This is a genomic window from Variovorax sp. Root411, from assembly GCF_001425205.1.
Classification (GTDB): Bacteria; Pseudomonadota; Gammaproteobacteria; order Burkholderiales; family Burkholderiaceae_C; genus Variovorax.
Genome location: NZ_LMDW01000019.1, coordinates 278640 through 327637, shown reverse-complemented (window position 1 = coordinate 327637; position 48998 = coordinate 278640). Strand labels below are relative to the sequence as shown.

The 48998-nt window shown below is 67.4% G+C and carries 51 protein-coding genes and 2 pseudogenes (1 of these 53 only partly in view); 21 read left to right on the top strand and 32 right to left on the bottom strand.

Features of this window, described 5'->3' with window-relative positions; all coding sequences use genetic code 11:
- The 5 genes and pseudogenes from ASC92_RS24540 to ASC92_RS24520 form a co-directional block, all read left to right on the top strand.
- Nucleotides 1–392, top strand: a 392-nt coding sequence (locus ASC92_RS24540) for a phosphopantetheine-binding protein (RefSeq protein WP_235505986.1), incomplete at its 5' end; no start/stop codon positions are given.
- Nucleotides 392–2638 (top strand): condensation domain-containing protein, encoded by a 2247-nt coding sequence (locus ASC92_RS24535; protein WP_056520948.1) that lies wholly within the window; start codon nt 392–394, stop codon nt 2636–2638. The genes ASC92_RS24540 and ASC92_RS24535, both read left to right, overlap by 1 nt.
- Nucleotides 2581–3641, top strand: a pseudogene (locus ASC92_RS29665) (AMP-binding protein); the annotation flags it as partial. The gene ASC92_RS24535 and the pseudogene ASC92_RS29665, both read left to right, overlap by 58 nt.
- Nucleotide 3642: 1 nt before the next feature.
- Nucleotides 3643–3904: pseudogene (locus tag ASC92_RS29460) on the top strand (AMP-binding enzyme); the annotation flags it as partial.
- A gap of 1 nt (nt 3905) precedes the next feature.
- On the top strand, nt 3906–5334 hold a 1429-nt coding region (locus ASC92_RS24520; RefSeq protein WP_235505984.1), incomplete at its 5' end, for a thioesterase domain-containing protein.
- A gap of 56 nt (nt 5335–5390) precedes the next feature.
- On the opposite strand, the gene ASC92_RS24515 is transcribed toward ASC92_RS24520, so the two are convergent.
- The 4 genes from ASC92_RS24515 to fhuF all read right to left on the bottom strand — a co-directional run bounded on the left by ASC92_RS24515 (nt 5391) and on the right by fhuF (nt 10923).
- Complete coding sequence (locus ASC92_RS24515) at nt 5391–7772, bottom strand: TonB-dependent siderophore receptor (RefSeq protein ID WP_056520938.1); 2382 nt, start codon at nt 7770–7772, stop codon at nt 5391–5393.
- 164 nt (nt 7773–7936) lie between these two features.
- On the bottom strand, nt 7937–9238 hold the full coding sequence (locus tag ASC92_RS24510) for a lysine N(6)-hydroxylase/L-ornithine N(5)-oxygenase family protein (RefSeq protein WP_056520937.1): 1302 nt from the start codon (nt 9236–9238) through the stop codon (nt 7937–7939).
- A gap of 60 nt (nt 9239–9298) precedes the next feature.
- The gene (locus ASC92_RS24505; protein WP_056520935.1) at nt 9299–10135 is read right to left on the bottom strand and encodes a formyltransferase family protein; all 837 of its coding nucleotides are present in this window, start codon (nt 10133–10135) and stop codon (nt 9299–9301) included.
- A gap of 47 nt (nt 10136–10182) precedes the next feature.
- Nucleotides 10183–10923, bottom strand: a complete 741-nt coding sequence (fhuF, locus tag ASC92_RS24500; protein ID WP_056520932.1) for a siderophore-iron reductase FhuF — start codon at nt 10921–10923, stop codon at nt 10183–10185.
- 270 nt (nt 10924–11193) lie between these two features.
- On the opposite strand from fhuF, the gene ASC92_RS24495 reads away from it, so the two are divergent.
- On the top strand, nt 11194–12885 hold the full coding sequence (locus ASC92_RS24495) for a cyclic peptide export ABC transporter (protein ID WP_056520930.1): 1692 nt from the start codon (nt 11194–11196) through the stop codon (nt 12883–12885).
- A gap of 62 nt (nt 12886–12947) precedes the next feature.
- On the opposite strand, the gene ASC92_RS24490 is transcribed toward ASC92_RS24495, so the two are convergent.
- The 5 genes from ASC92_RS24490 to ASC92_RS24470 form a co-directional block, all read right to left on the bottom strand.
- Nucleotides 12948–14012: a FecR family protein gene (locus ASC92_RS24490; RefSeq protein WP_056520928.1), complete on the bottom strand. Its 1065-nt coding sequence runs from the start codon at nt 14010–14012 to the stop codon at nt 12948–12950.
- A complete protein-coding gene (locus ASC92_RS24485; RefSeq protein ID WP_056520926.1) occupies nt 14009–14626 on the bottom strand; it encodes an RNA polymerase sigma factor in 618 nt (205 codons plus the stop codon). The genes ASC92_RS24490 and ASC92_RS24485 overlap by 4 nt, the downstream gene beginning before the upstream one ends.
- Nucleotides 14627–14819: 193 nt before the next feature.
- Nucleotides 14820–15125 (bottom strand): hypothetical protein, encoded by a 306-nt coding sequence (locus ASC92_RS24480; RefSeq protein WP_056520924.1) that lies wholly within the window; start codon nt 15123–15125, stop codon nt 14820–14822.
- A 47-nt stretch (nt 15126–15172) separates the two neighbouring features.
- Complete coding sequence (locus tag ASC92_RS24475) at nt 15173–16600, bottom strand: FAD-binding oxidoreductase (protein WP_056520921.1); 1428 nt, start codon at nt 16598–16600, stop codon at nt 15173–15175.
- On the bottom strand, nt 16597–17010 hold the full coding sequence (locus ASC92_RS24470; RefSeq protein ID WP_056520918.1) for a DUF2069 domain-containing protein: 414 nt from the start codon (nt 17008–17010) through the stop codon (nt 16597–16599). Before ASC92_RS24470 ends, ASC92_RS24475 begins: the two co-directional genes overlap by 4 nt.
- A 108-nt stretch (nt 17011–17118) precedes the next feature.
- Between ASC92_RS24470 and ASC92_RS24465 the strand changes: the two genes are divergently transcribed.
- Nucleotides 17119–18330 (top strand): YihY family inner membrane protein, encoded by a 1212-nt coding sequence (locus ASC92_RS24465; RefSeq protein WP_056520916.1) that lies wholly within the window; start codon nt 17119–17121, stop codon nt 18328–18330.
- A gap of 10 nt (nt 18331–18340) precedes the next feature.
- On the opposite strand, the gene ASC92_RS24460 is transcribed toward ASC92_RS24465, so the two are convergent.
- Nucleotides 18341–18682, bottom strand: a complete 342-nt coding sequence (locus ASC92_RS24460) for an Mpo1-like protein (protein ID WP_056520914.1) — start codon at nt 18680–18682, stop codon at nt 18341–18343.
- Nucleotides 18683–18801: 119 nt separating this feature from the next.
- On the opposite strand from ASC92_RS24460, the gene ASC92_RS24455 reads away from it, so the two are divergent.
- Both ASC92_RS24455 and ASC92_RS24450 read left to right on the top strand, forming a co-directional pair.
- Nucleotides 18802–19185: a thioredoxin family protein gene (locus ASC92_RS24455; protein WP_056520912.1), complete on the top strand. Its 384-nt coding sequence runs from the start codon at nt 18802–18804 to the stop codon at nt 19183–19185.
- A gap of 11 nt (nt 19186–19196) precedes the next feature.
- Nucleotides 19197–19859, top strand: coding sequence for an NmrA family NAD(P)-binding protein (locus ASC92_RS24450; protein ID WP_056520910.1), 663 nt, complete (start codon nt 19197–19199; stop codon nt 19857–19859).
- A gap of 9 nt (nt 19860–19868) precedes the next feature.
- On the opposite strand, the gene ASC92_RS24445 is transcribed toward ASC92_RS24450, so the two are convergent.
- Nucleotides 19869–20810 (bottom strand): LysR family transcriptional regulator, encoded by a 942-nt coding sequence (locus ASC92_RS24445; protein ID WP_056520908.1) that lies wholly within the window; start codon nt 20808–20810, stop codon nt 19869–19871.
- 113 nt (nt 20811–20923) lie between these two features.
- Between ASC92_RS24445 and ASC92_RS24440 the strand changes: the two genes are divergently transcribed.
- Entirely contained in the window at nt 20924–22351 is a 1428-nt protein-coding gene (locus ASC92_RS24440) for a M20 family metallopeptidase (protein WP_056520906.1), read from the top strand.
- 12 nt (nt 22352–22363) lie between these two features.
- Nucleotides 22364–23353: a Bug family tripartite tricarboxylate transporter substrate binding protein gene (locus tag ASC92_RS24435; protein WP_056520904.1), complete on the top strand. Its 990-nt coding sequence runs from the start codon at nt 22364–22366 to the stop codon at nt 23351–23353.
- A gap of 4 nt (nt 23354–23357) precedes the next feature.
- Here ASC92_RS24435 and ASC92_RS24430 read toward each other — a convergent pair whose 3' ends face one another.
- On the bottom strand, nt 23358–24164 hold the full coding sequence (locus ASC92_RS24430) for an alpha/beta fold hydrolase (RefSeq protein ID WP_056520902.1): 807 nt from the start codon (nt 24162–24164) through the stop codon (nt 23358–23360).
- A 260-nt stretch (nt 24165–24424) separates the two neighbouring features.
- Nucleotides 24425–25735, bottom strand: coding sequence for an O-acetylhomoserine aminocarboxypropyltransferase (locus ASC92_RS24425; protein WP_056520900.1), 1311 nt, complete (start codon nt 25733–25735; stop codon nt 24425–24427).
- Nucleotides 25736–25888: 153 nt separating this feature from the next.
- Between ASC92_RS24425 and ASC92_RS24420 the strand changes: the two genes are divergently transcribed.
- Nucleotides 25889–26329: a CBS domain-containing protein gene (locus ASC92_RS24420; RefSeq protein ID WP_056520898.1), complete on the top strand. Its 441-nt coding sequence runs from the start codon at nt 25889–25891 to the stop codon at nt 26327–26329.
- Nucleotides 26330–26372: 43 nt separating this feature from the next.
- On the opposite strand, the gene ASC92_RS24415 is transcribed toward ASC92_RS24420, so the two are convergent.
- Nucleotides 26373–27350 carry a Bug family tripartite tricarboxylate transporter substrate binding protein gene (locus tag ASC92_RS24415; protein ID WP_235505983.1) on the bottom strand — a complete coding sequence of 326 codons (978 nt, stop codon included), beginning with the start codon at nt 27348–27350 and terminating at the stop codon, nt 26373–26375.
- Between the two features lie 8 nt (nt 27351–27358).
- The gene (locus ASC92_RS24410; RefSeq protein WP_200936027.1) at nt 27359–28450 is read right to left on the bottom strand and encodes an adenosine deaminase family protein; all 1092 of its coding nucleotides are present in this window, start codon (nt 28448–28450) and stop codon (nt 27359–27361) included.
- Between the two features lie 86 nt (nt 28451–28536).
- On the opposite strand from ASC92_RS24410, the gene ASC92_RS24405 reads away from it, so the two are divergent.
- Nucleotides 28537–29493 carry a LysR family transcriptional regulator gene (locus ASC92_RS24405; protein WP_056520892.1) on the top strand — a complete coding sequence of 319 codons (957 nt, stop codon included), beginning with the start codon at nt 28537–28539 and terminating at the stop codon, nt 29491–29493.
- Between the two features lie 13 nt (nt 29494–29506).
- Here ASC92_RS24405 and ASC92_RS24400 read toward each other — a convergent pair whose 3' ends face one another.
- The 5 genes from ASC92_RS24400 to ASC92_RS24380 all read right to left on the bottom strand — a co-directional run bounded on the left by ASC92_RS24400 (nt 29507) and on the right by ASC92_RS24380 (nt 33120).
- Nucleotides 29507–29854: a DOPA 4,5-dioxygenase family protein gene (locus ASC92_RS24400; protein WP_056520890.1), complete on the bottom strand. Its 348-nt coding sequence runs from the start codon at nt 29852–29854 to the stop codon at nt 29507–29509.
- Nucleotides 29855–29950: 96 nt separating this feature from the next.
- Nucleotides 29951–31009, bottom strand: coding sequence for a polyketide cyclase (locus tag ASC92_RS24395; RefSeq protein WP_056520888.1), 1059 nt, complete (start codon nt 31007–31009; stop codon nt 29951–29953).
- A 42-nt stretch (nt 31010–31051) separates the two neighbouring features.
- Complete coding sequence (locus ASC92_RS24390) at nt 31052–32011, bottom strand: SAM-dependent methyltransferase (RefSeq protein ID WP_056520887.1); 960 nt, start codon at nt 32009–32011, stop codon at nt 31052–31054.
- A 32-nt stretch (nt 32012–32043) separates the two neighbouring features.
- Nucleotides 32044–32466 carry a thiol-disulfide oxidoreductase DCC family protein gene (locus ASC92_RS24385; protein ID WP_056520885.1) on the bottom strand — a complete coding sequence of 141 codons (423 nt, stop codon included), beginning with the start codon at nt 32464–32466 and terminating at the stop codon, nt 32044–32046.
- Nucleotides 32467–32526: 60 nt separating this feature from the next.
- Nucleotides 32527–33120 (bottom strand): GbsR/MarR family transcriptional regulator, encoded by a 594-nt coding sequence (locus tag ASC92_RS24380; protein ID WP_056520882.1) that lies wholly within the window; start codon nt 33118–33120, stop codon nt 32527–32529.
- Nucleotides 33121–33236: 116 nt separating this feature from the next.
- Between ASC92_RS24380 and ASC92_RS24375 the strand changes: the two genes are divergently transcribed.
- On the top strand, nt 33237–34331 hold the full coding sequence (locus ASC92_RS24375; protein ID WP_056520879.1) for a PA0069 family radical SAM protein: 1095 nt from the start codon (nt 33237–33239) through the stop codon (nt 34329–34331).
- Nucleotides 34332–34388: 57 nt separating this feature from the next.
- Here the strand turns inward: ASC92_RS24375 and ASC92_RS24370 are convergent, their stop codons facing one another.
- Nucleotides 34389–34964: a DUF1569 domain-containing protein gene (locus ASC92_RS24370; protein WP_056520877.1), complete on the bottom strand. Its 576-nt coding sequence runs from the start codon at nt 34962–34964 to the stop codon at nt 34389–34391.
- A 475-nt stretch (nt 34965–35439) separates the two neighbouring features.
- Between ASC92_RS24370 and ASC92_RS24365 the strand changes: the two genes are divergently transcribed.
- From ASC92_RS24365 to ASC92_RS24340, 6 genes are all read left to right on the top strand, one after another.
- Nucleotides 35440–36366, top strand: coding sequence for a LysR family transcriptional regulator (locus ASC92_RS24365; protein ID WP_056520875.1), 927 nt, complete (start codon nt 35440–35442; stop codon nt 36364–36366).
- A 474-nt stretch (nt 36367–36840) separates the two neighbouring features.
- Nucleotides 36841–37512 carry a hypothetical protein gene (locus ASC92_RS24360; protein WP_056520872.1) on the top strand — a complete coding sequence of 224 codons (672 nt, stop codon included), beginning with the start codon at nt 36841–36843 and terminating at the stop codon, nt 37510–37512.
- The gene (locus tag ASC92_RS24355) at nt 37509–38051 is read left to right on the top strand and encodes a GTP-binding protein (protein ID WP_056520870.1); all 543 of its coding nucleotides are present in this window, start codon (nt 37509–37511) and stop codon (nt 38049–38051) included. The genes ASC92_RS24360 and ASC92_RS24355 overlap by 4 nt, the downstream gene beginning before the upstream one ends.
- Nucleotides 38048–38443, top strand: a complete 396-nt coding sequence (locus tag ASC92_RS24350; RefSeq protein WP_056520868.1) for a roadblock/LC7 domain-containing protein — start codon at nt 38048–38050, stop codon at nt 38441–38443. Before ASC92_RS24355 ends, ASC92_RS24350 begins: the two co-directional genes overlap by 4 nt.
- A gap of 87 nt (nt 38444–38530) precedes the next feature.
- On the top strand, nt 38531–38890 hold the full coding sequence (locus tag ASC92_RS24345; protein ID WP_056520865.1) for a hypothetical protein: 360 nt from the start codon (nt 38531–38533) through the stop codon (nt 38888–38890).
- A gap of 64 nt (nt 38891–38954) precedes the next feature.
- Nucleotides 38955–39914: a LysR family transcriptional regulator gene (locus tag ASC92_RS24340; protein WP_056520863.1), complete on the top strand. Its 960-nt coding sequence runs from the start codon at nt 38955–38957 to the stop codon at nt 39912–39914.
- 300 nt (nt 39915–40214) lie between these two features.
- Here the strand turns inward: ASC92_RS24340 and gnd are convergent, their stop codons facing one another.
- From gnd to ASC92_RS24315, 5 genes are all read right to left on the bottom strand, one after another.
- Nucleotides 40215–41636, bottom strand: coding sequence for a decarboxylating NADP(+)-dependent phosphogluconate dehydrogenase (gene gnd / locus ASC92_RS24335; protein WP_056520861.1), 1422 nt, complete (start codon nt 41634–41636; stop codon nt 40215–40217).
- A 198-nt stretch (nt 41637–41834) separates the two neighbouring features.
- Nucleotides 41835–42551, bottom strand: coding sequence for an arsenical resistance protein ArsH (gene arsH / locus ASC92_RS24330; protein WP_056520994.1), 717 nt, complete (start codon nt 42549–42551; stop codon nt 41835–41837).
- On the bottom strand, nt 42538–42969 hold the full coding sequence (gene arsC, locus ASC92_RS24325; RefSeq protein WP_056520859.1) for an arsenate reductase (glutaredoxin): 432 nt from the start codon (nt 42967–42969) through the stop codon (nt 42538–42540). Before arsC ends, arsH begins: the two co-directional genes overlap by 14 nt.
- Nucleotides 42966–44258, bottom strand: a complete 1293-nt coding sequence (locus tag ASC92_RS24320) for an arsenic transporter (RefSeq protein ID WP_056520991.1) — start codon at nt 44256–44258, stop codon at nt 42966–42968. The genes arsC and ASC92_RS24320 overlap by 4 nt, the downstream gene beginning before the upstream one ends.
- Nucleotides 44252–44569, bottom strand: coding sequence for an ArsR/SmtB family transcription factor (locus ASC92_RS24315; protein ID WP_056520858.1), 318 nt, complete (start codon nt 44567–44569; stop codon nt 44252–44254). The genes ASC92_RS24320 and ASC92_RS24315 overlap by 7 nt, the downstream gene beginning before the upstream one ends.
- 136 nt (nt 44570–44705) lie before the next feature.
- Between ASC92_RS24315 and ASC92_RS24310 the strand changes: the two genes are divergently transcribed.
- Nucleotides 44706–45434, top strand: coding sequence for an alpha/beta fold hydrolase (locus ASC92_RS24310; protein WP_056520856.1), 729 nt, complete (start codon nt 44706–44708; stop codon nt 45432–45434).
- 4 nt (nt 45435–45438) lie between these two features.
- Here the strand turns inward: ASC92_RS24310 and ASC92_RS24305 are convergent, their stop codons facing one another.
- The 6 genes in view from ASC92_RS24305 to ASC92_RS24280 are tightly spaced (at most 43 nt apart) and all read right to left on the bottom strand, a layout consistent with a single transcriptional unit that may run on beyond the window.
- The gene (locus tag ASC92_RS24305) at nt 45439–46050 is read right to left on the bottom strand and encodes a 3'-5' exonuclease (protein ID WP_056520854.1); all 612 of its coding nucleotides are present in this window, start codon (nt 46048–46050) and stop codon (nt 45439–45441) included.
- A complete protein-coding gene (locus ASC92_RS24300; protein WP_056520851.1) occupies nt 46047–46460 on the bottom strand; it encodes a TfoX/Sxy family protein in 414 nt (137 codons plus the stop codon). The genes ASC92_RS24305 and ASC92_RS24300 overlap by 4 nt, the downstream gene beginning before the upstream one ends.
- Complete coding sequence (locus tag ASC92_RS24295; protein WP_056520849.1) at nt 46457–46846, bottom strand: VOC family protein; 390 nt, start codon at nt 46844–46846, stop codon at nt 46457–46459. Before ASC92_RS24295 ends, ASC92_RS24300 begins: the two co-directional genes overlap by 4 nt.
- A 25-nt stretch (nt 46847–46871) precedes the next feature.
- On the bottom strand, nt 46872–47366 hold the full coding sequence (locus ASC92_RS24290) for a GNAT family N-acetyltransferase (RefSeq protein ID WP_235505982.1): 495 nt from the start codon (nt 47364–47366) through the stop codon (nt 46872–46874).
- A gap of 43 nt (nt 47367–47409) precedes the next feature.
- Nucleotides 47410–48288 (bottom strand): S-formylglutathione hydrolase, encoded by an 879-nt coding sequence (gene fghA, locus ASC92_RS24285; protein ID WP_056520845.1) that lies wholly within the window; start codon nt 48286–48288, stop codon nt 47410–47412.
- A protein-coding gene (locus ASC92_RS24280) for an alpha/beta fold hydrolase (protein ID WP_056520843.1) crosses the window boundary here: on the bottom strand, nt 48285–48998 show its 3' portion. It continues 210 nt past the right edge of the window; 714 of the gene's 924 nt are visible here — the last part of the coding sequence; its start codon lies off the right edge, out of view — the gene reads right to left on this strand; its stop codon occupies nt 48285–48287. The genes fghA and ASC92_RS24280 overlap by 4 nt, the downstream gene beginning before the upstream one ends.

Here is a 48998-nt window from a genome sequence, read left to right as displayed (position 1 = left end):
TGGTGGTGCTCGACACACTGCCGCTGAACACAAACGGCAAGGTGGATCGCAAGGCCCTGCCGGCACCGGAGTTCACGAGCGAGCGCGCCTACGAGGCGGCCGCGGGCGAGGTGGAAGAGAAGCTGGCCGTCATCTGGGCCGATGTGCTCGGCGTGGCGCGCGTGGGGCGCAACGACAACTTCTTCGAGCTCGGCGGGCACTCGCTGCTTTCCGCGCGGCTGGTGGCGCGCGTGCATGCCGCCATGCAAGGCGAACTCACCATCCGCGACGTCTTCCAGCACCCGACCCTGGCCGCCATGGCCGCCCGGATCGCCGAGGCCCTCGAGGACAACCCCGTGGTCCAGGCCCTTTCAGAAATCGATTCGCTGATCGACAGCATGGAGACCGTTTGATGGAAACCGCCGCAACCCGCCGCATTGCCGAGCGCTTCTCCCGATTGCCGGCCGAGCAGCGCCGCGTGGTGTACGAGGGCATCCGTTCCAAGGGCCTGACGCTCGACCAGTTTCCCATCCTGCCGCGCGAAGACGCGGCGCAGGACCGTTGCCATGTCTCGTATGCGCAGTTGCGCCAGTGGTTCCTGTGGCAGCTCGATCCGCAGAGCACGGCCTATCACATCAGCGATGCGCTCAAGCTCACGGGGGCGCTGGACGTGGATGCGGTGCGCACCAGCTTCGAGGCACTGGTGGCGCGCCACGAATCCTTGCGCACGGTGTTTCGCGCCGATGCCGACGGACTCGCCGAGCAGGCGATCCGCGAAAACGGCCAACTCGACTTCTCGCTGCTGGACCTGAGCCCGGCGGACGCCGGCGCTCGCGAGGCCATGGCCCGCGAAGCGGCACAACGCATCGGCAACACGCCCTTCGACCTGACGCAGGGACCGCTGATGAGGGTGGCGCTGATCCGCCTGGCGCCCGAAACGCACGTGCTGGTGCTGGTGATGCACCACATCGTCTCGGACGGCGGGTCGCTGCAGATCATCGTGGACGAGTTCGTGGCGCAGTACCGCGCCTGCGTGCAGCACGAAGCCGTGGTGTTGCAGCCGATGCCGATCCAGTATGCCGACTACGCGGTGTGGCAGCGGCACTGGCTGGAGGCCGGCGAGCAGGAGCGCCAGCTCGCCTACTGGAAGGCACAGCTCGGCGGGACGCAGCCGGTGCTGCAACTGCCGCTCGACCACGCCCGCAGGCCCGACGGCCGGTACGGCGCGGCCACCCACCGGTTCGAAGTGCCCCCGTCGCTGGTTCAGGGCCTGCAGAAGCGGGCCCGGTATCAGGAGGGCACGCTGTTCATGGTGCTGCTGGCCGGCTTCCAGGTGCTGCTGGGACGCTACAGCGGCCAGGAAGACATTCGCGTGGGCGTGCCGATCGCGAATCGCCATCGCATGGAGACCGAAGGCGTCGTCGGTTTTTTCGTCAACACGCAGGTGCTGCGCGCGGTGGTGGACAGCCGCACCAGCTTGCTGCAGGTGCTGGCGCAGGCGCACGAAGCGGCGCTGGGTGCGCAGATGCATCAGGACCTGCCGTTCGAGCAACTGGTCGAGGCGCTGCAGCCGGAGCGTGTGCCGGGCATCCAGCCGCTGTTCCAGGTGCTGTTCAATCATCAGCGTGGAGATTTCTCGGGATTGAACGGGCTGCCGGGCCTTGCGCTGGAACCCTACGGCCTGGGAGCGCAGGCCGCGCAGTTCGATCTGATGCTGGTCACCGACGAGAGCCCCGACGGTCGGCTGCATGCGACGTTCAGCTATGCGGCGGAGCTGTTCGATGCCTCGACCATCGAGCGCATGACGGGCCACTACCTCGCGGTGCTGCAGGCATTGGTAGACCACCCCGAACAGGCCGCGGGTGAGGTGACGCTGATGAGCGATGCCGAGCGCACGCAGCTCGCGGCCTGGGGCTCGGACACGCAAAGCTTTCCGGATGCGACGCCGATCCACCGGTTGATCGAACGGCAGGTGCGCGCGCGCGCCGAAGCACCCGCCCTGTGTTTCGGCGAGCAGACCCTGAGCTACGGCGAACTCAATGCACAAGCCAACCGCCTTGCACACCGGCTGATCGCGTTGGGCGTGAAGCCCGAGACGAAGGTGGGGATCGCAGTGGAACGCTCCATCGAGATGGTGGTGGGCATCCTCGCGATCCTGAAGGCCGGTGGCGCCTATGTGCCGCTGGACCCGGAGTACCCGGCCGACCGCCTGGCCTACATGGTCGGCGACAGCGGCATCGCGCTGCTGCTCACGCAGAGCCACCTGCAGGTGCCGGGCACCGAGGCACTTGAAGTCCTGACGCTGGACACGCTCGACCTGTCCGCTGAGTCGGAGAGCAACCCTGAGCTTGATCTACACGGAGAGAACCTCGCCTACATCATCTACACCTCCGGCTCCACCGGCCGGCCCAAGGGCGCACAGCTGTGCCACCGCAACGTGAGCCGCCTGCTCGACGCCACCGATGCCTGGTTCGGCTTCGGCCCCGAGGACGTGTGGACGATGTTCCACTCCTACGCCTTCGACTTCTCCGTGTGGGAGATCTTCGGTGCGCTGTGCACCGGCGGCGTCTGGCCTACATGGTCGGCGACAGCGGCATCGCGCTGCTGCTCACGCAGAGCCACCTGCAGGTGCCGGGCACCGAGGCACTTGAAGTCCTGACGCTGGACACGCTCGACCTGTCCGCTGAGTCGGAGAGCAACCCTGAGCTTGATCTACACGGAGAGAATCTCGCCTACATCATCTACACCTCGGGCTCCACCGGCCGCCCCAAGGGCGCACAGCTGTGCCACCGCAACGTGAGCCGCCTGCTCGACGCCACCGATGCATGGTTCGGCTTCGGCCCCGAGGACGTGTGGACGATGTTCCACTCCTACGCCTTCGACTTCTCCGTGTGGGAGATCTTCGGTGCGCTGTGCACCGGCGGCAAGCTGGTCATCGTGCCGTTCTGGGTCAGCCGCTCGCCCGAGGACTTCCTACAGCTGCTGCAAGTGCAGAAGGTGACCGTGCTCAACCAGACGCCTTCGGCCTTCGGCCAGCTGATCAGCCTGCCGCAGGCCTACCAAGAGCCTCTGTCTTTGCGCGTGGTGATCTTCGGCGGCGAAGCACTCGACCCGCAGCGCCTGCGCGGGTGGATCGAGCATCAGCCTGCCGCAGGCCTACCAAGAGCCTCTGTCTTTGCGCGTGGTGATCTTCGGCGGCGAAGCACTCGACCCGCAGCGCCTGCGCGGGTGGATCGARCACCACGGCGATGAAAGTCCGCAGCTGATCAACATGTACGGCATCACCGAGACCACGGTGCATGTGACCTATCGGCGGATCACCGCGGCAGACCTGGGCCAGCAGCGCAGTCCGGTCGGGCTGGCCATTCCGGACCTCGGACTGCGCGTGCTCGATGGGCAACTCAATCCGGTGCCGGTCGGCGTGGCCGGCGAGCTGCATGTCTCGGGCGCGGGGCTGGCGCGCGGCTACCTGAACAGAGCCGGCCTGACAGCCGAGCGCTTCATCGCGGCGGAAGACGGAAAACGCCTGTACCGCACGGGCGACCTGGTGAAGTGGAACCACGAAGGCCAGCTGGAGTACCTGGGCCGCATCGACCACCAGGTGAAGGTGCGGGGCTTCCGCATCGAACTGGGGAGATCGAGGCGCCACTGCTGGCGCAGCCNCGCCTGTACCGCACGGGCGACCTGGTGAAGTGGAACCACGAAGGCCAGCTGGAGTACCTGGGCCGCATCGACCACCAGGTGAAGGTGCGGGGCTTCCGCATCGAACTGGGGGAGATCGAGGCGCAACTGCTGGCGCAGCCGGAGGTACGCGAGGCGGTGGTCATCGCGAACGAGGGACCGACGGGCACGCGGCTCGTGGGCTACGTCTCGGGGCACGGCATCGACACGGCGCAACTTCGACAGAAGCTCGGCCAGAAGCTGANAGGCCAGCTGGAGTACCTGGGCCGCATCGACCACCAGGTGAAGGTGCGGGGCTTCCGCATCGAACTGGGGGAGATCGAGGCGCAACTGCTGGCGCAGCCAGAGGTACGCGAGGCGGTGGTCATCGCGAACGAGGGACCGACGGGCACGCGGCTCGTGGGCTACGTCTCGGGGCACGGCATCGACACGGCGCAACTTCGACAGAAGCTCGGCCAGAAGCTGCCCGACTACATGGTGCCCGCCGCGCTGGTGGTGCTCGACACACTGCCGCTGAACGCCAACGGCAAGGTGGACCGCAAGGCCCTGCCGGCACCGGAGTTCGGCCATGCACCGACGACGTGCGACGAGCAGCCGCAAGAGGGCGCGCAGGGCGTGCTTGAAGCGGCACTGGCAGCGATCTGGGCCCAGGTGCTGGGTGTACCGCGCGTGGGGCGCCACGACAATTTCTTCGAGCTGGGCGGCGATTCACTCGTTGCGCTCAGGCTGCTGGCCAGGATCAACAAGTCCCGGGTGCTGAGCGTACAGATCTCCCTGCAGGATCTGCTCGAGAAGCAGACGATCGCCCGGCTGGTCGCGCAGCTGGACATGGGCGCGCCGCCGCAGCCTGTCCAGTTGCTGAATGCATATGCCGGCCCGGCGGATGCGATGCCGCTGTTCTGCGTGCCGCCCGCGCTGCGCCATCCGATCGACTACCGGCCGATGGCGCGCCACCTGGAAGACTCGCGTGCCGTCTACGGCCTGAGCTACGCGGACGACGTCGCCGGACTCGATTCCATCGAGCAGATGGCCCGGTACTACGTCGACGTCATCCGCAGGACGCGGCCGCAAGGCGCGGTCGGCATCGTCGGCTGGTCATTGGGGGCGGTTATCGCGGTGCATGTCGCGAGCCTGCTGGAACAGCAGGGCGTGGACGTCGCCTTCCTCGGCATGGTCGACAGCTTTCTGCTGGACGAGAGCTTCGATCCGCACGGCTGGTACCAGGACTTCCGGGATTTCGTCCTGGACACCGCGAGCCGCAGCATGGGCCACGAGGCCGTCGACGCGATGCTCGACAGCTTCGAGCCGATCCGCTCAGGCTCGGACGAGACCGTGCGCGACGCCGTCGAGGAAATCGTGGCGGCGGCCGGCATGGGCATGAAGCCGGGCGACATCTTCCAGGGGATCGTCGCCACCCGGCGCATGAACGCGATCACGCAAAAGATCGCCGCATTCCCGCGCGTGAAAGTGGCACCGCATCTCTGGTGGAAGAAGGGGCGGGCGGCCGCGCAGAAGAACGCGCTCCTGTCGCAGTTCGGCGGCAAGGCGCAGGTTTCGGTGGAGGTGAATGCCGACCATCAGGGCATCGTGCGCAACGCTGCGCTGATGAACCATCTGCATGCGGCCATGTGCGATGCACAGAAGGCCAGGGAGACGGCAGACGCGCGCCGATGATGGCGGGCGAGAGATGACGGAGCCTCCCCCGCATTACGCGGGGGAGAGGCATCGAATCAGAACCTGTACCGGGCGGTCAGGGTCGCCGCGCGAAGGGTGCCCTCGTAGCACTGTCCGTGGTAGCAGATCGAGTTGTACTTCTTGTTCGCCAGATTGGAGATGTTGAGCGCGAAGCGCCACGGGCCCCGCTCGTAGTGCGCGGCCGCGTCGAGGAGCGTCACGCCGCGTTCGTACGTGGTGTTGTGCTCGTCGTTCTGGCGTTGGCCGATGTAGCGCACGCCACCACCGAATCCCAGGCCGTTGCCCATGGTGTAGTCGAGCCACACCGAGGCGGTCTGCTTGGGCACGAGCGGCGGGATCTTGCCGATTTCGTCCGGATCGGCGCTGTTGAGCACCTTCATGTCCAGCCAGGTGTAGGCAGCAGAGATGTTCAGGCCCGGTGCGAGCTCGCCCTTGGCTTCCAGCTCGAGGCCGCGGGATCGCTGCTTGCCGATCTGGCGCCCCTCGGAGGTCGTCGGGTCGTAGGTGACCACGTTGGTCTTGCGCAGGTCGAAGACTGCGGCGGTATACGAGGTGCGCGAGCCCGCGGGCTGGAACTTGACGCCGACCTCGATCTGCTTGCCGCTGCTGGGCTTGAAGGGTTGGTTGTTCGCGTCGACACCGCTGTTGGGGAGGAAGGACGTGGTGTAGCTCATGTAGGGAGCCCAGCCGTTGCCCAGCAGGTAGCTGATGCCTGCCCGGCCAGTGAACGCACTGTCGGATCGCCGGGTATGGCTCCCGGCCAGGTAGTTGTCGGTGAGCTGGCGCACTTCGTCGTGGCGGCCCCCGAGCGTGACGACCCAGTTGTCGCCGAACTTGATCTGGTCCTGGGCGTAGAAGCCGGTCTGGCGCGTCGATTGGGCCACGTCGGTCAGCGGGATGGTGGGCATCGCCACGGCCTGGCCGTAGACGGGCGCCCATATGTCGAGAGCCGGTGCCGCCCCGCGGAAGCGCCGCTGCTTGCCCTTCTGGTCGCTGTAGTCGACACCCAGCAGCACCGTGTGCTGGACGGAGCCGTACTGCAGCTTGCCCTGTACGCTGGTGTCCAGCGTGGCCAGGTTCACGGGGTCGTTCCAGGTCCTGGCAACGCGGGAGAGCGTGTGTCCGTCATTGCCGAGCGAGCCGGCCCAGACTGCTCGCCTGTCCAGGGCGATCTGGCTGTAGCGGAAGTTCTGGCGCAGCGTCCAGGTGTCGTTCAGGGCTGTTTCGAAACGGTAGCCGATGGCGCTCTGCGACTGCTTGAGCCGGCCGAAACTGTAGTCGCCAATCTTCACGGGGTAGAGAACGTAGTCCTGGGTGAGGTAGTACGGATCTTCGGCCGTGTTGTTCTTGAGGAACTCCCCGAAGACGGTCAGCGAGGTCGTCGCATTGGGTTGCCAGCGCACGGACGGCGCAATGTAGCTGCGTGTGCGGTTCAGCTTGCGGCCGTCGGGGTACTTGTCCTGGTCGTTGCTGTCGAGGCCCACGCCGACCACGCGATAGCTCAGGTCGGTGTTGCCGATCCTGTCGCCAAGGTCGAACGCCAACTGCTTGCGCTGGTAGCTGCCGTACTGCAGTTCGATTTCGCGGATCCGCTCGCCGGTCGGCTGCTTGCTCACGCGGTTGACGATGCCGCCGGCGTCTCCCTGGCCGAACACCATCGATGCGGGGCCGCGCAATACCTCCACGCGCTCGAGCGCGTAGGGCTCGGTCAGGTAGTAGGTGGGGCCGAATGCCGGCTGGCCGAGCCCGTCCCTGTAGATGCCGTTGGAGGCGGTGCTGAAGCCTCGCAGCAGGATGTATTCCCAGCCGCGGTTGTCGGGGCCGTACGTGTTTGTCGTGACGCCCGGCGTGTAACGGATGGCCTCCATGACGTCCTGTACGCCGCGCGCGTCCATTTCCTCGCGGCCGATGACGGAGATCGACTGCGGCACCTCGATGAGCGGCGTGTCGGTCTTGGTGGCCGTGCTGCTGCGGCGGGCCACATAGCCGGTGACCGGGCCAGCAGGCGATTCCTCGGCGTTGGCCACCACCTGCACCGCGGGCAGGGTGCCCTGCGAACTGGCGGTGTCGGCGGCGCGGCGGATCGCGAGGCCGCCGCTGGCGGTGCGCGTGGCTTCCAGCGAAGTGCCCGCGAGCATCTGGCGCAGGGCCTGGTCCACCGTGAGCTTGCCTTCCACGGCGCGCGAACTCGTGCCCGCGACCACTTCGCCGGCGGCGAACACCTGCACGCCGGTCTGGCGCGAGAACTCGTTGAGCGCCGCGCCGAGCGCCTGCGACGGCACCTTCACCTCGAACGCCTGCGCTACGGCCTGGCCGGAAGCCTGCGCCGAACTCAGCGGGGCCCAGATGGTGAGAACGGAACCGAACGCCGCGGCAAGCGCGGCGTTCAGCAGATGTTGACGAGGCAGGGGACGCATAGAAGAACAACTCCAGTTTTTTGAATTACGACGCATTCACATGCAGGTGCGGAGGCCGGCCCAACTTCCGGTCTCTGGCGCATCTATGAGTAAGACGTTTGAACTCATCGAACAGAGACACCCTGCCGCGATTTTTTTCGCCGCGTGGTGCGGCGACCCCGGATTCAGGTCTGGACCGCCTCGGGCTCCGGCCTCAGGTGCAGCGGCGCGCCGGCCGGCACGGCCAGCAGGGCACTGCCGATTTCGCCAGTCCGCACCGAGGTGACCGACAGCAGCGTGTCGCTCAGGCCGTGCGAGTCCTCGCAGGCGCCCTGCAGGTAGATGGCCGGATGGAAGCCGGGCGTGGCCTGCACGCGGTAGTGGCGGTCGACCGTGTAGTCGCCGAGGTAGCTCGCCAGCGGCGCGAGCAGCGCCTTGTGGTGCTCCCGCACGTAGCCGGTGGCGAGCACCACGGCGTCGTAGCGCACGGTGTGCTCGCGCAGGGCGTTCTGGTCCCACAGCGCGAGGTGCACGCCCCGGCCGTCGGCCGTGGCATTGCGGATGTCGTGCCGGCGCAGCAAGCGCAGGCGGTTGCCGCCGGTCACGCGCTGCTGGTAGAAGGCCTTGTAGATCTGCTGGATCAGCTCCAGGTCGGCCACCGCGTAGTTGGTATGCCAGAACTCGTCGAGCAGCGCGGCGCGCTCTTCCTCGGAGCGGCTGAAGGTGTAGTCGGTGAACTCGGCGTTGAATATCTCGTTCACGAACGGGCTGTCGTCGGCCGGGCGGATCGAGCGGGCACGCGTGATGAGGTCGACCTGCGGCGCGCCGGGGCGGCCCTGCAGGTCCATGAAGATCTCTGCCGCGCTCTGCCCCGCGCCCACCACGGCGATGCGGCGCGCGTCCGGCAGCTGCGCAATGTCCTGCAGGTAGCTGCTCGAATGGAAGACGCGCGGGTCGCTGCGCAGCGAGCGGAAGCCGTCGGGGATGTTCGCCGCGCCGCCGATGCCGACCACGAGGTCGCGCGCGAGCCGCTCGACCAGCTTGCCCGCGTGGTTGCGCGAGCGCACGCGCAGCAGCGCCACCTCGCCGCCCTTTTCCTCGGGCAGCACCTCGAACACTTCCTCGCCATAGGCGCAGGCGTCCTCGAACTGCTCGGCGGCCCACGAGAGGTAGTCGTTGAACTCGTGGCGGCTGGGGAAGAAGCTCTTCAGGTTGACGAAGTCGGTCAGCCGGCCTTTCTCGTGCAGGTAGTTGATGAAGGTGAAGCGGCTGGTCGGGTTGCGCAGCGTCGCCAGGTCCTTCATGAAGGAAATCTGCATGTGCGCCTGATCCAGCAGCATGTGCGGATGCCAGGCGAAGCTCAGCTGCTTCTCGATGAACAGCGCATCGAGCGGCCGGCCGGCGTGGCGCTTTTCCTCGAGTGCGATGGCCAGGGCGATGTTGGACGGGCCGAACCCGATCCCGACCAGATCATGGACGTATGGCATTGGAATCAACTCCTGTGGTGGAGAGCGGTGTGAAAGAAGGCGGCCGGGGGCTCGTGATGTTCATGCGTCCACCGTCTCGGCCATCAGGGCCAGGCCCTGGTGGAGCGCGGGAAAGAGGCTGTGGTTGAAGTTGTTCCAGCGCAGCTCGAGGATGGTGTCCTCGGGGTCGATGTCGGTGCCCAGCACGTCGAAGATGACTTCGCCCGAGTCGATGCCGGTGTCCACGTAGTGGAAGGAGGCGCCGGTCTTGCGCACCGGCTCGACCGCGACCGTCTCGCGCGTGCGCCAGTCGATCACCCGCTGGCCGCGGGCGCCGTATAGCGCGTCGAGCGTGGCCCAGGCGCCGCGGCGCTCGAAGGGCGACTCCAGCCGCGTGATGCCCGGGTGGATGTTCACGATCCTGCGGAAGAACGGGCTTTCCGGCCGGGCAAGCCGGTCGAGGATCACGAGCAAACCATCGAGCACCACGAGGTCGGCCTCCAGCGCGTGGAGCCGCTCGAGCAGGCGCTGCTCGAATTCTTTCTTGCCGGCGGCGCGTTCGGCGGCCGCGTGCAGCGGCAGCCGCCGGTAGGTCGAGGGCACGCTGTGGAACATGTCGTTGATGCGGCGGCTCTGCACCTGCAGCTCGCCCGGGCAGATCCAGCGGCGGGCCGGATCGAAGCCGAAGCCGTAGTCCCGCAGCGCCTGGCGGTCGCGCGGCGAACCCTCGTCGTCGTCGAACAGCACGGCCTCCAGCGAGTAGGCATCGCCCAGCGGCGTGCGGTCGAGCGCCCCGGCCAGGTACTCCAGCGGGGACTTCATGTAGCGCTGCCCGCCCTTGTAGTCGATGTACTGGCCGGCCTGGTCGGCCGCCGCATTCCTCAGGGACATGATGTAGACGAGTCTTGCCTTGGACATGGTGATGCGCTCGGTGGTGGGTGGAAGAAGTGGGGAATGTGGTGATGTCAGCGGTGCGCCGGCGAAAGAGGGCAGGCGCCGCAATGGCCTTCGCGGGGCAGCAGGTGGAAAAGGCAGCACTGGCGGTGCAGCTTCACCGTCCGGTCGCGGCCTTCGAGGTGCACGCGGACCTCGCGCTGCGGGCCGGGCAGGGGATTGGTCCGTGCTGGCCAGGCGGAGTCGTGCAGCAGCCGTTGCCTGTCGCGGGCGATCGGCGGCGATCCGCCGGTCAGCGCAAGCGCCTGCTCGAGCACCGGCTCGAGGTTGCGTGCCGCGTTGCCCCACAGGATCTTGGGCGGAATGCCTGTCAGGCGGCACAGCGCCGAGAACAGAGGCTCCAGGTGCTGCCGCAGCAGCGCCGAATAGCGTTCCTCGGTGGTCGCGTCGCGCTGCGGCCGGCCCAGCTCGCGGATGTGGAAGCTCTGCGGCCGGGCGTGCGGGCCGAGGCGCACCCACACCTGCTCCGCGGCCACGGGAAAGCCATGCTGCAGCACGCTGGCGGCGGCCGCGACCGGTGGCAGCAGCATGCCGAGGTAGTCCAGGCTCCAGGCCGACGCCACGGCGCGCAGGTCCTCGCCTTCGACCCCGAGGTGCGAAGCGTGCAGGCGCAGCACGCGGCCCAGCAGCTCGGGCGAGCGCACCAGCGCGGCGACGTGCAGCGCGCCCGCGGGCGGCTGCGGCGCGCACTGCAATGCCTCGCCGTGCGGTGCCAGGTCGCCCTGGAACAAGGGCTCCAGCAGGGCGATCATGGGGCCGTCGGGCAGGAGGGGGCACCGGCGGTGCGGCGATTTGCAGGGCGCATGAAGCTAGGACGGTTGGGCGGCGCAGGTGTTCATGCGTACCGTGTTCGAACTGCTGCGTGAACATTTGCGCGGACCGTCCGTCAAGTGGAGTACAGGCAGCCCGCTGCCGTCCGCAGCCCTGCCGGCGCGGCGGGCCGCCATTCCGTTTCGCGTCCGGTGGCAAGGCTTGTCCGCGCCGCCGGGCCCCAGTCGCCCCAGGGCGGAAAGAGTTCCTGCATGACAACAGCCCCCGGTCCCGACGGCGAGTTCGCACGCCTGCTCAAGCCGTTCCTGCCGTGGATGCTGTTGTCGGCGGTCATGGGCATCGGCGCGGGCGCGGCCACGGTCGCGCTGCTGGGCACCATCAACCAGGTGCTCAACCGGCCGGGCGGCCTCTCGGGCGGCCTGCTGCTGACCTTCATCGGGCTGTGCGCGGCGGCGCTGTTCGGGCGCATGGTGTCCGATGTCTCGACCAACTTCGTCGGCCAGCGGGTGGTCGCGCTGGTCCGCAAGAGCCTGGCGCAGAAGATTCTCTCGGCGCCCATCGATGCCCTGGAGCGCTACCGCACCCACCGGCTGATGCCGGTGCTGTCGCAGGACGTGGATATGGTCAGCGACGTGGCGTTCGCGCTAGCCGCGACGCTGATCGCCTGCGTCACGGCGCTCGGCTGCCTGGCCTACCTGGCCTACCTGTCGCTGCCGCTGTTCGGCGTGCTGGTGGTGGCGCTGGCGATCGGCGCGATGGTGCAGGCCATGGCGCAGATCCGCGGCGTGAACGGCTTCTGGAAGGCGCGCGAGCACGAAGACCAGCTGCACAAGGCCTACCGCGCGATCAGCGAGGGTGCCAAGGAACTGCGCATGCACCGCGCGCGCCGCCAGCGCATGTTCGGCGGGCAGATCGAGCGCATCGTCGACAACATCCGCGCGGTCAACGGGCGTGCGATCAACACCTTCGTCATGGCCACCGCATTCGGCTCGGGCCTGTTCTTCCTGCTGATCGCGCTCATTCTGGGCTGGGCCTCGTTCCGGCCGACCGAGCCCGCGGTGCTCAGCGGCTTCGTGCTGGTGCTGCTGTTCCTCAAGGGGCCGATGGACCAGATCGCGGGCGCGCTGCCTGCCGTGGGGCGTGCGCGGGTCGCGTTCCGGCGCATCGCCGACCTGTCGGCGCGCTTTGCCACGCCGGAGCCGCACCTGCACGTCGGCCGCGCCGGCAGCGAGCTGAAATTCGAACACGAGATCGCGCTGCGCGGCGTGCGCTACGCGTTCGATGCGCCCGAGGGCGGCGAGGCCTTCGCGCTGGGGCCGATCGACCTGCGGCTTCGCCGCGGCGAGATGGTGTTCGTCGTGGGCGACAACGGCTCCGGCAAGACCACGCTCATCAAGCTGCTGCTGGGCCTGTACGCGCCGCACGAGGGCCACGTGGCGATCGACGGGGCCACGGTGGATGCCGAGCGCCGCGACGACTATCGCCAGCTCTTCACCACCGTGTTCTCCGACTTCTACCTGTTCGAGGACCTGGCCGCTGGCGAGGGCGAAGCGCACGGCGAAGCCAGCATGCAGGTGCTGCCGCAGCGCGCGTTGCCCTACCTGGAGCGTCTGGAGATCGCCCACAAGGTGAGCCTGAAGGACGGCGCCTTCACCACCACCGACCTGTCGACCGGCCAGCGCAAGCGGCTCGCGCTGGTGCACGCCTACCTGGAAGGGCGGCCGGCGCTGGTGTTCGACGAATGGGCCGCCGACCAGGACCCGACCTTCCGCCACCTGTTCTATACCGAGCTGCTGCCCGAGCTGCGCGCCAAGGGGCACCTGCTGGTCGTGATCTCGCACGACGATCGCTACTTCCACCTGGCCGACCGCGTGATCACCATGCACGCGGGCCGCATCGCGGACGATCGGCCCCGCGCCCACCTGGAGAGCCTTGCTGCATGAACTCCCGTGGGCAAAGCGCGCAGCGGTGCCCGAGGCGTGGGCCGTTGAACGTTGCGTTGTCGTCAGCGCGCCAGCAGCGCCACGCTCCCGTCGGGGCGCGGCGCGACCGTGAGCGGCAGGATCGTCGGCAGCGCGGCCATCAGCCCTTCGGAGTCGTTGACGCGGAAGCGGCCGGACAGCCGCATCGCGTCGATGCGCGGGCTGTCGCTGACGATGGGCCGCGTGCGGTAGCTGTTGACCGCGGCCAGGGCATCGCCCAGCGGCGTGTTCTCGAACACCAGCCAGCCATCGCGCCATGCGGACAGCGCGGCCGTGTCGGCCTGCTGCACGCGGCCGGCCTGGCCGTCGGCGATCTCGACGCGATCGCCCGCATACAGGTCGATCGTCGCGCCTTCGGTCCCGGCGAACCCGGGGCGCGGCGCCACACCCACGCGCACGTGGCCGTGCTCCACGCCCACGGTGATCGGCCCGCCGCGGTCGCGCACGGTGAACGCGGTGCCGACCACCTCGATGACGGCGGCGCGCGTTTGCACGTGCAGTGGGCGGTCCTTGTCGGGTGCGACCTCGAAGCGCACCTCGCCGCGAGCCATGTCGACGAGGCGGCGGTTGCGATACAGGGTGACCTCGATGGAGCTCTGCGGGGCGAGGTCGAGCCGGCTGCCCGACATGCCGCGGTTGCCCCGGATGCCGTCCGCGAGCGTCACCTTCAGCATCTGCGCAGTGGCTGTCCGGTAGGCGGCGTGGGACACCGGCTGCTGCCAGTACCACTGCACGCCGCGCCCCGCGACAAGGCCGGTGCCCAGCAGGGCCGCCACCGAGAGCAGCATCTTGCGGCGTTGCTGGCGGTGCGGTGACTTCACCGCGGCGGCCGCATGGGCCATCAACGTGCCGCCGGGCTCTTCGAAATGCGCGCGCAGGCCGTTCGCCATGCCGCCGAGTGCGTCCCAGCGCTGGCGCGCTTCCTGGACGGCCGCGGCATGCTCCGCCGATTTGCCGCGCCATTGGTGGAGTGCCAGGCGCGCGCTGCCGGCGGCCTCGCCGGGCGCCATTTCGCCTTCCACGATCAGCGCCAGCGCGCGCTCGATCAGCCGTTCGCGCGGAGCGCCCGCCGCAACGATGCCGTTCACGAGAAGTCTTCGGCCAATGCGGCGTCGAAGCCGGGGCGGTTCATCAAGACCTGCGGCTCGATCAGCTCGGAGCGCAGCTCTGCGAACACGCGCGAGCAGTCGATGGTGGCGCGCAACAGGTGCTTGGCCACGGCCATCTCGGTGATGTTGAGCCGCTGCGCGATCTCGGCGCGCGTGTGGCCGTAGGCGCGAAAGAGCAGGAACACCTCGCGGCGGCGCGGCGGCAGCTGCTCCATGGTTTCGACCACCCGCGTCAGCACCCGCTGCTGGGCGACGACGTACTCGCTGGACTGCACTGTCCGGTGCATGCCGGCGTTCGCATGCGAACCGGCCCAATCCTGCGCCACCTTGCGGCGCCGCGCGTCATCGACGCACAGGTTGCGCGCCACGCGAAAGAGCAGGGCGCGAGGCGATTCGATGCCACCGTTGTCCTTCATGTCGTCCGGCGCCGCATCGATGCGGGCGGCTCCGCGCGACTTCGTGGCCTGTGCGTACACCCGCTCGAAGCTCGACTGCGCGATGTCGGCCGCGTAGTGAGGGTCCCTCAGGTCGCGAGTGAGCTGCCGGCGCAAGTCCGCATAGTGAGCTACAAGTTCCTGGACGAGGTCGCGCATCCGGCCGCCTTCTCGCAAGCATCGACAATGGCCCCGGAACCGGCCGCTGGTCATGCCCGCAAGATCGCCGCCTCCTGCAAGGAACGACGAACTGGCGGTGCCGGTACTGCGCTTCGGTGATCCCGGGGGAGGGAGTTAATAAGAATTATTCTTATTGAGTGTATCACCGAGTCGGCGCTCAGGGCGAAGCGCGCTAGGCGCCGTGGATCGCCATCATGATCCAGAAAGAAACCCACATCGCGCCTGTTCCCAGCAGGCACATACCTGCCAGAAACACGGTCAGGTAGCCGATCCGCCACCCGATCCGGGGGGCGCGCGGAACGAAGCGCCAGTAGATCCAGATCGCCCCAGTCAACAGAATCGCCGCGATGATCGGGACGATGTTGTCGGTGATCAACCGGAACTTGCGCTGGTCCAGTGACCCGACGGCCACGAATATCGCCGGCATCGTGAGGAACCACGCCAGCACGCTCAAGAGCAGGCGCACCCCGACTTTCATCGAATTGCCTCGCCCTTGAAGAAGTGCCCAGCCCACGGCCGACCAGGCTAGACCCGGATCACCCGCCCCGGATTCAGGATGTTCTTCGGATCGAGCCCGCGCTTGATCGCCCGCATCATCTCCAGCGCCACCGGCGACTTGTGCTTTTCCAGCTTGTCGACCTTGAGCGAGCCCACGCCATGCTCGGCCGAGAACGAGCCGCCGAACTTCTCGACCGCGTCGTACACCAGCGTGTTGATGCGCTCTTCCTCGTTCTTCAGGAAGGCCTTGGTGTCGATGTTCTCCGGCGCCTGCACGTTGTAGTGCAGGTTGCCGTCGCCCAAGTGGCCGAAGTTCACCAGCCGCACGCCGGCGATCTCGCGCGCCAGCAGCGCGTCGGTCTCCGCCACGAACGCGGGAATGCGCGACACGGGAATGGAAATGTCGTGCTTGATGTTCAGGCCTTCCTCGGCCTGTGCCAGCGGAATGCTCTCGCGGATGTGCCAGAGCTGGTGCGCCTGCGTGAGGTTCTCGGCCACTACCGCGTCGGTCACGCAGCCGTCTTCGAAGGCGGTTTCGAGCAGCGCCTCGAAGCGCGCGCGTGCGTGGTCCTCGGATTCGCTGTCGGAGTTTTCGAGCAGCACGCAGTAGGGCACGGCATCGTCCTTGATGAACGGCACGCGCAGCTGCGGCATGTGCTTGTCGACCAGGCTCAGCGCAAACTTGCCCATCACCTCGAAGCCCGTGAGGCCCGAGCCCAGGTGCTTGTGCGCGAGGCCCAGCAAGGTGACCGCGTGGTCGAGCGAAGGCACCGCGGCCCAGGCCGTGAGCTGCGCGGCCGGCAGCGGGTAGAGCTTCATGGTGGCGGCCGTGATGATGCCGAGGGTGCCTTCGCTGCCGATGAAGAGGTCGCGCAGGTCGTAGCCGGTGTTGTCCTTGCGCAGGCCGCTCGTGCCTTCCCAGATCTCGCCCTGCGGCGTGACCACTTCGAGGCCCAGGCACAGCTCGCGCGTGTTGCCGTAGCGAACCACCTGCGTGCCGCCTGCGTTGGTCGCGAGGTTGCCGCCGATGGTGCAGCTGCCCTCGGCCGCAAGGCTCAGCGGGAACAGATAGCCCTGCTTCTCGGCGGTTTCCTGCAGCGTCTGCAGGATGCAGCCGGCCTCGACGGTCATCGTGAGGTTGGCGCCGTCGACGGTGCGAATGGCGTTCAGCCGCTGCAGGCTCAGCACCACCTGCGTGCCGCTTTCATCCGGAATGGAACCGACCGCGAGGCCGGTGTTGCCGCCCTGCGGAATGACGGCCGTGCCGGCCGCGGCGCAGGCCTTCACCACGTCGGCCACCTGCTGTGCATTGGCCGGCCGCACCACGGCCAGCGACTTGCCGCGCGCGCGCTTGCGCCAGTCCTGCTCGTAGGCGGTGAGGTCGCCCTCGTTCAGCACGTGGGAGGCGCCGACGATGGCGCGCAGTTGCTCGATGAGGGACGTGGCAGTGGTCATTGGGCGGAGGTCTCCAGTGGACGGGCAGCGGCAGCTTTGGCGTGGCGCAAGCGCAGCCGCACGTGCCAGGCGCAGGCCGCGAAGAGCACGAGGCACAGCAGCACCTCGACCAGCGCGAGCACTTGCCCCACGCCGTTGATGTCGCTCCAGGCGCGCACCACGCCCTCGGTGAAATAGAGCCAGACCATCAGGCTGACCCAGCGGTAGGTGTACATGCGGTTCTTCCACAGGCCCGCGAGCGGAATGACGAGCGGCAGCACCTTCAGCGCCAGCAGCGAGCCGCCCGGACGCAGCGGCGCCAGCCACAGCTCCCATGCGAGGCCCAGCACGATGAGGCCGACGAGGCTGCCCACGGCGGCCCAGCGGGTGGCGCGAACGGAGGAGGGCGGGAGCGGCGAGTTGGTTTGCATGAGCGGAACACCGCGGAACCGGCTTCGCCGGGCCGCCGGTGTTGCCCCCGGCGAGGGGGTGGCGCAGCGACACGAAGTGCGCGGAGACTGGGGGAGAGTTTGGTTCTTATGATAGCCGCCATGAATCGCAGGCAGCTTTGGAGGGATCTTTCTCGCTTTCCGTGGGGCAACACCGCAGCGGTGCTGGGCGAGCGCTTCCGCGAAGACCGGCTCGGCCTCACGGCCAGCAGCCTCACTTTCACCACCACCATCGCGATGGTGCCGTTCTTCACGGTGGCGCTGGCGCTGTTCACCGTGTTCCCGATGTTCGCGAAGATGCAGGGGCGGCTGCAGCGCTGGCTCATCGAGAGCCTGATTCCCGACAACATCGCGCGGCAGGTGCTGGGCTACCTGAACCAGTTCTCGAGCAAGGCCGGCGGGCTGGGCATCGCGGGCCTGGTCGTGCTGCTGATCACCGCCATCGCGCTGATCCTCACCATCGACAAGACGCTCAACAGCATCTGGCGCGTGCGCTCGCCGCGGCCGTTCGCGCAGCGGGTGCTCATCTACTGGGCGGCCATCACGCTGGGGCCGATCATCCTCGCGGTGAGCCTGTCGACCACCTCGTACGTGGTCTCGGCCACCAGCGGCGTGGTGGGGCGCGGCATGGTCAAGCTGTTCTTCGACACCTTCGAATTCATGCTGCTGGCGGTCGGCATGGCCTCGCTGTACCACTACGTGCCCAACACCAACGTGCGCTGGTCGCATGCATGGGCCGGCGGCATCTTCGTGGCGGCCGCCATCGAGATCGCCAAGCGCGTGCTGGGCTACTACCTGAGCCTGGTGCCGACCTATTCGGTGCTGTACGGCGCCTTCGCCACGGTGCCGATCCTGCTCGTTTGGATCTACGTGGCCTGGGTGATCGTGCTGCTCGGCGCCGTCATCGCGGCCTACCTGCCGAGCCTGCTCGTCGGCGTGGCGCGGCGCGGCGGCGCCGCGGGCTGGCCGATGCAGCTGGCCATGGAAACGCTGCAGCACCTTGCGCGCGCGCAGGCCCTGCCGGCCAAGGGCATGGGTGCGAGCGAGCTGGTCACGCGCATGCGGGTCGATGCGCTGCAACTGGCGCCGGTGCTCGAAACGCTGGTGGCGCTCGACTGGATCGCGCCGCTCGCCGAAGAACCCGCCAACGAAGACCCGCGCTACGTGCTGCTCGCGGACCCCTCGACGCCCATCGAGCCGCTGCTCAAGGAACTGCTGATGCCGCAGGCCGAGCCGCTCGAAGACCTCTGGCAGAAAGGTCCGCTGCGTTCGCTGAGGCTGGGCGACGTGCTGTTGATTTAGTGGCCGCTGGCTAAATCTTGACTCGACCCAGCCAGATGTCCCGGTACATGGCCCAGTCGCCCATGAAGGAATAGAGCGGCCGCTTGAACGAGGCCGGCTTGTTCTTCTCGAACCCGAAGTGCCCGACCCAGGCGAAGCCGTAGCCCGCCACCAGCCCGGCCAGCAGCCACAGCGGGTTGAGCGTGACCACCAGTGCCACCAGGCACAGCAGCGACAAGGTCGAGCCCGCGAAGTGCAGCCGCCGGCAGGTGAGGTTGGCGTGTTCGGTCAGGTAGAACGGATAGAACTCCGCAAAGCTCTTGAATTGGCGCGGATCGACGGCAGATCCGGTGGCAGCCGAGGTGTTCGTCATGCGACTCTCCTGTGCCCCGAACCCCGGCGAGTCCCGTGGATGAGGGCTTTGTCCATAATAGCCACGACCACCCGGACGTACCACCCCGGCCTTCCGATCACACCACCGACGCATCAGCCTTGAGCGCCCTTCCAAGCACCCCCGAATCCGCCGAGCCGGCCAGCGATGCGCCGTGGGTCGTGTGCCTGTGCGCCGAATGGTGCGGCACCTGCCGCGACTACCGGCCGCTGCTCGAACAGGTGGCGCGCGCGCACCCGCAGTTCCGCTTCGCCTGGGTCGACATCGAGGACCACGCCGACATCGCCGATGCCTTCGACGTCGAGACCTTCCCGACCCTGCTGGTCGCGGGTGCCGACGGCACGCGCTTTCTCGGCCCGCTGCTGCCGCATGCCGAGACGTTGTCGCGCATGCTCTCCGCGCTGCAGCCGCCGAAGCCATCGAGCCTCGACGTCGACCTGCTGCTGGCGGTGCTGAACAAGAAGCCGGCCGTCTTCGCGGTCTGACCGGAACTCTCATGAAGATCCTGATTTTTGGCGCCACCGGCATGGTGGGGCAGGGCGTGCTGCGCGAGTGCCTGCTCGCGCCCGATGTCGAGAGCGTCGTCGCCATCGGCCGCAACCCCACGGGGCAGCAGCACGCGAAGCTGCGCGACCTGGTCCACAAGGACATGTACGACTACGCCGCCATCGAGCCGCAGCTTCAGGGCTTCGATGCCTGCTTCTTCTGCCTCGGCGTTTCGTCGGTCGGCATGAAGGAGCCCGAGTACAAGCGCATCACCTACGACCTGACGCTGGCCGCCGCCACCGTGCTCGCGCGGCTCAACCCGGGCATGACCTTCACCTACGTGACGGGCGCCGGCACCGACAGCAGCGAGCGCGGCAGCAGCATGTGGGCACGCGTGAAGGGCGCGACCGAGAACGCCCTGCTGCGCCTGCCGTTCAAGGCGGCCTACATGTTCCGCCCCGGCATGATCCAGCCGATGCATGGCGTGCGCTCGAAGACGCCGCTCTACGATGCCGCCATCTTCGTGCTCAAGCCCGTGCTGGAACTGGCCTATCGCCTGTGGCCGAACCGGGTGACGACCACCGAGAAGGTCGGCCGCGCGATGCTGGCCGTGGCGCGCAACGGCGCACCGAAGGCGCTGCTCGACCCGGCGGACATCAACGCGCTCGGCTGAGCTTCTTCTTCAGGTGGCGGCCCGCGCGCGGCCGAGCTTGCGCCGGCCCGCGCTGGTGATCGCGCCTACCAGGTGTTCGACGAAGTCCTGCGCCAGCGGTGGCAGCGTGCGGCCTTCGAGCGCCAGCACCTGCAATTGCCGCTGCTGCAGCGGCGCTTCCGCGAAGGGCCGGGCCACCACGGCGCCCGCGTCGATCAGGTGCATCACCGTGAGATGGCCCGACAGCATCACGTCGGGCGTACGCAGCAGCGGCAGCAGCACCGACGAGAAATTGCTCACGAAGATCGCGTGGTACTGCAGCCCCTGCAGGCTGCAGGCCTGGTCGAACAACTGGCGCGCGGTCACGCCCTTGTCGCCAACGGCCAGCGGGTAGCGCACCGCATCGGCCACCGACACCACGCGCTGGCGCGCCAGCGGATGGTCGGGCCGCAGCACGGCATACACGGGCGCGGTGGCCGAGTGCTCGATCTTCAGGCCCGGCTCCGGCGCCACCACGTACTTGAGCGCGATGTCGGTCTCGCCGCGCGCCAGCAGCGCGCTCACGCCGTCGGGCGAGCCCACGTGCAGTTCGAGCTGGCACCCCGGGTGTGCCGTTTCGAAGCTGCGCATCACCAGCGGCATGAAGTGCCCCGCGAAGCCTTCCGTGCAGGCCATGCGGATGCGCCGCGCGCCTTGCCCGCCCAGGTCGCGCACCTGTTCGACGACCTGCTCGATGTCGAGCTGCGCATTGCGCAGGTGCGCCGCCAGCCGCTCGCCGGCGGCGGTCAGTGCCATGCCGCGCGCATGCCGTTCGAACAGCGGCGTGCCCAGGCTGTCTTCGAGCTTGGCGATCTGCCGGCTCACCGCCGACGACGCGACGAACAGCCGCGCCGCGGCCTGGTTGACCGAGCCGCTGCGCGCCACTTCGAGGAAGTGGCGCATCGGAATGCTGAGGAGGGGGAGCGTTGTCATGGCGGCCGGGGTGTTGCCTTCAAGGCAATGGTAGCTTGCCAAAACGATGCTGGAAGCACCGGGCCGCAGGCCTTGTACTTGCGGCACCCGATGGACAGACAAGGAAACCCTTCATGCAACGCAGAGACAGCCTGGCCGCTGCCGCCGCCTACTTCGACGCAGGCGGCTTCTTCGCCGACCTCCAGCGCCGCATCGCCTTCCGCACCGAAAGCGACACCGGCGCCGCCACGCCCGCCCTGGAGGCTTACCTGCGCGAGGAGCTGGTGCCGCCGCTCGCGGCGCTGGGCTTCGCCTGCGAGGTGATCGCCAATCCGGTGCCCGGTGGCGGGCCCTTCCTCATCGCGCGTCGCATCGAGGACCCGGCCCTGCCCACGGTGATGACCTACGGCCACGGCGACGTGGTCAGCGGGCAGGACGCGCAATGGGAAGAAGGCCTGGCGCCATGGGCGCTCACGGTGCGCGGCGAGCGCTGGTACGGCCGCGGCACGGCCGACAACAAGGGTCAGCACAGCATCAATCTCGGCGGCCTTGCGGCTGCGCTCGAGGCACGCGGCGGGCGCCTGGGCTACAACGTGACGTGGCTGGTCGAGATGGGCGAAGAGGCCGCCTCGCCCGGCCTGCATGCGGTGTGCGCGCAGGAGCGCGACAAGCTGCGCGCCGACCTGTTCATCGCCAGCGACGGCCCACGCGTGAGCGCGCAGCGCCCCACGCTGTTCCTCGGCTCGCGTGGCGCGGTCAACTTCAGCCTGCGGCTGCGCGCCCGGCCTCGCGGCTACCACTCGGGCAACTGGGGCGGTGTGCTGGTCAACCCGGGCACGGTGCTCAGCCACGCCGTGGCCTCGCTGGTGGATGCGCGCGGCCGCATCCTGGTCGAGGCGCTGCGCCCGCCGCCCGTGACGCAGGCCGTGCGCGATGCGCTGGCCGACATCGCCATCGGCGGCGGTGCCGACGACCCCGCGGTGGACGAAGGCTGGGGCGAGCCCGGCCTGAGCCCGGCCGAGCGGCTGGTGGCCTGGAACACCATCGAGGTGCTGGCACTCGGTGCGGGCTCCGCGACGCGGCCGGTCAACGCGATTCCCTCGGAGGCCGTGGCGCATTGCCAGCTGCGCTTCGTGGTCGGTACGCCGTGGCAGGACCTGCAGCAGATCGTGCGCGCGCACCTCGATGCACACGGCTTTGGCCAAGTCGAAGTGCAGATCACGCTGACCGGTGCGGCCACGCGGCTCGATGTCGAGAACCCGTGGGTGGGCTGGGCGCGCCAGTCCATCGAAAGGAGCAGCGGCCGGCGCCTGGACCTGTTGCCCAACCTCGCGGGCTCGCTGCCCAACGACGTGTTCGCCGACCTGCTGGGCCTGCCCACGCTGTGGGTGCCGCACTCGTATCCGGCCTGCGCGCAGCACGCGCCCAACGAGCACCTGCTCGCGCCACTGGCGCGCGAAGGCCTGCAGATCATGGCCGGCCTCTACTGGGACCTCGGCGAGCCGGGGCTCGCGCCGTGGGCCGCAGGACAGATCTCGCCGACCGCTTCTTCCATCTCCTGACACGCCACGAACATGAAATTCACCGCCTCCCGCCGCACCTTCGCCCTGCTGCTCTGCGGCTCGACCCTTCTCGGCATCCACGCGCCCACGTTCGCGCAGGACAACTGGCCCGAGCGTCCCGTCAAGCTGGTCGTGCCCTTCCCGCCGGGCGGCGGCACCGACCTCGTGGCGCGGGCGATGGGGCAGACCTTGTCGGAGCACTTGGGCCAGCCCGTCGTGGTCGACAACAAGCCCGGCGCGTCCACCATCATCGGCACCGACGCCGTGGCCAAGGCCGCGCCCGACGGCTACACGCTGCTGCTCTCGGGCTCGACCAGCTACAGCGTGAACCCGGCCCTGCGCGCGAAGCTTCCGTACGACCCGGTGCGCGATCTCGCGCCCATCGCCATCGTGGCGCGCACGCCGCTGGTGCTGGTGGTGGGCAAGGGCACGCCGTGGCATTCGGTGCCCGAACTCATCGCCGCAGCCAAGGCAAAGCCGAAGAGCATCCGCTACGCCACCTTCGGCGCGGGTTCGGGCCCGCACCTGGCGGGCGAGCTGCTGGCGCTGGCCGCCGGCATCCAGCTCCAGGACATTCCTTACAAGGGCAGCAGCCAGGGGTCGATGGCGGTGATCGGCGGAGAGATCGAGATCGGCATCGACACCGTGGCCGCCGTGGCGCCGCACGTGCGTTCGGGCAAGCTGCGCGCGCTGGGCATCGTGGGCGCCACGCGCTCCAGCATGCTGCCCGAGGTGCGCACGCTGGCCGAGCAGGGCCTGCCCGACGCCACCTTCGACGCCTGGTACGGCTTTGCCGCGCCTGCGCGCACCCCGGCGCCGGTGATCGACAAGCTCGCCCGCGCCGTCACCGCCACCATGGGCAACGCGGCGCTGCAGGCGCAGCTGCGAGCGCAAGGCATGGAGCCGGTGGCCATCGGCGCGGCGGCGTTCCGCGCGCAGATGGAAGGCGAGATCTCGCGCTACCGCGCGCTCGCCCACCGGGCGGGGATCGTGGCGGAGTAGGCGCTCAGGCGCTTACGAAGTCGCGCAGCGCGAACAGCACCGCGTCGGGCGCCTCGCTCATCAGCGAGTGGCCGGCGTGCACCGTCACCGCCTTGGCGTTGCGGGCCTTGCCGACCAGCGCCTTGGTGGCGCGCGGCGGCGTCATCTGGTCGGCGTCGCCGAGCAGGAACAGCACGGGGCACTGCACTTTCTCCATCGCGGCCTCGCCGTTGGCGTAGTCGTTGCACGCCTTGAAGCCGACGTGGAACACGTTCGCCTCGCGGTTGCTCGCGAGCACGCGGCGCATCAGCGCGCGCGAGCTGCCGTAGAGCCAGGTGCCGGGGCCGAGCGAGGAGGGCGGGGGTGCGAGCAGCGAGTGCGAGAAGGTGTTGACCATCGCGATGGCGCGTTGCGGGTCGTTCAGCGCGCCGTCGAGCAGCGCGGGCGATACCACCATCGGGTAGGCGGTGCCGACCATCGCGAGGTGCGTGATCCGTTCGGGCACACGCGAAGCCGTTTCGAGCGCGATCAGCGAGCCGAAGCTGTGGCCGACGAGCGCGGCCTTTTGCACGCCGGCCGCGTCGAGCAGCGCGATGACGAATTGCGCAGCGTCCTCGACGCTCGCGGGCGGCGGGCCTTCGCTCTTGCAATGGCCGGGCAGGTCGACCGCGAACACGTTCCAGCCGTGATTGGCGAACCAGCGGCTCTGCAGGATCCACACGCTGTGGTCGTTGAGCACGCCGTGGATGAAGACGACGGTGGGCTTGCCTGCATCGAAGGGCTTGCCGCCGGTGTAGCAGTAGCTTGTGTGGCCGTTGACGGTGTAGTTCATTTCAGTTTTCCGCCGGGTGTTGGGTTTTTGGAGCGCCCGTTTTCGGGGCGCGTGCACAGGCCACCGGGTGCTCCCCTCCGCGAATGTCCCCCGCTTCGCTCCTCCTTTATTTCGCTGCGGTGCTCTGAACGATCACGACGGCGGGGTGCCTTGCGCAGCGAAATAAAGGAGGAGCGAAGCGGGGGACATTCGCGGAGCAAGGCACCCCGTCGGCGTGATCGCCCCCCGAACCGCACCGCATCGAAACGCAGCGTTCCATTTCAACCCCCTGCCTTTTCCGCAGCCTTGAGTGCACGCTTCAGGTCGTCGATCAGGTCAGCCGGGTCTTCCAGCCCGATCGACAGCCGGATCGTCCCCTGCGAGATGCCCGCCCCCGCCAGCGCCTCGTCGGTCATGCGGAAGTGCGTGGTGCTCGCCGGGTGGATTACCAGGCTGCGGCAGTCGCCCACGTTGGCCAGGTGGCTGAAGAGTTTCAGCGCCTCGATGAAGGCCTTGCCCTGCGCGCGGCTGCCCTTGATGTCGAAGCTGAACACTGCGCCTGCGCCCTTCGCGCCGTGGCGCAGCAGCTTCTGCGCGAGCGCATGGCTCGGGTGCGATTCGATCAGCGGATGTCCCACGCGCGACACGAAAGGATGGCTGGCGAGAAATTCGACCACCTTCTGCGCGTTGTCGATGTGGCGCTCCATACGCAACGGCAGCGTCTCGATGCCCTGCAATATGAGCCAGGCCGTGTGCGGGCTCATCGAGGCGCCGAAGTCGCGAAGACCTTCTCGGCGCGCGCGCAGCAGGAAGGCGCCGACGGTGCTTTCCTCGCTGAACACCATGTTGTGGAAGCCGTCGTAGGCCTGCGTCAGCTCGGCGAATTTGCCGGACTTTTCCCAGTCGAAGCTGCCGCCATCGACCACCACACCGCCAATCACCGTGCCGTGGCCCGAAAGAAACTTGGTCGCCGAGTGATAGACCAGGTCGGCGCCCCAGTCGAAGGGCTTGATCAGGTAGGGCGAGGTCAGGGTGGAGTCGACCAGCAGCGGCACGCCGGCTTCGTGGGCGATGTCGCTCACGGCCGGGATGTCGAGCACGTCCAGGCCCGGGTTGCCCACGGTCTCGCCGAAGAACAGCTTGGTTTCGGGCCGTACCGCGGCGCGCCAGCCGTCGAGGTCGCCGGGCTTCACGAAGGTGGTCTCGATGCCGAAGCGGCGCATCGTGTAGTGCAGCAGGTTCTGCGAGCCGCCGTACAGCGCCGTGCTGGCCACGATGTGCGAGCCGGCGCCCATCAGCGTGGCCACCGACAGGTGCAGCGCCGCCTGCCCGCTGGCGGTGGCGATGGCGCCGATGCCGCCCTCGAGCGCCGACACGCGCTGCTCCAGCACCGCGTTGGTCGGGTTGCTGATGCGCGAGTAGACGTGGCCCGCGCGCTCCAGGTTGAACAGCGCGGCCGCATGGTCGCTCGACTCGAAGACGAAGGAGGTGGTCAGGTGGATCGGCACCGCCCGCGCGCCGGTCGTGGGGTCGGGCGCGGCGCCGGCGTGCAGCGCGAGGGTGTCGAAACCGGGGTCTGAATAACCGGGCATGAGGGCCTTTCTGTGGCTGAGCGTTGTCTCCTGGCAATGCCCCGTTACGTCTGCAATTCATGCGTCCGCGACATGGGCGCTCAGGTCGGCGTCGATTGTGGGCTATATTCAAATCGGCACGCCGCCGAGATAGAAGTCCGAGAGGAGCAAACGATGAAAGTCAGCGACATCCTTCGCGTCAAGGGCAATACGCTCTTCACCATCACGCCAGACGACCTGCTGGCAGAAGCCGCCAACACCATGGCAGAAAAGGACATCGGTTCGCTGGTGGTCATGGAACACGGCGACCTCGTCGGCATGCTCACCTTTCGCGAAGTGATCGTTACCGTCGTCAAGAACGGCGGCCAGGTCGGCACCACGCTCGTGCGCAAGGCCATGGACGACGCGCCGGTCACCTGCACCCTGGAAACCGACCTCGACGAAATCCGCCGCATCATGCTGGAGCGCCACGCGCGCTACATGCCCGTGATGGACAAGCGCATGCTGATGGGCGTGATCAGCTTCTACGACGTGGCCAAGGCCGTGGTGGACAGCCAGAACTTCGAGAACAAGATGCTCAAGGCCTACATCCGCGACTGGCCAGAGGAACAGTAACTCCCCCAGGCTTCGCGCGCTTCCCGCCGCTTCGGCGGCGAGCCTATTCCTTGATGTTGGCGGTCTGCACGATCTTCTGATTGCGCGTGTATTCGGCCTGCACGAACTTCGAGAACGATTCCGGCGTGCCGCTGCCCGGCAGCGCGCCTTGCTCCATGAGCTTGGAGCGTACCCCTTCCTCCTGCAGCACCGCGTTGAGCTCGTGATTGATCTGCGCGACCACGGCCGGCGGCGTCTTGGCGGGCGCGAAGATGCCGGTCCAGCTCACCATGTCGAAGCCCTTCAGGCCGGGCATCTCGTCGAAGGTCGGCACGTTGGGCAGCGCGGCCAGCCGCTTGCTGCTGGTAATGCCGAGCGCCTTCAGGCGCTTGCCGTTCACGTGCGGGATGGCGCTGGTGCTGACCAGCATGGCCAGGTCGACCTGGTCGCCGATCACGTCGGTGGCAATCTGCGCGCCGCCACGGTAGGGCACGTGCGTGACGAAGATACCGCTGCGCTCCTTCAGCAGTTCCATGGCGAGCTGCAGCACGGTGCCCACGCCCGAGGTGGCGTAGTTGAACTTGCCGGGCCTGGCCTTCGCGAGCTTCACGAAGTCGCCGAAGGTCTGGGCCTCGAGGCCGGGGCGCGCCACCAGCACCATCGGCGCGGTGTTGAGCAGGCCGACCGGCGCCAGGTCTTTCAGCGGATCGAAGCGGAAGGCCGAGGGGTTCACCAGCTTGCCGATGGCGATGGCGCTATCGGGCCCGACCACCAGCGTGTAGCCGTCGGGCGTGGCGTTCACCGCCTTGGCCACGCCGATGGCGCCGCCCGCGCCGCTCACGTTCTCGATGACGACAGACTGCTTGAGCCGCTCGCCGAGGCGCTGGGCCACGAGCCGCGCATTGACGTCCACGCTGCCGCCGGCTGTGTAGGGAACGATCAGCGTGATGGGCTTGGCGCTCGGCCATGCCTGCGCGAGTGCCACGGTGGGGAGCGCCGCGCAGAGTGCGGCGGCAAGAAGCAGGCGGCGGGACGTATTCATGGCGTGGGTCATCCGTGGGTGGAGGGAGTGGGTTCTGTGTCGAGGCGGGCGCGCAGCGAATCGAATTCATTGCTCCACTGCGTGCGCCATGCGCGGCGCTGCGTGTCGTCGATCCACGCGCCGTCGAGGCCGTTGTGCATGAAGCAGCGCAGGTCGTCCAGGCCGAAGCCGAAGTCGCGCACCATCATCAGCCAGGCTTGCGTGGGTGTGACCTTGTGCAGCGTCGGGTCGTCGGTGTTGGGGTGGATGCGCAGGCCCAGGCCGGGCATGCGGCGAATCGGATGGTCCAGCGCCCAGCGCTCGGGTGCCAGCGTGCGCAGGTAGTACGAGTTGGTGGGCACCACGGTAAAAATCACGCCGCGCTCGGCGCACTGGCGCGCAAAGTCGGGCTGGTCGACCACCGTGTAGCCGTGGTCGATGCGGTCGACCTGCAGCACGTCGAGCGCGGTGCGCACGTTGGTCCAGGGCATGCCGAACTCGCCCGCGTGCGCGGTGGTCTTGAGGCCGGCTTTCTTCGCATTGGCATAGGCCTGCGTGAAGAGCTCCGGCGGGCGGTCGACCTCGCGGTAGTCGATGCCGATGCCGATCACCTCCTCGCAGCGGTGCGCCTTGACCCATTCGACCATCTCCACGGCGGCCTCGGGGCTGGCTTCGCGATCGATGGCGGCGATGAGGCGGCCGACGATGCCGAACTCCTGCTGCGCATCGTGGATGGCGCGCACGATGGCGCCTTGTGCGAGAGGGTAGGCAATGCCCGAGGCGTGCACCGTGCCGGTCGGGTTCCAGAAGAACTCGGCGTAGCGCACGTTGTGGGTGGCCGCGTCCTGCAGGTATTCGAGCGTGAGCTGGTAGAGGTCGCCGGCGCTGCGCACCAGCTGGGCGTCGAGCGCGCGCAGCACGCGCAGCACGCCGACCGGTTTTTCGCCGCGCGTGTAGAAGCCCTCGATCTCGTCGGCCGCCAGCGGCGAGCCCGCGCGCTGGTTGAGCTGCTTGAAGGTTTCGTGGCGCACCGTGCCGAACAGGTGGCAATGAAGCTCGGCCTTGGGGATGGCGCGGAGCATCGATTCCAGCGTGAGCGGGGCAGGGGTGGGGCTGGTCATGCGGACCAGTCTAGTAACGGCAGCCTCATAAGGAAAATTTTGAATTTCTATAATTTGATTCGCTGAATCAATAACCGGAAGTGCCCATGGCCGCCTTGCCCCTGCGTGCGCTCACGCTGCGCCAGCTGCAGTTCTTCTCGGTGCTGGTGGAAGAAGGCCAGTTCGGCCGCGCGGCCCGCAGGCTGGCCATCACGCAGCCGGCTTTGAGCAATGCCATCAAGCAGATGGAAAAGCTGCTCGGCGCCGAACTGCTGACGCGTTCCACCCACCGGCTCGAACTCACGCCCGTGGGCGCCGAAGTGCTGGCGCGCACCGACTTTTTAGTCAACACCTTCGAGGTGGCGCTGCGCGACATCGAGAGCACGGTGCAGCGCGGCCGTGCCTTCGTGCGCATCGGTGTGATTCCCTCGGCCAGCGCGCGCGTGGCAGCGGCGGCCAGCGAATTCCTGAAGAGTGGCGGCGAGCGTGCGGTTGAACTGGCCTGGCGCGACGCGCCATCGAACACGCTGCTGGCCGAACTGCGCAGCGGCCAGATCGACATGGCGGTGGCCGCGATCACCGAGCCGCCGGGCGGCTTGACCTGCATCGACCTGTTCCGCGACCCGCTGGTGCTGGTGGTGCGGCGCGACCATGCACTGGCCGCGGCCGGCGGCGCGAACTGGGAGGCCATCGGCCGCGAGCGACTGGTGCTGTTCGAGAGCGGCAGCATGCCGGCGCTCGGCAACCCGGCGCGCGCGCAGTTCGCGCAGGGAGCGGAGCCGTACCGCGTGAGCTATTCCGAGACGCTCTATGCGCTGGTGCGCAGCGGACAGGCGCTGGGGCTGATGCCGCGCCTGTACACCTCGTCGCTGCGCGACCCCGAACTGGCCGTGGTGCCGCTGCTGAAGCCAAGCGTCGAGCGCCGCGTGGTGCTGGCCTACCTGCCGGGGCCGATGCGCAACGTGGTGGCGCAGGAGCTGATCGCGTTCCTGCGCGAGCGGTTGCCGCAGGCTGGCGAGGCGATAGTGCGGCGCGTGAGCAAGGGGGGCAGGGTGCGGCGCTAGCCGGCGCGGCGTTCTAGTGCCGGAACATCCGCAGGTCGAGTGCGCTTTCTTCGCCGAGCCACATGGCATGCGCCGTGTGGTCGGCAAGGTCGTCGCCCGTCACGCCGTGCACAAACACGTCGAGCCCGTCGCGGTTGGCTTCGAGCCAGCCGATGACCTGGTCGAACTCGGCGGCGTCGAAGGCGAGCTGGCAGCTCCAGTGCGGATGCGGCCCCACCAGCCGCTCGTGCACGCGGCCGACCACCACCATCAGCTCGTGGCCCGCGCGCTCGCAGAGGGCGCGCGCCTGCGCCACCGTATCGGGTGCGAAGTAGAGGTGGGCGTGGTACTGGGCGTAGAGGTTTTCGGGGCGGCGCGGCATGGTGCGTTCATTGTGGCCCTAACCGTGGGCCCAGGTAAAAACGCTCGCGGTAGCGAGACAGGTCGGCGAGCGCTTGCCGGAAGACAAGTGCCTTCATCACCCGGCCGCCGTCGCGGTCGCTTCGCTGCGCGCCTTGTAGAAGCGCAGGATGTTCTCCGAGGCGTCGCCGAGCAGCAGCTGCATGACCCGGTCCGCATACCAGTTGAAGCGGGTGCTCAGGCGCCATGACACGGCAACGCTCAGATCGGTGCCGCCGTCGCGCGGGGTCAGCGTGTAGGTGGCGTCGCGCAGGTCGAAGTACTGGCCGCCGATCATGACGTGGTCGTCGAGCGCCCCGGCGGGAAAGGAGTCGGGCGTGAAGCGGAAGCGCCACTTCAGCAGGCGGTTGGGCTGCCACTCGGTGACGATCTCTTCGAAGTGCACGTTCTTCTGCCACTGTACCTGGCGCACGCGGCCCTCGGGCGTGTCGACGGTCACGCCCGACACCGGCATCGGCACGCCGATACGGTAGGCCCACGCGTCGCCGACCTCGCTGGGGCGGATGTTGCGCGCGGCGTTGAGCTCGTGCCACACGCGCTCGGCCGGCGCGGCGATGAAGAGCGTGCGCGAGGTGTTCGAGAACTGGTCCGGGTTCGGCAGCTGCGGCTCGATGGCGCCGAGAACGAGCGGCAGCACCGCGAAGCTGTAGATGGCCTGCTTCGGCCAGTTGGTGACGCGGCACACGATGCCCATCGCCAGCCCGCCGACGCTGCCCATGGTGGCGAACAGCGGAACGATGACGATGGCGCAGATCAGGCCCTCGATGAACACCAGCAGCGTGCCGCCAACGAAGAGCGAAGTCGCCACCCACGGCGCCCAGATGTAGTAGCCCCAGCTGCGGCGCTCGATGCGCTCGGCCATGTACACCGTGACCGCGCCGCACACCGCGGGCACGAAATAGACGAAGGAAGCCAGCATGGCCGAGTAGGGCTTGCCGGGGGCGCTGCTGAAGAGCAGGCGCAGCACGAGCGCTACCGCGGCGCCGATTGCCATCGGCCAGAACCAGCCGAAGGGCATGCCGCGAACAGGCTTGGGCTGTGCTTCTTCGCTCATCGCGGGCTGCGGTTCGACGGGGGCCAGCCCGGCGAACCTGCTTTCTTCGGAATCGTTTTGCATGAAAAGCCTCTTCTCCTCTGTCTGTTTGTATTCGTGTTGCGCTCAGTCGACGCGGCGCCTCGCGGTGACCATGCAGTAGTCGAAGTCGCGCCAGAACATGCCCAGCGCCAATGCGCAGTAGCTGGCCACGATGTGCTTGCGCCGCCATGGGCTGAGCCTGCCGCGCGCCTTCCAGAGTTCGGCCAGCGTGAAGCGGGTGGCCAGCACCGGGATGTGCAGCGCGCTGGGCGCGACGCGCCAGCGCAGCGACTTCACTTCCACGTCGTCGAAGCCGTGCTCATGCAGTGCAGCGATGAAGTCTTCGCGCACGGCCAGCGTGGGCACGGCCCAGCTGTCGGCCCACAGGCGGTGCAGCCAGCCCGCGAGGCGACCGGGGCTGCGGCGAAGCAGGAAACCGTCGACCACCGCCAGGCGCGCGCCTGGCTTCAGCAACCGCGCGGCTTCGCGGATGAAGTCGGCCTTGCTGGTGCCGTCGGCATAGCAGGCGCTCTCGATGGCCCACGCGCCATCGGCCTGTGCGGCGGGCAGGCCGGTGCGGGTGTAGTCGGCTTCGGGATGCGCCATGCGGTCGGCCACGCCGGCGGCGGCGTCGAGCTTCGCGGCGATGCGGTTCTGCACGGCAACATTGGTCACGGTGATGGCATACAGCGAAGGGTCGTCGCCGACCAGCGTGCGCGCGGTGGCGCCGGCGCCGCAGCCCATGTCGATCACGCAGCGGCGTTGCGCCGCGCTGCCGGGCCGGGTGTGGCCGAGTTGCAGCGCGCGGCCGACCACGCGGTTCATTTCCACCAGCATGCCTTCGCGCCGCAGCGGGTTCAGGCCCGCGCGCCAGAAGCCGAAGTGCATGTTGTAGCTGGGGCTCCAGGCGCTGTAGTCGACTGCGACTTCGGTGAAGTAATCCTGCGTGTCCTCGGCCGTGATGGGCGCGCTTGCGTGGCTCGCCGGCATACGCAGGGTCGTGTCGTGGGGCGTGCGGAGGTCGGGCCGAAAAACAGTGGACATGGCGATTCCCTCAGATGGTTGTTCGTCGGTTCTCAGAGGCGGCAGTTGCCGTCGTCGCAGGAGGGCGCGACGCGCCCCGCCAGCCTTGCGGCCAGCCAGCGCGGAATGCGATAGCGGTTGCGCGCCAGCAGCGCATAGGCACGGTCGGCCAGCGGCGCGAACAGAGGCAGGTCGAGCAGGAAGCTGCCGCTGGACAGGCCGACCGCCGTGCGGCAGATGCGGATCGCCGGTACGCCGACGAAGACGCGGCCTTCGGCGTCCGATACGTGGATGGCCGCCATCAGCGCATCGCGCGGGGCCGGACCGCTCCTGAACGCCGCTGGCGAGCAGTCGACCAGTTGCAGCCGGGCTGCCGCGTCGCGCGCCTTGAGGCTGCCCATTTCGGCCGAGCAGATTGCGCAGCTGGCGTCGAAGTAGATCGTGAGCGGGTAAGAGGGAAGGGCGGTATGGCTCATGGTGTTCTTGGTTATCGATATTTCTGTCAAAACAGAAATTAATAGGCAAAAAAAGAGACCTCAGATCATCGGCAGGCTGGCATGGTGCGCATCCGGGTCATCGTCCTTGCCGCCCTTGCTGGCCGAGGCCGTATCGCCTCGCACGAACTTTTGCACGCTGGCGCCCAGCGTCATCACCTTGTCGAGCGTGCCGGGCGACAGCCGCAGCATTTCGTCGGCCCAGGTGGCGAGCTTGTCCATGAGTTCCATGGTGGAGCGGATGCGGTCCTGCGCATCGGCAGGCTCCTTCTGGAAGTCAGGGCTGGAAACCAGCTCGCGCAGCACGCGCACGGTCGGGTCGAACTCGCGTTCCTTGCGTTCGCGCACGACGGTACGGAACAGCTCCCAAACATCGACGCTGGTCTCGAAATAGTCGCGGCGGTCGCCCAGCGTGTGGGTCACGCGCACGAGGTTCCAGGCCTGCAGCTCCTTGAGGCTGTTGCTGATGTTGGAGCGGGCCACGCCGAGCGTTTCGCTCAGTTCCTCCGCGTTCATCGGCTTGCCGTGCGCGAAGAGCAGCGCATGGATCTGCGAGACGGTGCGATTGACGCCCCACATCGAGCCCATTTCACCCCAGTGCAGCACGAACTTGCGTTGAATGTCGGTGAGTTCCATGGCGTCGAGTTTAGGATTTGCGAAATTTCTGTCAATAGAGAAATGGAAAAATTGGCGACGAATGTGAATCGGTTAAATACTGTATGAATACACAGTATTTAAGCCAAGGAGCTGCCATGCCAACTGCAAGGATCCCCATTCACGCCATCAAGGGCCGCGGTGCGGCCACGCAACTCGCGCACCGTTTCTCGAAAGACGAGCGCAACGCCTTCGACGACGGCTGGGGCACGCTCGAAGAAGGCGTGGCCGAGGCCGACGAGCTGCGGCCCATCGCCACCGAGATCCGCTTCGAGGACGTGAAGTCGGTGCTCAACGAGAACGACTCGCCCGACGTCCCCTTCGACCGCTCGATCAATCCGTACCGCGGCTGCGAGCATGGCTGCATCTATTGCTTTGCCCGGCCCACGCACAGCTACCTGAATCTCTCTCCGGGCCTCGACTTCGAGACCAAGCTCATCGCCAAGCGCAACATCGTCGAGGTGCTGCGCGCCGAACTGGGGCGCAGGAGCTACCGACCGAGCTACATCGCCATCGGAACCGCCACCGACTGCTACCAGCCCATCGAGCGCGAACTGCGGCTCACGCGCTCGATCATCGAACTGCTGAAGGAAACGCGGCATCCGTTCGCGCTGGTCACCAAGTCGAGCGCCATCGAGCGCGACCTCGACCTGATCGCGCCCATGGCGGCCGACCGCCTTGCGGCCGTGTACGTCACCGTGACCACGCTCGACGGCGAACTCGCCCGCAAGCTGGAGCCGCGCGCCGCGGCGCCGCATCGGCGGCTGCGCACCATCCGCACGCTGGCCGCGGCCGGCGTGCCGGTGGGCGTGAGCGTGGCGCCGCAGATTCCCTTCGTGACCGAAGACATGGAACTGGTGCTCGAAGCCGCGTGGGAGGCCGGCGCGCGCAGCGCGTTCTACACGGTGGTGCGGCTGCCCTGGGAAGTGGCGCCGCTCTTCAAGGAATGGCTTGCGCTGCACTATCCGCAGCGCGCCGACCGCATCATGGCGCGCATCCATGAGATGCGCGGCGGCAAGGACTACGACGCCGACTTCGCCACGCGCATGAAAGGGTCGGGCCTGTGGGCCGACCTGATCCACCAGCGTTTCGAGAAGGCCGCGAACCGCCTCGGCTTCAACCGCGAGCGCATTCCGCTGGACATCACCGCGTTCCGGCCGCCGGGCGCGGAGGGGCAGGGCAGCCTGTTCTAGGTTTCCATCGTGGGCGCGCGGGCGATACGCGCGCGTTCGGAAGGCCGCCTGAACGCCTCAGCCGGCGTCCATCAGTTCCCAGTGATTCGCCAGGTGCATGAGGTGGGCGCGCGTGTATTCCGATTTGCTCAGCGCGCCGTAGGCGAAGTGCGGTGCGAGCGCCGCGCCGTGCCGTTCGAAACGATTCAACGCCCCCATCAGGTGCTCCACGGCGGCATCGAGCGGCTGGCTCGAAGCGATGGTTGGTGCGCCGGGGATGGGCTCTTCCAGTCCATGGCTCATCTTGCCGCGCGCCGAGAACACCGCGAATGCCATGGCGCCCAGCGAGGCTCGGAACCAGGCGGGCTTCAGCTGCGGGAATCCGTCCAGTGAATATTCGACGCTTTGCGCGCAGTGGTGCAACACGTGGGCCAGGTCCCAGCCGGAGCGGGTATGCAGCGGTGTCTCGCGCAGGTGCTCGAGCGTGCGCATGGCTCGGGCGAGGTCGGAAAAAACGTCCATGGCAATGGGTTGGCTGGAGTGGGTGGCGACGTATCCGACCCCCGCGGCGGCAGTGCCCGCCAGCAGCGCGCCGCCCACCAGCAGGGTGCGTCGGTTGCCAGAGAGGGGGACATCCTCGAGGTCAGTGTTCATGTGGGCCGGATGGTAGGCCCGGGATCGCGCCCCAACTGTCAAATTTACGACGATTGCGGAAGGAAATGCAGCACCGGATTCGTCCCGCCCGCGGTGGATGATGGCGAAGCCTTCGACGAGGCGGGTCGTGTGTCGGGCAATTGCTAGGTCAAAGATTCATATATGAATCAGAGAAGGGCGAATTGTGGAAAAACGTCTTGGCAGGAGATGGTGGATTAGATTAACTATTCGCTATTTCTCTATAAAAGGACGCCGCTCAGAATAACCTCAGGGTGACGGATTATTTGAAAGTTAATTTTCAAAATCGCCCCGTCGACGGATATTCGGTCAGTTTCTTGTCAGTCTTGTGTAATTGTATCCGCACTCGGTGGATCTTTATCGATTGCAAATCAGTGATTGACCGATAACAAAACGGAATTGATGCCTGAAACGCCGCAAGCGAATTTGCAATCATCCATTGACAGAAAGAATCTTTGTGCTCGATCTGAACGAAGTCGCAATGTTCGTGCAAGTCGCACGCTCCGGCAGCTTTGCCGAAGCGGCGCGGCAGTTGCGCATGCCATCGGCAACGGTGAGCCGCCGCATCCAGCAGCTCGAGGCGCGCCTGGGTACCCGGCTGATGCAGCGCTCGACCCGCAAGCTGACGCTGACCAGCGCCGGCCAGACCTTTCATGAGCGATGCGGCCCGGCGGTCGAGGAACTGATCGAAGCGGGGCAATCGCACGTCGCGGGCAGCCAGGAGCCGAGCGGGCCGGTCCGGGTGGCTGCATCGGCCAGCTTCTTCGAATACTTCGAGATGGAATGGGTGACGGCGTTTCTCGACGCACATCCTTCAGTGCAACTCGACTTCGTGCTCAGCGATGTCCCGGCAGATCTCATCGCCGACCGCATCGACGTGGCATTTCGCATCGGTCCGCTGCCGGATTCAAGCTATGTTTCCCGACGGATTTTCGCGAGCTACGGCGGCCTTTTGGCCAGCCCCTCCTACCTGGCGGCGCACGGTGCACCCGCCAATCTGCAAGAGCTGAGCGAACACGAATGCCTGACGCAGCCGCCGGAAACCGGCAGCCACGCCACCTGGCGCCTGCAGGGGCCTGACGGCACGGAGGAAGAAGTGCGGGTGAGAGGGCGCTTCACCAGCAACGTGCAGGTGGCGCTGCGCCGGGCTGCATGCGCCGGGCTCGGCATCGTCGCGCTGCCGGCGGTTCTCACGGCATCGGAAGTGGCCGCGGGCCGGCTGGTGCCGGTGTTGCCGCTGTACATGCGGGCGGGGCGCGGCATGAGCGTGGTGTATCCCAGCCGCCAGCAGCGCCCACTGGCCGTGTCGGCATTCGTCGACATGGCGGTGGAAAAACTGAACCTGCAGGAGTGGATGCCGCTGTCCGGCGCGGAGTTGGCGTGATCGAGGGCCGGTGGTCTCAATTGGTGCGACCCATGATGGGGAATTGAGCCTTTTCTTGGTGCATGACATGCAATGTGTCATGTCGATTGCCTCAAAAACTGAGTGGCTGAATCCCACTTGAGGCACTAGTAGAAAGCCACAAAGTAGTAAAAAATTGTCACATGCTGTTCTCAAAAGGCGCGCGCATCAGTGATCGCGATTGGTCCAAACGGAACGTCCCTCCGAACTGCTTTGAATTGGACGAGCCTTTCAGTGCAAGCTAATTCATCCATTTTCATCGTTCTCCAATGTGGATCGAACTGTTTTTTCGCAAGGGAGATAGTGGATGCAAATTGATCGAGAGCATGTTCACAGTGGCCATTGCGCAAGCAACTTCAAGCCGGAAGGGCAGTTGCGGCAGTACGCCAACGCGCGGGCGACTGGCGCGAAGTCCCCGCGGTGAACTGATATGCGCGCTGCAAGCAGGACCTGCCGATGCTGAGGCTCGGCGTCTACAAGCTGCCGCTGGCCGAAGTCGTCGTGATCCAGACGATCGTGCGGCTGTATGCGAGCGACGCTGCCTTTCCGTGGCAGCTGGTCAATGCGCCGCCGTACGACGCGCTGCTGGTCGACGGTGCCGCCGTGGAAGAGGGCTGCCCACAGGTGGCCGGCATGGCCGCTGCCGTGCTCAGGCTCACGCGCATGCATTCGGGCGGAAAGCCCGACACGCTGGAGCGGCCGATACGTGCCGACAGGCTGCAGCGATGGCTCAAGAGCACTGAGCAGGCGCTGCGCGAGGCGAAGCCCGCGCGGTTGACGCCGGACGACGAAACCGCCCTGGAGATCGAGGTTTCCGATTCGGTCCGCTTCATGCTGCGCCGCTGGCCGCCGGCCCTGCTGTTGCGCAACGACCTCGACAACATCCGCATGGCGAGCCTGCTGTCACGGCGTGCGTTGAATGCGGGCGAACTGGCCGGCATCAGCCAGCTTCCGTTCTCCCAGTGCGTTTCGTTCCTGCATGCGCTGCAAACGGCTGGCGTGCTGGAGCTGCATGTGGCGCGGGCAGTGCCGCTCTTCGCGCCGAAGAACGACGGGGCCATGCGGCGCGACTTCGGGCGAGGTCTCATCAACGGCATTCGCCGCCGGCTGGGCCTGCGAACGACATGAAGGAATACAAGATTCTCCTCACCGGCACGGTGGGCGCGGGCAAGACGACAGCGATCGGACGCGTGAGCGAAACCTCGCCGGTCATGACCGACGTGCCGAACTCCGACACGTCGGTCGCCAAGGAGCGCACCACCGTGGGCCTCGACTTCGGCCAGCTCACGCTGGACAACGGGGACCGCATCCGCCTGTTCGGCACGCCAGGGCAGGCCCGCTTCGACTTTCTCTGGAAGATCCTTGTCAGGAACGCGCTGGGCGTGATCGTGCTGATGGACAACTCGCGGCCCGATCCGCTGGACGACCTGTCCACGTACATGCACGGCTTTGCCAGTGCCCTGCGGAGCCTGCCTTGCGTCATTGGCGTGGGGCGAACGGAATCCCACCCCGTACCGAGCCTTGACGACTACGCGGAAAGACTCGCCGCCATGGGCCGGGTGTTTCCGATTCTCGGCGTGGACGTACGCAGAAGGACCGACGTGATCCTGCTGGTCGACACGCTGTTGATGCAACTTGAAGCCGATGCGCGAGGAGAGACGGAATGAGTGTCAGACATGGTTTGTCCAGGACGGCGACGGCGCACGCGCAGCGCGAGGTGCAGAAATTGGTCGACGAATTGAGCGGCGTGACGGCCGCCGTGATCGCCACCGTGGACGGTTTCGACGTGGCTTCCGCGACCACCGGCGATACGGACCCCGCCCGGGTGGCTGCAATGGCCAGTTCCATCGTGGCGATCAGCAGCGTCGTCGCAGAAGAAGCCCGCCTCGGCCGCAAGGAGAGCGTGATGATCCGGACGGAATCGGGCTTCGCGGTTTTCTACAGCGTGCACCACCGCGATGGCGAACTCGTCATCAATGTGCTTGCCCGCGACAACGCGGTCCCGGCGCTGGTGGCCTACCGCGCCGCCCAACTCGCCAAGAGCCTCGCCGAGGCATGAAGGCAGATCTTCCGGTGCGCGTTTGCGTAGCGCACCGGCTTCTTTCGGTACGCAGCAACCCTTCCAAAGATTTGACTGGAGAAAAACTTGGCATCCATTAAGCAGACGCTCGAAGACATCCTGACCCTCGACGGCGCCATGTGCGCAGCAGTGGTCGACGCGGGCAGCGGCATGATCCTCGGCGCCGAGGGATCGGGCGTGGACATGGAAGTCGCCGCCGCCGGCAACACGGAAGTCGTGCGCGCGAAGCTCAAGACCATGCGGGCGCTGGGCCTGAACGACGTGATCGAGGACATGCTGATCACCCTGGGCAAGCAATATCACATCATCCGCCCTTCGGCTTCCAAGGAGGGCGTGTTTCTCTACGTCGTGCTCGACAAGCAGCGCGCCAACCTCGCCCTGGCCCGCCGCAAGACGCAGGACGTGGACAAGCTGATGGACTTCTGAGAGAGGTCCGCACCTGCCCGGCGCCGCAGGCGGAACGGGCTCGGTATCTGCAGAAAGAATTTCCTTGCTCGACCTGAACGAAGTCGCGATGTTCGTGCACGTCGCGCGCTGCGGCAGCTTTGCCGAAGCAGCGCGCCAGCTGCGCGTGCCGTCGGCCACGGTGAGCCGTCGCATCCAGCAACTGGAGGCGCACCTGGGCACCCGGCTGATGCAGCGCTCGACCCGCAAGCTGACGTTGACCAGTGCCGGCCAGGCCTTTCACGAGCGATGCGGTCCGGCGGTCGAGGAATTGATCGGAGCCGGCCAACTCCAGGTCGAAGGTAGCCAGGCGCCCAGCGGGCTGGTACGGGTGGGCGCGCCAGCCAGCTGCTTCGATTTTTTCAGGATGGAGTGGGTGGCCGAGTTCCTTGCCGAGCATCCGCTGGTGCAACTCGACTTCGTTCTCAGCGACGTCGTGGCCGACCTCATTGACGAGCGCATCGACGTTGCGTTTCGCAGCGGCCCCTTGCAGGACTCGAGCTACGTTGCCCGCAAGATCTTCGCAAGCTACGGAGGGCTGGTTGCCAGCCCTGCCTACCTGGCGGCGCACGGTACGCCGGCCAGTCTGCAGGAGTTGATCGAGCACGATTGCCTGACGCACGCTCCGGATTCCGGCAACTACGCCACATGGCGCCTGCAAAGGGCCGATGGCGTGGAGCAGGACGTGCGGGTGAGGGGACGCTTCATCAGCAACGTGCAGGATGTGCTGCGCAAGGCCGCGTGCGCAGGAATGGGAATTGCCGCGCTGCCGTCGATCATGACGGCGTCCGACGTGGCCTCCGGCCGGCTGGTGCCGGTGCTGCCGCAATACGTGCGGGCGGGGCGCGGCCTGAGCGTCATCTACGCCAGCCGCCGGCACATTCCGCCAGCGGTGACGGCGTTCGTCGACATGGCGATGAAGAAGCTAGGCCGGCAGGAGTGGACGCCCGCATCCAGGATCGTGGCTGCCCCGGGGGGCGCGCCGGTCGCGCTCAGTTTGCCTTGATACGGAGCGTGATTGTTCGGGGGGCGTGCACAGGCCACCGGGTGCTCCCCTTCGCGAATGTCCCCCGCTTCGCTCCTCCTTTATTTCGCTGCGGGGAGCACCCGGTGCCCTGAGCACAACGAGCGCTGCCGTTGTTTCGCTCGATCAACTACTGCTCTGAACGATCACGTCGATGCGGGGGCCTTTTTCGCGAAATAAAGGAGGAGCGAAGCGGGGGACATTCGCGAAAAAGGTCACCGCGTCGGCGGGATCGCGCCCCGACTCTCACCCCAGATGCAAAAACCTGGGGGTAGAGCCACGTCACCCAATGACTTCAGGCCAGTCCGTATGGAAGAACTGTCCTTCGGGCTTGTCGGTGCGCTCGTAGGTATGGGCCCCGAAGAAGTCCCGCTGCGCCTGCAGCAGGTTCGCCGGCAGGCGCTCGGTGCGGTAGCTGTCGTAGTAGGCCAGCGAGGCGCTGAACGCCGGCACCGGAATGCCGTTGCTCACCGCCAGCGCCACCACCTCGCGCCAGTTCTGCTGCGTGCGGTTCAGCAGGTCCTTGAAGAACGGATCGAGCATCAGGTTGCCCAGCGCCGGGTCGGTGCGGAAGGCCTCGGTGATGCGGTTCAGGAAGCGCGCGCGGATGATGCAGCCGCCGCGCCAGATGGAGGCGATGCCACCGAGGTCGAGCTTCCATTGCTTCTTGTCGCCCATCGTCTTGATCAGGTCGAAACCCTGCGTGTAGCTGATCACCTTCGATGCATACAGCGCGTCGTGCACCTTGGCCACCAGCGCCTTCTTCTCGAGCGAGAGTTCGATCTTCGGTCCCTGCAGCAGCTTGCTCGCCGCCACCCGCGCCTTCTTCTGCGACGACAGCACGCGCGCCTCGACCGCGGCGTTGATGGTGCTGATGACCACCGCGTTCTCGGCCGCGTTGACGAGCGTCCACTGGCCCGTGCCCTTCTGGCCCGCCTTGTCGAGAATGACGTCGACGATGGGCTTGCCCGTTTCCGGGTCCTTCTGTTCGAGCGCCTTGGCGGTGATCTGGATCAGGTAGCTCTGCAGCTCACCGTCGTTCCATTCGTTGAAGATCGCGGCCATCTCGTCGGTGCTGAAGCCGGCCGCCTTGAACAGGCTGTAGGCCTCGCAGATCAGTTGCATGTCGCCGTACTCGATGCCGTTGTGCACCATCTTCACGTAGTGGCCGGCGCCACCGGGGCCGATGTGGATCACGCAGGGCTCGCCGTCCACCTTGGCCGCGATGCTCTCGAAGATCGGCTTCATCACCTCCCACGTGGAAAGCGGCCCGCCCGGCATGATCGACGGGCCCTTGCGCGCGCCTTCCTCGCCGCCCGACACGCCCGCGCCGATGAAGCGCAGGCCCTTGGCTGCAAGGTAGGCGTCGCGGCGCTCGGTGTCGGTGTAGAGGCTGTTGCCGCCGTCGATGACGATGTCGTCCTTGTCGAGCAGCGGGATGAGCTGTTCGATCACCTGGTCGACCGGCGCGCCGGCCTTCACCATGATCTGGATCTTGCGGGGCCTGGCCAGGCTCTGCACGAACGCCTCGAGCGTCTTCGCGCCGACCAGCTTCTTGCCGGGGTTGGCCGCGATGAAGGCTTCGGTGGTCGCCTCGGTGCGGTTGTACACGCTGACCTGGAAGCCGCGGCTTTCCACGTTCAGCACGAGGTTCTGGCCCATCACGGCCAGGCCGATCAATCCGAAATCGCTTTTGTTGCTCATGGCCCGTTCTTTCATGTGCGTGCGCCGGAATGCCCGGCGCACCGGTTTGGTTCGCGGAACATTTTGCCGGTGTCGGACCTGGGACAGGGCCAAAGGCGTTTTATTCCCGCTTGGCAAGCGGGCATGGCGGAGCCTGGCCTCACGGCCGCGGCGCCCCCCGCCGGACGGGTTGCGCCGCCAGCACCGCTGAGTCCGCGCTCAGATGCTGCGCAGATTGACCCTCTTCGACAGGGCTTGCGCGCTTTCGCGCCGTTCGCTGTAGCGGTCGACCAGATAGCTTGCGCAGTCGCGCGTGAGCAGCGTGAACTTCACCAGCTCCTCCATCACGTCGACCACGCGCTCGTAGTACGGCGACGGCTTCATGCGGCCGTTTTCTTCGAACTCCATGAAGGCCTTGGCCACCGACGACTGGTTGGGGATCGTGATCATGCGCATCCAGCGGCCCAGCACACGCAACTGGTTCACCGCGTTGAACGACTGCGAGCCGCCCGACACTTCCATCACTGCGAGCGTCTTGCCCTGTGTGGGCCGCACCGAGCCGACGGCCAGGGGAATCCAGTCGATCTGCGCTTTCATGATGCCGGTCATCGCACCGTGTCGTTCGGGCGATGTCCACACCATGCCTTCGGCCCATTGGGCAAGCTCGCGAAGTTCCCGCACCTTCGGATGGTCTTCGGGCGCGTCGTCCGGCAGAGGCAGTCCGCGCGGATCGTAGATGCGGGTCTCCGCGTCCATGGCTTGCAGCAGGCGGGCAGCCTCTTCGGTGAGCAGCCGGCTGTACGAGCGCTCGCGCACCGAGCCGTAGAGCAGCAGGATGCGGGGCGCGTGCGTGGCGCGCTGCGTTGGCGCCAGCTGCAGCAGGTCTGGCCGCCGGAAATGCGCTTCGGCGACGTGGGGCAGGTCAGGGCTTGGCAACACGCTGGCCCTTCGCGTCGATGATCACCTCGCCGTCTTCCTTCGAGAACGCACCCTGCTGCGGACGCGGCAAGATGTCGAGCACCGCTTCCGAAGGCCGGCACAGGCGTGTGCCGAGCGGCGTCGCCACGATCGGCCGGTTGATGAGGATGGGGTGCTGCAGCATGAAGTCGATCAGCTGTTCGTCGGTCCACTTCGGGTCGTCGAGGCCGAGGTCGTCGTACGGCGTGCCCTTGCGGCGCAGCAGCTCGCGCACCGGAATGCCCATCGCGGCAATGAGCTGCTTCAGCGTGGCGCGGTCGGGCGGGTGCCGGAGGTACTCGATGACCCTGGGCTCGTCGCCCGTGTTGCGGATCAGCGCGAGCACGTTGCGGGACGTGCCGCAAGCGGGGTTGTGATAGATCGTGATGTCGTTCATGGAAGTGAAATGCTCAGTCGAAGTGCCAATGCCGCAAGGGTCACGAACAGCACGGGCAGGGTCAGCACGATGCCGACCTTGAAGTAATACCCCCAGCCGATGGCCGTGCCCTTCCTTGCGAGCACGTGCAGCCAGAGCAGGGTGGCAAGGCTGCCGATGGGCGTGATCTTCGGGCCGAGGTCGCAGCCGATCACGTTGGCGTAGACCATCGCTTCCTTCACCACGCCGCTCGCGTTCGATGCGTCGATGGACAGCGCGCCCACCAGCACGGTCGGCATGTTGTTCATGACCGATGAGAGCACCGCCGCAAGAAAGCCCGTGCCCATCGCCGCGCCCCAGACGCCGCCTTGTGCGAACACGTTCAGCAGTGAGGCGATGTGGCCCGTCAGCCCCGCGTTGCGCAGCCCGTAGACCACGAGGTACATGCCCAGCGAGAAGACCACGATCTGCCAGGGCGCGCCGCGCAGCACCTTGCGGATGCCGATCACCGGACCCCGGCCCGCGACCGCCAGCAGCACGACCGCGCCAAAGGCCGCCACCGCGCTGACCGGCACGCCCAGGGGCTCCAGTCCGAAGAAGCCGACGAGCAGCAGCAACAGCACGACCCAGCCCGCTCGGAAGGTCGCGGGGTCGCGGATTGCCGCGGCTGGCGGCCGCAGCCGGGCCAGGTCGTAGCTGGCTGGAATGCCGCGGCGAAAGCAGAGCATCAGCACCAGCAGGCTCGCGAGCACAGACGCGATGTTCACGGGCACCATGACAGAGGCATACGCGCCGAAGCCGATCTTGAAGAAGTCCGCCGAGACGATGTTCACCAGGTTCGACACGATCAGCGGCAGGCTGGCCGTGTCGGCGATGAAGCCCGCCGCCATCACGAAGGCGAGCGTGGCCGCCGGCGAGAAGCCCAGCGCGACGAGCATCGCCATCACGATGGGCGTGAGGATCAGCGCCGCGCCGTCGTTGGCGAACAGCGCGGAAACGGCGGCGCCCAGCAGCACGATGAACGCGAACAGCGGCCGCCCGCGTCCGCCGCCCCAGCGCGCCACGTGCAGCGCGGCCCATTCGAAGAAGCCGGCTTCGTCGAGCAGCAGGCTGATGACGATCACGGCAACGAAGGTGCCGGTCGCGTTCCATACGATGCCCCAGACGACAGGGATGTCGGACAGCTGAACCACGCCGAGCAGCAGCGCGACCGCCGCCCCGAGCGAAGCGCTCCAGCCGATGCCCAGCCCGCGCGGCTGCCAGATCACCAGCACGAGCGTGAAGATGAAGATTGCGACGGCGCTCAGCATGCCGGCGAGCACCCGGTGGTGCAGGGTTCGCCCTGGCAGCAGTTCTGCGTGAGGTAGGCAAGCAGGCCGTTCATCCGGTCGAACGCCGCACGGTAGATGAGGTTGCGGCCCTGCCGCTCCTGCGAGACGAGCCCCGAATGCATGAGTTCCTTGAGGTGGAACGACAGCCCTGTTGCCGGCACTTCGAGCGCTTCGGTCAGCGCGCCGGGCGTGAGGCCGGCCGGGCCTGCCTCCACCAGCGCACGGAACACCCGCAGGCGAACGGGCTGCGCCAGTGCGGCCAGGGCTTGGATGACGTCACCTTCTTTCATATTTCAAATATCGTTGAATAGTTGAATGATAGCAGCCGATCCGGCACGAGCCGGCCATCGCGCTGGCGCACATCGGCCACCCGCAGCACGCCATTGCCCCTACAGTCGTTCCCCTCACAACGAAGGAGACAAGCCCATGTCCGACACCTACGTTCTAGTCCACGGTGCGTGGCATACCGGCGCCCAAATCGAAGCCGTGGCCGACGGCCTGCGCGCGGCCGGTCATACCGCGTACTGCCCCACGCTCGCGGGCAACAACCCCGGCGACGACCGCGCCAGCACCACGCTGGACGACGCGATCGCCTCGGCCGTGCGCTACATCGAGGAGAAGAACCTCACCGAGGTCCGCCTCGTAGGCCACAGCTACGGCGGCATGGTGATCTCGGGCGTGGCGGACCGCATCGCGCCGCGCCTGAAGCGGCTGGTGTACATCAACGCCTTCGTGCCGCTCGATGGCGAGTCGCTCAACGACATGGTGCCGCCGCCATACGTTGCGATGTTCCACGCCGTGGCGGCGGCCAACGCCAACGCGGTGACCCTGCCTTTCGAGATCTGGCGCGAAGCCTTCATCAACGACGCCGACCTGGCGACCGCGCAGGCGGCCTACGAAAAGCTCAACCCGCATCCGTACCGCACCTTCACCGACAAGATCAGGCTGCGGCAGCCGCTGGCCGCGCTGGCGCTGGGCAAGTCGTATGTCAACTGCCAGCAGGACACCGCGATGCCGCACGGCATGCCGTGGCATCCGCGCCTGTCGGAGCGGCTGGGCCTGTTCCGGTTGGTGGAATGCCCCGGCAGCCACGAGATGTTCTTCTCGAACCCCGGGCGGCTCGCGCAGGCAATCCTGGAGGCGGGGCGGGACTGACCGGTCAGTTGCCGCCGAAGAGCGCGTCGTACACGCGGATGGATGCGTAGGCGTCGTTGGCCGCGTAGCGGATCTGCGCCTCGGTGAGCTGCCGGTTGGCCCAGTTCGACGTGGTCGCCTTGCGCGACTTGATGAAGCGCCGGTTGAACACCAGCGCCACGGCCGTCTTCACGCCGACCGACTTGCGGTAGCCGCGGTGGCGGAATTCGGTGTCAATGTCGAACACCGCCTTCGGCTCGATGCCGAGCCGCAGGCGGATCAGCGTGAGGTCGCCAGAGAGGCCGAAGCCGACCTTGCGCAGCTCGGCCGAGGCGATCAGCGTGGCCACCACCGGGTTGCATTCGGTGCGGTGCAACTGGAACAGCCACGCCGTGTCGCGCGTCGAGAACTGCACCACGTGCGGGCCGCCCGACACCTCGTTCTTCGCGAAGGTGGGCTTCGATTCGGTGTCGAAGCCGGCGATGCCGGCTGCCAGCAGCGTGGCGGCCGCGCGCTCGGCCTCCTGCAGCGTGGTGACGACGACGATGTCCTTGGGACCGAGGCCTTCGAAGGGTTCGAGCAGCGCGATCTGTTCGCGTTCGGGAAGGGGCGGGAGCGTCGGGTTGTGGGCGCTCACCGGGAGGCTGCCTTCGTTGTCTTCTTCTTCACTGCGGCTTTCTTTGCGGGGGGGTTCTTCTTCACGGATGTTTTCTTCGGCTTCGGCGGCTGGCCCGAGCGCAGCGCTGCCTCGTAGGCGCGGCGGCCCCAGAGTGCGGCTTCGTGCCGGTCCTCGAACAGGTCCGCCGGGGCTTGCCGGTACGACATCGGCATCGACTGGCCCTGGCGCACGTAGGTGAACGGCGGCAGGTCGAGCGCGTCGAAGTACGGCGCGCTCTCGGCATCCGACTTGAGGTAGAGCGTGTCGTTGGCCACGAGGGCGATCATGCGGTCCTCGTGCCACACGCCATGGCCTCCGAACATGCGGCGCGTGCGGATACGGCCCAGGCGCTCGAAGGTTTCGTGCAGGCTATCGACGAAATCGCTCATGCCGTGATCTCGATGCGGTTGCCGTCGGGGTCCAGCACCACGCTTTCGTAGTAGCCGTCGCCGGTGCGGCGCGGGCCGTCGAGCAGCGGATGGCCGTCGGCCTTCAGCCGCTGCGTGAGTTCGTCGACCGCCGCGTCGGAGCCCACGCTGATCGCGAGGTGCGTCCAGCCCATGCGCTGTGCGCCGGCCTCCGCCGTCACCGGAGAGAGCGTGCTCGTCGTCATGGCCTCGATGCGTGCGCCATCGCCAAGGCTCAGGAAGCACGAGGCAAAACCCTTGGCCGGGTTGACGTAGCCCGCGCCGGCGGTGGCGCCGAAATAGTCGACATAGAAGCGCTTGCAGCGCTCGAGATCGGTGGTCCAGAGTGCGATGTGGTCGATGCGCATGGAGCGGGGAAAAATTGGAATGGGTTCAACCGACGCGCCATGGCGGGTGCGAGGGCGACCAATGGTAGGCGATGCGTTCGCGGCCGCTCGTGGGATGGCGGTCGACCGCGCCGCGCTCGAGGCCATAGCGCTCGTAGAAGCGCTGCGCCGGCGTGTTGGTCGCGGCCACGTGCAGCCACCAGCCGGTCGGGAAGCGCACGCACGCCTCGTCGAGCAAGGCCTTGCCCAAGCCCTGGTTGCGCAGGTGGGGCTCGACGAAGAGTTGCGCCACATACTCGCGCCGCTCCAGCAGCACCATGAACGCCAGCACCTGCCCGTCGCGCTCCGCCAGCACCACGTCGGCGGGCGACCCGAATTCGGTCTGCACGCGGCGCAGCCAGTGGGCGATCGGTTCGATATGGGGGAGGCCCCGGTTGGCCGCGATCCACGCGCGGCGCCAGATGCCGGCCAGCACCATGTTCTCTTCGGCGGTGCCTTCGCGCGACCGCAGGTGGAAGGCAGGAATTTGGGCGGCGGACATGCGTTTCATGATACGGCGCGAGGCCGCCGCGGTCGATGAAACTTTACGCGCGCAGCGTTTGCGCGTGGTGCGCGATGTGGTCGGCCATGAAGCTCTGGATGAAGTAGTAGCCGTGGTCGTAGCCCGCGTGGCGGCGCAGCGTGAGCGGCTGGCCGGCCGCGAAGCAGGCGGCCTCGAACGCCTCGGGGAGCAACTGTTCGGCGAGAAACTTGTCGGCCAGGCCCTGGTCGACGAGGATGCCTTGCGGGTAGGGCGCCGCGACCTGCGATTTCATGAGCGCGCTCGCGTCGTGTGCGAGCCACTGGGCGCGGTCGGCGCCGGGGCGGCCCAGGTAGCCGCCGAACGCCTTCTCGCCCCACGGGCACTGCGTGGGTGCGCAGATCGGCGCAAAGGCCGAGAGCGATTTGAAACGCCCCGGATGCCGCAGCGCCAGCGTGAGCGCGCCATGGCCGCCCATCGAGTGGCCGGAGATGCCGATGCGCTCGCCGTCGATGGCGAAGTGCCGGGCCACCAGCGGCAGCAGCTCGTGCACGATCCAGCTTTCCATGCGCCAGTGCGTGGCCCAGGGTTCGGCGAGCGCGTCGAGGTAGAAGCCGGCGCCGATGCCGAAGTCCCAGTCGTCCTTCGCGCCGGGCACGCACTCGGCGGCGGGGCCGCGCGGGCTGGTGTCGGGCGCGATCAGCGCGATGCCCAGGCTCGCGGCCATGCGCTGTGCGCCGGCCTTCACGGCGAAGGTCTCTTCGTTGCAGGTCAGGCCTGCGAGGTAGAGCAGGGCGGGCACGCGCTCGTGTGCGACCTGCGGCGGCAGGTACACCGAGAAGCGCATCGGCAGGCCGATTTCGTGCGAGTGGTGCTCGTGGAAGCTTTGCACGCCGCCGAAGGCATGGTGTTCGGAAAGGGTCTTGGGGCTGTTGTCGGTCATTGCGGATTCTTGCTGCGCAGGGCGGGTACGAGTTCGAGCACGGCATCGGCAAAGATGCGCGGCGCTTCCTGCGGCATGTTGTGGCCCACGCCGGGCACGAGGCGGTGCGAACGCGGCCCGCCGAAGCGGTGCGCGTGGGCCGATGCGTCGGCGGGCGGGCGCACGCCGTCGTCGAGGCCGTCGAAAGTGATGGTGGGCACTGTGATCGCGGGCTGGGCCGCGAGGCGGCGTTCGATGTACGCATAGGCCGGGTCGCCCGGCACGAGGCCGAAGCGATGGCGGTACGACTGGATCACCACGTCCACGAAGTCGGGATGGTCGAAGGCGGCGGCGCTGCGCTCGAAGGTGGCGTCGTCGAACTTCCACGTGGGCGACCACTGCTTCCACAGCAGCTTCGTGAGCGCCTTGCGGTCTTTCCCGAGGCCGACGCGGCCGCGCTCGCTGTGGAAGTAGTACTGGTACCAGAGGCTGTGCTCGTTGGCCGGCGCGTCTGGCTCCATCGCCCTGGCGATGTCCTGGATGTTGTAGCTGTTGAAGGACACCAGCCCCGCGACGCGTTCGGGCCACAGCGCCGCGACCACGCAGGCGGCGCGGCCGCCCCAGTCGTAGCCGGCCAGCACCGCGCGCTCGATCTTCAGCGCATCGAGCAGCGCGAGCAGGTCGGCGCCCAGCGCGGCCTGCTCGCCCGAGCGCGGCGTGGCCTCGCTCAG

Coding starts and splice junctions, on each gene's coding strand:
- ASC92_RS24360 (WP_056520872.1), top strand. CDS start 36,841: ATGCTGAGGCTCGGCGTCTACAAGCTGCCGCTGGCCGAAGTCGTCGTG.
- fghA (WP_056520845.1), bottom strand. CDS start 48,288: ATGACCGACAACAGCCCCAAGACCCTTTCCGAACACCATGCCTTCGGC.
- ASC92_RS24475 (WP_056520921.1), bottom strand. CDS start 16,600: ATGACCACTGCCACGTCCCTCATCGAGCAACTGCGCGCCATCGTCGGC.
- ASC92_RS24375 (WP_056520879.1), top strand. CDS start 33,237: ATGCCAACTGCAAGGATCCCCATTCACGCCATCAAGGGCCGCGGTGCG.
- ASC92_RS24485 (WP_056520926.1), bottom strand. CDS start 14,626: ATGCGCGACCTCGTCCAGGAACTTGTAGCTCACTATGCGGACTTGCGC.
- ASC92_RS24435 (WP_056520904.1), top strand. CDS start 22,364: ATGAAATTCACCGCCTCCCGCCGCACCTTCGCCCTGCTGCTCTGCGGC.
- ASC92_RS24385 (WP_056520885.1), bottom strand. CDS start 32,466: ATGAGCCATACCGCCCTTCCCTCTTACCCGCTCACGATCTACTTCGAC.
- ASC92_RS24380 (WP_056520882.1), bottom strand. CDS start 33,120: ATGGAACTCACCGACATTCAACGCAAGTTCGTGCTGCACTGGGGTGAA.
- ASC92_RS24315 (WP_056520858.1), bottom strand. CDS start 44,569: ATGAAAGAAGGTGACGTCATCCAAGCCCTGGCCGCACTGGCGCAGCCC.
- ASC92_RS24440 (WP_056520906.1), top strand. CDS start 20,924: ATGCAACGCAGAGACAGCCTGGCCGCTGCCGCCGCCTACTTCGACGCA.
- ASC92_RS24425 (WP_056520900.1), bottom strand. CDS start 25,735: ATGCCCGGTTATTCAGACCCCGGTTTCGACACCCTCGCGCTGCACGCC.
- ASC92_RS24460 (WP_056520914.1), bottom strand. CDS start 18,682: ATGACGAACACCTCGGCTGCCACCGGATCTGCCGTCGATCCGCGCCAA.
- ASC92_RS24465 (WP_056520916.1), top strand. CDS start 17,119: ATGATAGCCGCCATGAATCGCAGGCAGCTTTGGAGGGATCTTTCTCGC.
- ASC92_RS24350 (WP_056520868.1), top strand. CDS start 38,048: ATGAGTGTCAGACATGGTTTGTCCAGGACGGCGACGGCGCACGCGCAG.
- ASC92_RS24510 (WP_056520937.1), bottom strand. CDS start 9,238: ATGCCATACGTCCATGATCTGGTCGGGATCGGGTTCGGCCCGTCCAAC.
- ASC92_RS24395 (WP_056520888.1), bottom strand. CDS start 31,009: ATGCAAAACGATTCCGAAGAAAGCAGGTTCGCCGGGCTGGCCCCCGTC.
- gnd (WP_056520861.1), bottom strand. CDS start 41,636: ATGAGCAACAAAAGCGATTTCGGATTGATCGGCCTGGCCGTGATGGGC.
- ASC92_RS24370 (WP_056520877.1), bottom strand. CDS start 34,964: ATGAACACTGACCTCGAGGATGTCCCCCTCTCTGGCAACCGACGCACC.
- ASC92_RS24535 (WP_056520948.1), top strand. CDS start 392: ATGGAAACCGCCGCAACCCGCCGCATTGCCGAGCGCTTCTCCCGATTG.
- ASC92_RS24515 (WP_056520938.1), bottom strand. CDS start 7,772: ATGCGTCCCCTGCCTCGTCAACATCTGCTGAACGCCGCGCTTGCCGCG.
- ASC92_RS24295 (WP_056520849.1), bottom strand. CDS start 46,846: ATGCGCATCGACCACATCGCACTCTGGACCACCGATCTCGAGCGCTGC.
- ASC92_RS24410 (WP_200936027.1), bottom strand. CDS start 28,450: ATGACCAGCCCCACCCCTGCCCCGCTCACGCTGGAATCGATGCTCCGC.
- arsC (WP_056520859.1), bottom strand. CDS start 42,969: ATGAACGACATCACGATCTATCACAACCCCGCTTGCGGCACGTCCCGC.
- ASC92_RS24355 (WP_056520870.1), top strand. CDS start 37,509: ATGAAGGAATACAAGATTCTCCTCACCGGCACGGTGGGCGCGGGCAAG.
- ASC92_RS24400 (WP_056520890.1), bottom strand. CDS start 29,854: ATGCCGCGCCGCCCCGAAAACCTCTACGCCCAGTACCACGCCCACCTC.
- ASC92_RS24470 (WP_056520918.1), bottom strand. CDS start 17,010: ATGCAAACCAACTCGCCGCTCCCGCCCTCCTCCGTTCGCGCCACCCGC.
- ASC92_RS24310 (WP_056520856.1), top strand. CDS start 44,706: ATGTCCGACACCTACGTTCTAGTCCACGGTGCGTGGCATACCGGCGCC.
- ASC92_RS24415 (WP_235505983.1), bottom strand. CDS start 27,350: ATGAATACGTCCCGCCGCCTGCTTCTTGCCGCCGCACTCTGCGCGGCG.
- ASC92_RS24450 (WP_056520910.1), top strand. CDS start 19,197: ATGAAGATCCTGATTTTTGGCGCCACCGGCATGGTGGGGCAGGGCGTG.
- ASC92_RS24480 (WP_056520924.1), bottom strand. CDS start 15,125: ATGAAAGTCGGGGTGCGCCTGCTCTTGAGCGTGCTGGCGTGGTTCCTC.
- ASC92_RS24290 (WP_235505982.1), bottom strand. CDS start 47,366: ATGTCCGCCGCCCAAATTCCTGCCTTCCACCTGCGGTCGCGCGAAGGC.
- ASC92_RS24445 (WP_056520908.1), bottom strand. CDS start 20,810: ATGACAACGCTCCCCCTCCTCAGCATTCCGATGCGCCACTTCCTCGAA.
- ASC92_RS24390 (WP_056520887.1), bottom strand. CDS start 32,011: ATGTCCACTGTTTTTCGGCCCGACCTCCGCACGCCCCACGACACGACC.
- ASC92_RS24420 (WP_056520898.1), top strand. CDS start 25,889: ATGAAAGTCAGCGACATCCTTCGCGTCAAGGGCAATACGCTCTTCACC.
- ASC92_RS24405 (WP_056520892.1), top strand. CDS start 28,537: ATGGCCGCCTTGCCCCTGCGTGCGCTCACGCTGCGCCAGCTGCAGTTC.
- ASC92_RS24300 (WP_056520851.1), bottom strand. CDS start 46,460: ATGAGCGATTTCGTCGATAGCCTGCACGAAACCTTCGAGCGCCTGGGC.
- ASC92_RS24320 (WP_056520991.1), bottom strand. CDS start 44,258: ATGCTGAGCGCCGTCGCAATCTTCATCTTCACGCTCGTGCTGGTGATC.
- ASC92_RS24495 (WP_056520930.1), top strand. CDS start 11,194: ATGACAACAGCCCCCGGTCCCGACGGCGAGTTCGCACGCCTGCTCAAG.
- fhuF (WP_056520932.1), bottom strand. CDS start 10,923: ATGATCGCCCTGCTGGAGCCCTTGTTCCAGGGCGACCTGGCACCGCAC.
- ASC92_RS24505 (WP_056520935.1), bottom strand. CDS start 10,135: ATGTCCAAGGCAAGACTCGTCTACATCATGTCCCTGAGGAATGCGGCG.
- ASC92_RS24430 (WP_056520902.1), bottom strand. CDS start 24,164: ATGAACTACACCGTCAACGGCCACACAAGCTACTGCTACACCGGCGGC.